The 57671-nt window shown below is 34.5% G+C and carries 49 protein-coding genes (2 of these 49 cut by a window edge); 9 read left to right on the forward strand and 40 right to left on the reverse strand.

The annotated features are described in order from the left end of the window. The 7 genes from DLK05_RS06525 to rsgA form a co-directional block, all read right to left on the reverse strand. A protein-coding gene (locus DLK05_RS06525; protein WP_127343202.1) for a beta-ketoacyl-ACP synthase III crosses the window boundary here: on the reverse strand, positions 1-980 show its 5' portion. 19 nt of this gene lie to the left of the window's left edge; 980 of the gene's 999 nt are visible here — the first part of the coding sequence; the start codon lies at positions 978-980; the stop codon falls past the left edge of the window. Positions 981-1322: 342 nt separating this feature from the next. Beyond that, on the reverse strand, positions 1323-1508 hold the full coding sequence (gene rpmF / locus DLK05_RS06530; RefSeq protein WP_127343203.1) for a 50S ribosomal protein L32: 186 nt from the start codon (positions 1506-1508) through the stop codon (positions 1323-1325). A 16-nt stretch (positions 1509-1524) separates the two neighbouring features. Beyond that, a complete protein-coding gene (locus tag DLK05_RS06535; RefSeq protein WP_127343204.1) occupies positions 1525-2052 on the reverse strand; it encodes a YceD family protein in 528 nt (175 codons plus the stop codon). Between the two features lie 197 nt (positions 2053-2249). Beyond that, a complete protein-coding gene (locus DLK05_RS06540; protein WP_209319761.1) occupies positions 2250-3434 on the reverse strand; it encodes a sensor histidine kinase in 1185 nt (394 codons plus the stop codon). Positions 3435-3515: 81 nt separating this feature from the next. Next, positions 3516-4556, reverse strand: coding sequence for a tRNA 2-selenouridine(34) synthase MnmH (gene mnmH, locus DLK05_RS06545; RefSeq protein WP_127343205.1), 1041 nt, complete (start codon positions 4554-4556; stop codon positions 3516-3518). Positions 4557-4707: 151 nt separating this feature from the next. Next, the gene (locus tag DLK05_RS06550; RefSeq protein WP_127343206.1) at positions 4708-5475 is read right to left on the reverse strand and encodes a TIGR00266 family protein; all 768 of its coding nucleotides are present in this window, start codon (positions 5473-5475) and stop codon (positions 4708-4710) included. A 54-nt stretch (positions 5476-5529) separates the two neighbouring features. Further along, positions 5530-6456: a ribosome small subunit-dependent GTPase A gene (rsgA, locus tag DLK05_RS06555; protein ID WP_127343207.1), complete on the reverse strand. Its 927-nt coding sequence runs from the start codon at positions 6454-6456 to the stop codon at positions 5530-5532. A 623-nt stretch (positions 6457-7079) separates the two neighbouring features. Between rsgA and DLK05_RS06560 the strand changes: the two genes are divergently transcribed. After that, entirely contained in the window at positions 7080-7850 is a 771-nt protein-coding gene (locus tag DLK05_RS06560; RefSeq protein WP_127343208.1) for an exodeoxyribonuclease III, read from the forward strand. Positions 7851-7906: 56 nt separating this feature from the next. On the opposite strand, the gene DLK05_RS06565 is transcribed toward DLK05_RS06560, so the two are convergent. From DLK05_RS06565 to DLK05_RS06590, 6 genes are all read right to left on the reverse strand, one after another. Next, positions 7907-9493: an aspartate:alanine exchanger family transporter gene (locus DLK05_RS06565; RefSeq protein WP_209319762.1), complete on the reverse strand. Its 1587-nt coding sequence runs from the start codon at positions 9491-9493 to the stop codon at positions 7907-7909. 120 nt (positions 9494-9613) lie between these two features. Next, entirely contained in the window at positions 9614-10324 is a 711-nt protein-coding gene (gene pepE, locus DLK05_RS06570; protein ID WP_127343210.1) for a dipeptidase PepE, read from the reverse strand. Between the two features lie 46 nt (positions 10325-10370). Further along, on the reverse strand, positions 10371-12377 hold the full coding sequence (locus tag DLK05_RS06575) for a tetratricopeptide repeat-containing sensor histidine kinase (RefSeq protein WP_127343211.1): 2007 nt from the start codon (positions 12375-12377) through the stop codon (positions 10371-10373). A gap of 122 nt (positions 12378-12499) precedes the next feature. Beyond that, complete coding sequence (locus DLK05_RS06580; protein ID WP_127343212.1) at positions 12500-13582, reverse strand: outer membrane beta-barrel protein; 1083 nt, start codon at positions 13580-13582, stop codon at positions 12500-12502. A 161-nt stretch (positions 13583-13743) separates the two neighbouring features. Continuing rightward, entirely contained in the window at positions 13744-14781 is a 1038-nt protein-coding gene (locus DLK05_RS06585; RefSeq protein WP_127343213.1) for a hypothetical protein, read from the reverse strand. Positions 14782-14792: 11 nt separating this feature from the next. Continuing rightward, positions 14793-15278 (reverse strand): RNA polymerase sigma factor, encoded by a 486-nt coding sequence (locus DLK05_RS06590; RefSeq protein WP_127343214.1) that lies wholly within the window; start codon positions 15276-15278, stop codon positions 14793-14795. A gap of 151 nt (positions 15279-15429) precedes the next feature. Here DLK05_RS06590 and DLK05_RS06595 point away from each other — a divergent pair, with 151 nt between their 5' ends. From DLK05_RS06595 to DLK05_RS06620, 6 genes are all read left to right on the forward strand, one after another. After that, positions 15430-16239 carry a 5'-nucleotidase, lipoprotein e(P4) family gene (locus DLK05_RS06595; RefSeq protein WP_127343215.1) on the forward strand — a complete coding sequence of 270 codons (810 nt, stop codon included), beginning with the start codon at positions 15430-15432 and terminating at the stop codon, positions 16237-16239. Positions 16240-16351: 112 nt separating this feature from the next. Further along, positions 16352-17257 (forward strand): DUF4271 domain-containing protein, encoded by a 906-nt coding sequence (locus tag DLK05_RS06600; RefSeq protein WP_127343216.1) that lies wholly within the window; start codon positions 16352-16354, stop codon positions 17255-17257. Positions 17258-17294: 37 nt separating this feature from the next. After that, positions 17295-18053, forward strand: coding sequence for a uroporphyrinogen-III synthase (locus DLK05_RS06605; RefSeq protein WP_127343217.1), 759 nt, complete (start codon positions 17295-17297; stop codon positions 18051-18053). A gap of 62 nt (positions 18054-18115) precedes the next feature. Further along, the gene (locus tag DLK05_RS06610) at positions 18116-18562 is read left to right on the forward strand and encodes a ribonuclease P protein component (RefSeq protein ID WP_127343218.1); all 447 of its coding nucleotides are present in this window, start codon (positions 18116-18118) and stop codon (positions 18560-18562) included. Further along, positions 18546-18743, forward strand: coding sequence for a membrane protein insertion efficiency factor YidD (gene yidD / locus DLK05_RS06615; RefSeq protein ID WP_235831966.1), 198 nt, complete (start codon positions 18546-18548; stop codon positions 18741-18743). The genes DLK05_RS06610 and yidD overlap by 17 nt, the downstream gene beginning before the upstream one ends. Before the next feature lie 292 nt (positions 18744-19035). Then, positions 19036-20724 carry a S41 family peptidase gene (locus tag DLK05_RS06620; protein WP_127343220.1) on the forward strand — a complete coding sequence of 563 codons (1689 nt, stop codon included), beginning with the start codon at positions 19036-19038 and terminating at the stop codon, positions 20722-20724. 78 nt (positions 20725-20802) lie between these two features. Here DLK05_RS06620 and polA read toward each other — a convergent pair whose 3' ends face one another. From polA to DLK05_RS06635, 3 genes are all read right to left on the reverse strand, one after another. Then, positions 20803-23577 carry a DNA polymerase I gene (gene polA / locus DLK05_RS06625; protein WP_127343221.1) on the reverse strand — a complete coding sequence of 925 codons (2775 nt, stop codon included), beginning with the start codon at positions 23575-23577 and terminating at the stop codon, positions 20803-20805. Between the two features lie 234 nt (positions 23578-23811). Then, positions 23812-24261, reverse strand: coding sequence for a 6-pyruvoyl trahydropterin synthase family protein (locus tag DLK05_RS06630; RefSeq protein WP_127343222.1), 450 nt, complete (start codon positions 24259-24261; stop codon positions 23812-23814). Between the two features lie 43 nt (positions 24262-24304). After that, positions 24305-24604 (reverse strand): ArsR/SmtB family transcription factor, encoded by a 300-nt coding sequence (locus DLK05_RS06635; RefSeq protein WP_127343223.1) that lies wholly within the window; start codon positions 24602-24604, stop codon positions 24305-24307. A 198-nt stretch (positions 24605-24802) separates the two neighbouring features. Here DLK05_RS06635 and DLK05_RS06640 point away from each other — a divergent pair, with 198 nt between their 5' ends. Beyond that, complete coding sequence (locus tag DLK05_RS06640) at positions 24803-25789, forward strand: polyprenyl synthetase family protein (RefSeq protein WP_127343224.1); 987 nt, start codon at positions 24803-24805, stop codon at positions 25787-25789. 13 nt (positions 25790-25802) lie between these two features. On the opposite strand, the gene DLK05_RS06645 is transcribed toward DLK05_RS06640, so the two are convergent. The 4 genes from DLK05_RS06645 to dtd all read right to left on the reverse strand — a co-directional run bounded on the left by DLK05_RS06645 (position 25803) and on the right by dtd (position 29717). Beyond that, positions 25803-27716: a PAS domain-containing sensor histidine kinase gene (locus tag DLK05_RS06645; RefSeq protein ID WP_127343225.1), complete on the reverse strand. Its 1914-nt coding sequence runs from the start codon at positions 27714-27716 to the stop codon at positions 25803-25805. A gap of 112 nt (positions 27717-27828) precedes the next feature. Continuing rightward, entirely contained in the window at positions 27829-28728 is a 900-nt protein-coding gene (gene deoC / locus DLK05_RS06650; RefSeq protein ID WP_127343226.1) for a deoxyribose-phosphate aldolase, read from the reverse strand. 197 nt (positions 28729-28925) lie between these two features. Beyond that, a complete protein-coding gene (locus tag DLK05_RS06655) occupies positions 28926-29261 on the reverse strand; it encodes a nucleotide pyrophosphohydrolase (protein WP_127343227.1) in 336 nt (111 codons plus the stop codon). Between the two features lie 3 nt (positions 29262-29264). Next, a complete protein-coding gene (gene dtd, locus DLK05_RS06660; RefSeq protein WP_127343228.1) occupies positions 29265-29717 on the reverse strand; it encodes a D-aminoacyl-tRNA deacylase in 453 nt (150 codons plus the stop codon). Positions 29718-29899: 182 nt separating this feature from the next. Between dtd and lplA the strand changes: the two genes are divergently transcribed. Then, positions 29900-30883: a lipoate--protein ligase gene (gene lplA, locus DLK05_RS06665; RefSeq protein WP_127343229.1), complete on the forward strand. Its 984-nt coding sequence runs from the start codon at positions 29900-29902 to the stop codon at positions 30881-30883. Between the two features lie 71 nt (positions 30884-30954). Here lplA and uvrC read toward each other — a convergent pair whose 3' ends face one another. The 20 genes from uvrC to DLK05_RS06765 all read right to left on the reverse strand — a co-directional run. Then, a complete protein-coding gene (uvrC, locus tag DLK05_RS06670) occupies positions 30955-32757 on the reverse strand; it encodes an excinuclease ABC subunit UvrC (protein ID WP_235831967.1) in 1803 nt (600 codons plus the stop codon). Between the two features lie 26 nt (positions 32758-32783). After that, entirely contained in the window at positions 32784-34427 is a 1644-nt protein-coding gene (ade, locus tag DLK05_RS06675; RefSeq protein WP_127343231.1) for an adenine deaminase, read from the reverse strand. A gap of 167 nt (positions 34428-34594) precedes the next feature. Continuing rightward, positions 34595-36472, reverse strand: a complete 1878-nt coding sequence (mnmG, locus tag DLK05_RS06680; protein WP_127343232.1) for a tRNA uridine-5-carboxymethylaminomethyl(34) synthesis enzyme MnmG — start codon at positions 36470-36472, stop codon at positions 34595-34597. Between the two features lie 149 nt (positions 36473-36621). Further along, positions 36622-37044 (reverse strand): rRNA maturation RNase YbeY, encoded by a 423-nt coding sequence (gene ybeY / locus DLK05_RS06685; RefSeq protein ID WP_127343233.1) that lies wholly within the window; start codon positions 37042-37044, stop codon positions 36622-36624. A 3-nt stretch (positions 37045-37047) separates the two neighbouring features. Then, a complete protein-coding gene (locus DLK05_RS06690) occupies positions 37048-37455 on the reverse strand; it encodes an ATP-binding protein (RefSeq protein ID WP_127343234.1) in 408 nt (135 codons plus the stop codon). Further along, positions 37448-40741, reverse strand: a complete 3294-nt coding sequence (locus DLK05_RS06695) for a hypothetical protein (protein ID WP_127343235.1) — start codon at positions 40739-40741, stop codon at positions 37448-37450. The genes DLK05_RS06690 and DLK05_RS06695 overlap by 8 nt, the downstream gene beginning before the upstream one ends. A 113-nt stretch (positions 40742-40854) precedes the next feature. Then, positions 40855-42081 (reverse strand): murein hydrolase activator EnvC family protein, encoded by a 1227-nt coding sequence (locus tag DLK05_RS06700; protein WP_127343236.1) that lies wholly within the window; start codon positions 42079-42081, stop codon positions 40855-40857. Between the two features lie 8 nt (positions 42082-42089). After that, positions 42090-42956, reverse strand: coding sequence for a lipoprotein insertase outer membrane protein LolB1 (gene lolB1 / locus DLK05_RS06705; protein WP_127343237.1), 867 nt, complete (start codon positions 42954-42956; stop codon positions 42090-42092). Next, positions 42946-44724: a tetratricopeptide repeat protein gene (locus DLK05_RS06710; RefSeq protein WP_127343238.1), complete on the reverse strand. Its 1779-nt coding sequence runs from the start codon at positions 44722-44724 to the stop codon at positions 42946-42948. Before DLK05_RS06710 ends, lolB1 begins: the two co-directional genes overlap by 11 nt. Before the next feature lie 6 nt (positions 44725-44730). Next, positions 44731-45735: a sugar phosphate nucleotidyltransferase gene (locus DLK05_RS06715; RefSeq protein ID WP_127343239.1), complete on the reverse strand. Its 1005-nt coding sequence runs from the start codon at positions 45733-45735 to the stop codon at positions 44731-44733. A 102-nt stretch (positions 45736-45837) separates the two neighbouring features. Next, on the reverse strand, positions 45838-46269 hold the full coding sequence (dut, locus tag DLK05_RS06720; RefSeq protein WP_127343240.1) for a dUTP diphosphatase: 432 nt from the start codon (positions 46267-46269) through the stop codon (positions 45838-45840). A 102-nt stretch (positions 46270-46371) separates the two neighbouring features. Further along, on the reverse strand, positions 46372-47856 hold the full coding sequence (locus DLK05_RS06725) for a lipopolysaccharide biosynthesis protein (RefSeq protein WP_127343241.1): 1485 nt from the start codon (positions 47854-47856) through the stop codon (positions 46372-46374). A 379-nt stretch (positions 47857-48235) separates the two neighbouring features. Further along, positions 48236-48604, reverse strand: coding sequence for a YccF domain-containing protein (locus tag DLK05_RS06730; RefSeq protein ID WP_127343242.1), 369 nt, complete (start codon positions 48602-48604; stop codon positions 48236-48238). An 18-nt stretch (positions 48605-48622) separates the two neighbouring features. After that, positions 48623-49612: a DUF3187 family protein gene (locus tag DLK05_RS06735; protein ID WP_127343243.1), complete on the reverse strand. Its 990-nt coding sequence runs from the start codon at positions 49610-49612 to the stop codon at positions 48623-48625. Positions 49613-49655: 43 nt separating this feature from the next. Further along, complete coding sequence (locus tag DLK05_RS06740) at positions 49656-50609, reverse strand: ROK family protein (protein WP_127343244.1); 954 nt, start codon at positions 50607-50609, stop codon at positions 49656-49658. A 30-nt stretch (positions 50610-50639) separates the two neighbouring features. Beyond that, positions 50640-51938 carry an HlyD family secretion protein gene (locus tag DLK05_RS06745; protein WP_127343245.1) on the reverse strand — a complete coding sequence of 433 codons (1299 nt, stop codon included), beginning with the start codon at positions 51936-51938 and terminating at the stop codon, positions 50640-50642. 127 nt (positions 51939-52065) lie between these two features. Beyond that, the gene (locus DLK05_RS06750; RefSeq protein ID WP_127343246.1) at positions 52066-54273 is read right to left on the reverse strand and encodes a peptidase domain-containing ABC transporter; all 2208 of its coding nucleotides are present in this window, start codon (positions 54271-54273) and stop codon (positions 52066-52068) included. A gap of 109 nt (positions 54274-54382) precedes the next feature. Beyond that, positions 54383-55489: a grasp-with-spasm system SPASM domain peptide maturase gene (gwsS, locus tag DLK05_RS06755; protein WP_127343247.1), complete on the reverse strand. Its 1107-nt coding sequence runs from the start codon at positions 55487-55489 to the stop codon at positions 54383-54385. A gap of 144 nt (positions 55490-55633) precedes the next feature. Beyond that, positions 55634-56641: a grasp-with-spasm system ATP-grasp peptide maturase gene (gwsG, locus tag DLK05_RS06760; protein ID WP_127343248.1), complete on the reverse strand. Its 1008-nt coding sequence runs from the start codon at positions 56639-56641 to the stop codon at positions 55634-55636. Next, positions 56616-57671, reverse strand: partial view of a tetratricopeptide repeat protein gene (locus DLK05_RS06765; protein ID WP_127343249.1) — the 3' portion only. The gene runs 135 nt beyond the window's last position; the window shows 1056 of its 1191 coding nt (coding positions 136-1191); the start codon falls outside the window, past its right edge; the stop codon is at positions 56616-56618. Before DLK05_RS06765 ends, gwsG begins: the two co-directional genes overlap by 26 nt.

Below are 57671 nucleotides of genomic sequence, written 5' to 3' on the forward strand. Positions count from 1 at the left end.
CATTTTACAAGGATAGCTCCCCAGGTAAAACCAGCACCAAAGGCTGAAAGAATTAGGTTGTCACCTTTTCTTAATCTGTCTTCCCATTCCCATAAACACAATGGAAGAGTTGCAGAGGTAGTGTTACCGTATTTCTCTATATTAATCATTACTTTATCCTTAACCAAGCCCATTCTTTGGGCAGTAGCCTCAATAATTCTGTTGTTAGCCTGATGTGGAACCAACCAAGCTAAATCATCAGCAGTAAGATTGTGTTTCTTCATCATTTCAACAGAAACATCAGCCATGTTAGAAACGGCATGTTTAAATACATGTTTTCCTTCCTGATAGATAAAGTGCTCTCGGGCATCTACTGTTCCATGTGATGCTGGCTTGCAAGATCCTCCTGCCTTTTGATGCAAGTGCTTACGTCCAAATCCCTGGGTATGAAGAATAGCATCTATCACTCCGACTTCTTCGGTAGTTGGTTCCAACATTATAGCTGCTGAACCATCACCAAAAATTGGGCAAGTTTGACGATCTGTATAATCCACTATTGATGACATCTTTTCGGCACCAACAACAATTACCTTTTTATACATACCAGACTCTACATACTTGGCAGCAGTTGCTAATGAAAACATAAAACCGGAGCAACCTGCATTTATATCAAAACTAAACGCATCATTAATTCCAACTTTATCACTAATAATGTTAGCGGTTGCAGGAAATGGCATATCTGGAGTCACTGTTGCGCAAATCAATAAATCAACCTCTTCAGGTGATGTATTCGTCTTTTTTAAAAGATCTGCAACGGCCTTTGCCCCTAAATCAGATGATCCTTTTCCCTCTCCTTTTAGAATTCTTCTTTCTTTAATACCAATGCGAGACATGATCCATTCATCAGATGTATCAACCATCGTACTCAATTCGTCATTGGTAAGAATATAGTCGGGTAAATATGCCCCAACTCCCGTTATAACTGCATTAATTTTTGACATTGTTTTAGCTTACTTCGTTTTCATCAAATAGATTCAATCGGCAATTATACTACAAATCATTTCTATTTCAAATGACAACTTACATGCTTTGAGACATTTCCAGAAACATCGCACCAATTCTTACTTACTCATAAATTAGGAGCAAACAAGTAGTTTTAATATCCCTAATTACGGAAAGTATTAATTAAAGAAACCTTAAGTATTATTTCAATTAAAACAAATACCTAACAATATCTTCAGTTGCCTTCAAAAAAAATATTCGCCATGAAGCAAATTTGCTCCAAAGAATAATCTAAGGAGCAAATTCACATATTGCGTCGAATCTAAATAGTTATACTTAGATTATGCTGTAACTTCTTTTTCAATCGCTAATTTGCCTCTGTAATAACCGCACTCAGGGCAAACAGTGTGATATTTAACAGTTGCTCCACAATTTGAGCAAGATGCTAAAGTGGCAGGAGTTGTTTTAAGATGAGTTCTTCTCTTATTTCTTCTCTGCTTCGACGTTCTGTGTTTTGGATGTGCCATTTTTCAACCTATTTAACTAGTTATTATCAATCAATTTTCTTAAATCATTCCATCTCGGATCAATCTTTTCATCTTCATTCACCGAGAAGTCATTTAGTTTCTGAATCATTTCCTTGTTACAAGTACTCTCTCCATTCTCATCATCAGGATGGATGAAGCTTAGAGGTAAGTTTAAAGTAAACAATTCGTATATGTATTGTGATATTGGTATCTCATTTTCTGAATCTGAAATAACTATCACATCTTCAGCTAATTCTTCGTGCTCTTCTCCAAACTTAACGAACAAGGAATTTTCACCTTTCACGTTAATTTCCATAGGATCGAGACAGCGATCACAAGCTACATTTAATTTTCCTTCCAACTCAAAACTCAGCGTAGTCACCAGGCTTTTCTTATTGAAGCTAACTTTAATTTTTGCTTCCCCCTGGTAAACCTCCTCGGTTTGAAATTGCTTAAAGAATTCTTCATCAATGGAAAAATCAAATTCATGCATCCCATCTTTCAATCCTTTAAAAGGAATCGTATATTTTGCTAAATATTCCAAAATATCCAAATAAAACTTTGCAAAAGTATAAAAATTAATAAAACATTTTCACAATTGATCGTATCTTTTTTGGCAACTTCAGTTAATTATCCATCTGAATTCCAGTTTCAATACAATAAACTCCCAAAACGGGCTGCAAAAATAGTCAGTTCTTTTATGCTTTCAAAAAAAAATGAAGTATTTGAAAGCTAATTAGTTCATTTTGTTGGTAAAATGATTCGAAACAGAGTTCCCTTCCCAATTTCAGAACTTACAACAAAAATTTTACCTCTATGATAGTTCTCTATAATTCGCTTTGACAGTGATAAACCCAAGCCCCAACCTCTTTTCTTAGAGGTGAATCCTGGTTTGAATATAGTTTTGTGATGTTTCTTTGTTATTCCTTTCCCCGTATCCCGAATATCCAAAACCAATTGTTCTCCTTTTTCGAATAATGAAAAGCGCAAAACTCCTTTGCCATCCATTGCATCCACTGCATTTTTAGTCAGATTTTCGATTACCCAGGAAAATAATTCAGCGTTAACAGGAATATTTTCTTTACTCGACCTTTTATCCTCCAAAATAAAATCCACCTTACCGGAGGTTCTTTTTTTGAGATATTCGATGCTGTTATTTAATTGCAGCATTAGATTACCTGGCTTTAAAACCGGTTTAGAACCAATTTTTGAGAAACGCTCTGTAATAACCTCCAGTCGGCTGACATCTTTGGCCATTTCTTTGGCAAGATGATCATCCAAATTCCCCAATTTGATCAATTCCATCCAGGCCATTAAGGAACTAATTGGCGTTCCCAGTTGGTGAGCCGTTTCTTTCGACATGCCCACCCAAACTTGATTTTGTTCCGCTGATTTAGAATAGGAAAATGCAATAAAGGCAATTAAAATAAACGTAATGATGGCTCCCAGTTGAATGAACGGATACCAGGCTAAATGATTCAAGAGGCTGGAATCATCGAAATAAATATAATTTTTGCCATTCACCAGATCCACTTCGATGGAATGATTTTCCTCCTTCATTGCCCGAAGTTTCTTTCGGAGGATTTTATCTTTTTTCTGCTCGGATACTTTAATATTTCTATAATCGATTATATTCCCACTATCGTCAACCAAAATAACCGGTATGGTTTCATTTTGCTCCAGAATACGGTTGATTAAGGAAACATCCTGATCGGGATTTAATTGCAGACTTCGGATTCCTTCTGCCCACAATTCTACTTTTTTTACTTCCTCTCTCCCCAATTTTTTCACCAAATTATTCGTGTAAAAAATTGATCCGGTAATGATGAAGATAGCAATCAGTAGAAAATAGTATTTCCAGTTTCTATTTTTAAGGTAGATGTCCAAAACAGTTGGTTGAATGGTTTCCTTTAAAGGTAACGACAAATCGGATGAATTCTTATTTCGAATTCAAAAAATCCAGATAAGAACTGAATATTAACAAGGATTCATTCGCTTATTAATCGATCAAAAAACTCCATTTGATTTCTGCTTATAAAACTCCAAAATAGCCTTGGCATTATCGAAGGGATTATCCTTAGGTAAATCAATAGGTAGCACGGTTTCTTTCTCCCTCTTCTCCAATCCGTGCATATAAGCCTTATCGTAGTATATCAGGCTTAAATCAGCTACAGCATGATAATCTTTATTTTCTAAATATTCAAAAGCCATTTTTACATTTTGCCCTCCCAGACGCTTTTCTATCTTTAGAATAATCTCACGCAAAGCATCTGTCTCAAAGTTAGCATACTCTTTTACCAGGCGATTAATTCGTTCCTCTTTGGGCATTCTCATTTGCACAACTGTTGTATTGCGCATTTTTTCGTAAAGAATATCATTGATCCAAACAGAACCAATAGATTTACTTTCATCTTCGAGCCAAATTGGTTGATTCAAATCAAAACCCATCCACACTTTGGCCATTTCATTGTCGAAATTTTCATTTGTAGGTTGGTCGTCTTGTCCCAGAGCCCCAAAAACAGATCCTTTATGATTTGCTAATCCTTCCAAATCCAGAACTTGCTGCCCCATCTTTTTTAATTCTTGCAAGACTTCTGTTTTGCCACTACCTGTCATTCCTCCTAAGACAATCAATTCCGAATTTTTAGCAAACTGCTCCCGTATATAAGCTCGATAGGCTTTATATCCTCCTTTTAACAAGTACACTTTAAATCCTGCTGTTTCGAACAACCAGGCCATACTTCCGCTGCGCATTCCGCCTCTCCAGCAATGAATGAGAATTTCTTTTTGAGGTGATATTTTCTTTGCCATTCGCACAAATCTGGCAAGTTTAGGGCCTACTAGTTCCAATCCCAGAAGAACTGCAGAATCCTTTCCGGCACGTTTGTATTTTGTTCCCACTAAGGCTCTTTCATCATTTGTGAAAATAGGCAAGCTTTTGGCTCCGGGAATATGACCTTGCTCAAACTCAGCAATTGTTCTAACATCGATCATCGGGATAGAATTCCCTAACTCAATAAATTCTTTTGGTTCAAGTAATACTGCCATATTTTAATTTTTATTCTGCCTCTTCACAGATAAGACCATGAAGGTAAAATCGCAAATTCCCTATCCGATTCCTCCCCCTTTTGTATCGTGCAAATTTTAAAAAAAAGCACGTACAAATGACGTGCTTCTCCTATTTTTTTATATCTGTTTTCTAATCTTCAAGAAATTCACCCAAAATAGAGCTGGCTCCTTTCCTTCGGTTTTGGCCACTTGGAGCAATCGCCTTCACCAGTTTGCGAATTGGCATGGATTGCAACCAGACTTTTCCTGTTCCTCTTAGGGTTGCCAGGAATATACCCTCGCCACCAAAAAACATTGATTTTAAACCCCCGGCCTTTTCTACCGAGAAATCAATTCCTTCTTCAAAAGCTACCACACAACCTGTATCCACGCGAAGTGTTTGATTATTTAACTGTTTTTCGATTACAGTTCCTCCCGCATGAACAAATGCTCTTCCATCTCCCTCCAAGCGCTGCAAAATGAATCCTTCGCCTCCAAATAAGGCAGATCCAATTTTCTGATTAAAAGTAATGCTCACCTTAGTTCCTAAGGCTGCACACAAAAAACCATCCTTCTGAACAATGAGAGAACCACCAGTTTGACTCAAATCTATTGGCATTATTGTTCCAGGATAGGGAGCTGCAAAAGCCACTCTGGATTTTCCGCTTCCACGATGTGTAAAATGAGTTAAAAAGAGAGATTCTCCGGTTATCAATCGGGAACCTGCAGATAGTAATTTTCCAAACAAACCCTGCTCCGGCTCCGAACCATCTCCCATTTTTGTTTCGAAAACTATTCCTTCCTCCATATAAGACATCGCACCAGCTTCCGCAATTACTGTTTCATTAGGATCTAATTCAATTTCTACCAACTGAATATCGTTTCCAAATATCTTGTAATCAATTTCGTGTGATTTCATTTGCCCTGATGTTAGATGTGAAATATTATATTGAAATTACTATCTATGAATAAGCTAAATTCTGTATTTGTTATCCTCATCCTCTAAAATCATTCCCAGGTAGCTTTCGTATCTGCTTAAGCTGATTTCCCCTTCCTCCACGGCTGCTTTTACCGCGCAACCTGGTTCGTGGATGTGACTGCAATTATGAAATTGGCAGTTTTTTGAAATTTTAAATATTTCCGGAAAAAAATGAGACATTTCTTCCTTTTCCATATCAATAGTTCCGAATCCTCTAATGCCCGGAGTATCGATAATATAACCGCTAAAATCTAACTCGAACATCTCTGAGAAGGTAGTAGTATGCTTTCCCTGCGCATGAGATTCGGATATTTCTCCTGTTTTTAGATCCAGTCCGGGCTGGATTGCGTTTATCAAAGTAGATTTGCCTACACCTGAATGTCCGGATAACAAATTAATCTTTCCCTTCAGGGTCTCTTTAATCACATCTAAATGAATTTCTTTTTTGGCAGATATTTCGAAGCATTTATATCCTATTTTTTCATAGGTGTTTTTTAGCTCGCTCAAGCGAACCATATCATTCGGTCTATAGCGATCGATCTTATTAAAAATCAATCGAACCGGAATACGATAAGCTTCGGCTGCTGTTAAAAAACGATCAATAAAAGTAGTGGTGGTTAGAGGATAATTTACCGTAACAATCAAAAAAGCCTGGTCTACATTCGATGCAATAATCTGACTTCGCTTGGAGAGATTGGAAGATTTTCTGATGATATAATTTTTACGATCGTGAATTCCTACAATCACTTCCGCATCCTTATTCGATTCAAAATCCACCATGTCCCCAACTGCTATTGGGTTAGTCGTACGAATTCCTTCCATCCTAAACTTGCCCTTAATCCTACAATTGTGAATTTCTCCTTCTGCGGTCTTTACCGTATACCAACTTCCCGTTGATTTTATTACTAATCCTTCTTTCAATGTCTCTCTTTTTTTTACAAAAATAGTTGATTCCGAGCAATTTTAAGCCCTAATTAAACAACTAGATGCCCGATTCTGAAAAGTAGCTGAATACTGGAACAAAAGTATTTCTGATTCCAGCTATTTAAACGATCATTTTCAAGCTACATTCTACTAGTAATTATGTCTGGGAAAAGCATCTGCCTGCAATAAGCAATTTTTCATTTCCCCAAAGCCCCTTTGTTTGATGATTTACTTTTTCTGACTTTCTGGCACTTTTTTACAATTCCCCCAGCTTTTTAGCTTTTCCCCTCACTTTCACCTGACTTTCTGGCACTCCGGAGCAATTTTCCCGCACTTTTTGATAATTCCCCTCACTTTTTAGGATTTCCCCCTACTCCGGAGATATTTTCCCGTATTTTTTCCCCTCCCCTTTGGCTTTTCGTGGTTTTTCTTTGCTAATAGAATGTCTATTCTACTGATGAATTATAAATTTCACCAATGGCTGGTAATCTGCCCCATTTAGAATAAAATGCAAAAGAATTTAGCTTTTTCAATTAAATCCGGATGGTTTAAATATTAATCTGTTTGCATTCTTTTTAAGTTTTGAACATCTTTAGAATCTTAACCTACAAGCAGAAAATATGCAAAGAAAAATCATCAGTTATAATGTAAATGGTATTCGTGCGGCAATCGGTAAAGATTTAGTTGGGTGGTTGAAACAGGAAAATCCTGATATCCTCCTGATACAGGAAACCAAAGCTCAGCCCGAACAGATTGAAACGCATTTGTTCGAAGAATTGGGTTACCATTGTTATTGGTTTTCGGCAGAAAAGAAAGGATATAGTGGTGTTGGCATTCTGAGCAAAGAAAAACCGGATTTAATTATTAGAGGCGTAAATAATCCAAAATATGACGTGGAAGGAAGAGCTATCAGAGCTGATTTTGGAGACATCTCTGTTTTTAGCACTTACCATCCATCCGGTACAACCGGAGGTCCGCGTCAGGATTATAAAATGGAGTGGCTGGCTTATTTTCAGGATTACATCACGAACCTGAAAAAGGAAAGACCCAATTTAATTATCGGTGGAGATTATAACATCTGTCACAAAGCTATTGATATCAGCCGACCCGAAAAGAAAAAGAATGTTTCGGGCTTTTTACCGGAGGAAAGAGAATGGGTGAGTCAATTTATTGCCAGTGGGTTTATCGATAGTTTTCGGGAATTTGATCCAAGTCCGGATCAATATAGCTGGTGGAGTTACAGAGCTGGTTCCAGAGGGAAAAATTTAGGCTGGAGAATCGATTACCATATGGTGAGCGAACCGCTTAAACACAAGCTGAAAGGAGCTTCCATCTTAAGTGATGTTGTTCACTCTGATCATTGTCCTGTGGTGGTTGAAGTAGAATTTTAAGAATTTCTGATATTAAATAGAGAGGCTGCATCTATATCGGATACAGCCTCTCCTCTTTATAATAAACTCATAATCTGAACACAGATAATTAAAAACACCATGGCAATGGGATAAACCGTTGCATAGGCTATTGATTGTGCATTGGAATCTGCCATACCATCTACTGCTGCCAAGCCTGGCGTACTGGTCATACTTCCGGTTAAAGCACCTAATAAATTCAAGACATTCATTTTTAGTAAAAAATGCCCGATAAGTGTGGTAATTATCATCGGTAACAAGGTAATGCCGATGCCTATTCCAAACAGTAATAAGCCTGATTCCCGAAAGGTTTCGACTAAATGAGCTCCGGCACTGGTTCCCACCACTGCAAGAAACATCAGCAAACCCAATTGCCGAAGCAGTTGGTTGGATGATCCGGACATGGTCCACAAAATAGGTCCTGTTTTACCTATTCTACTTAGGATGAGTGCCACCATTAAAACACCACCTGTTAATCCCAAACTAAAGGTGAAATTATCAGAAAAGGAGATTTTTAATTGCCCTACCAATACTCCCAACACAATTCCGGTTGCTATAGGAAAGAAGTCGGTGTCGGATAATTTCTTACTATCGTTACCGAACAGATGCCGCACATTTTTAATATTACCTGTTCCACAGGCAACTACAAGTTTATCTCCAAAATGAACTGCTGATTTGGAACTGGGAACAATATCGATTCCTGCACGTCGGATTCTGGTTACGCGTGCATTATAATTAGATAGAACATTTAATTGTCCGATAGTTTTATTTACAACTTGTTTATTGGTTACAAGCACCGATTCCACTGTATATTCTTTGCTTAAAGGGATTTTTTTGTCGGTTTCTCCTCCTATCAGCATTCGTGCGTTTTCGATAGCCTCCTTGCTTCCAATTAGTTTAACGATATCGCCAAGTTCAAGAACTGTATCCGGAACAGGAACAATGGTTTGCCCTTTATGCATGATACGCGAAATATTAGCCTGAGTCATGGCTCGAATTTTCAATTCCCTGATACTCTTCCCTTCAATACTTTCATTCTCAACAATCAGATTTTTATTAAATAACTGAGGATAATTCTTCTGTGCTTCAGATTCAATTTTCTCCGCTTCTTTTTCAATATTGATTTTCATCAATTTGGGATATAATCTCACAAAAAGAATTACTCCAATTACTCCAAATGGGTAAGCAATACCATAACCAATAGAGGCCATGGAAGATTTTGTAGTCTCAATAGCTGCTGCCAATCCAGGGGTGCTGGTTAAGGATCCGGTCAATAATCCAATTGCAATATCCATATCAATATTAAAAATCCATACGAATGCAATAGTTACCAAGGAAGCGCTTCCCACCAAAACAAAAGCCAGAACAATTAATTCTCTGCCATTCTTTTTAAAGGATTCAAAAAATCCGGGACCAGCTTGTATTCCAATAGTAAAAATGAATAGAGTTAGTCCGATTTTCTGAATGTCGTTTGGGATACTTACTCCAAAATGGCCAAATACCAATGCAACAAAGATTACCGCGGAAATATCCAGAGAAATTCCTTTAATTTTTATTTTCCCGACAATAAAACCGATGGCTATGATTAAAAAAAGAACAAAATAAGTTGAGGTTAATAAACTCATTATCAAATTAAATTTGGTTATTAGTTAGATTTTATAAAATATGGTTCAAAGGTAGAAATTCAAAAATAAAAAAGCGATTGAAACTAATTCCAATCGCTTCTTTATTTATAGTATAATATATTATTTCATCAGAAAATTAAAATCATCTTTTGCACTTAATTCATAAGCTTCGATTCCATGTTTGAAGATACGGCAATTTCGATCTCCAATCATGCTAATTTTACCATCCTCAACCAAGAACATAGTTCCTTCGCGCAATCCGGCAATATACATATCGGTATTCAACACCATAAATTCATTAATTCTATCCTCTCTGGTTTCCCCACCGTGACCATCAGGATTTTTATCTAAATAGTGCGGATTGATCTGGAAAGGAATCAAGTTTAAAGCTTCAAATCCCAGTGGATCAATTATCGGCATATCGTTGGTAGTTTTTATCGTAGGACAACTCAAATTTGATCCTGCACTCCATCCAATATATGGTGCTTTTTCGTCCATCACCTTTTTACGGATAGCATCCGTCAATTTATTCTTATGAATTAGGTGAGTTAAATTCCAGGTACTGCCACCTCCAACAACAATTGCCTCTGCCTCCAATACTGCTTTCACCGGATCATCAAAATGATGAATAGACACAATATCGTGTCCAATTTCATTGAACTTATCTTTTACTTTCTCCTCATATTCATCAAAGGAAAAGCTTACTCCGGCATATGGTATAAACAATGCTTTTACCGGCTTATCGCCTAAAAAATCCTTAATGTTATTTTTAGGATAATCCAGATATTCCTCACCCGACATGGTGGAGTTGCTAATCAATAATAATCTCATTTTTTGGTTGTTTTGTTTAAGTGTTTGAATAATTTTCGCCTTAAAATTAACTATTTACTAATGAAATTGAGCTCTCTTTATGCAGTAATTCCTCAAATTTTGCCTGACTCATAGGGCGGCGCGGAATAATAAAAGAAAAAGTACTTCCCTTATCTACCGTACTCTCCACATAGAGTTTTCCTTTGTTTTTAATCAAGAAATCACGGCATAAAGTCAAACCAAGACCGGTTCCTTTTTCGTTAGCCGTACCATCCGTTGTTTTTCCATCAAAAATATTTTCAATCTGTTCCGGCATCATTCCAATGCCATCATCCTTCACCGAAATTTTCACGAAATACTCCCCTATCTGAGAATTAATCTCGATACTTCCATCTTTATTGGTGAATTTTATGGCATTTGAAATAAGATTCCTTAAAACCGTATTGATCATATTCCAATCGACAAATACTTCTACACTAGGATTCGATGAAGTAAATAATTTTATGGATTTTATTTTAGCCAAATCGCCTAACAAACCAATGTTTGAATTTATGATTGAACTCGCATCAACCATTTGTTTATTTGCAGTAATACTTTTAGTTTGGTTTTTTGCCCAGAACAACAGGTTTTCCAATAGTTCATATGCATTATCGGAGGAATGAAATAAAGCCTGCAAAAACTCCTTTTTGTCTTCTTCACTAAGATTTAAATCCTCATCACCAAGATACATTCTTAATCCATTACTGATATTTCCAATTGCTCCACGTAAATCGTGAGCAATTAGCGAGAACATTTTATCCTTGGTTTCATTTGCTTTTCGCAATTTATCTTCACTATTTTTTAATCGTTTCATTGCACTAATCAGCTCTTCCTGGTGCTGACTAACCAAGCGATTCCTTAAATACAACAACTCATTATCTTTAAGATTGTTTCGATACCTGAAGGTGAGTAAAAATATGGCAACAAGTAATACTAATAGAATGAGGAGTCCGACAATATATTGACGAGTAATTTCCAACTGCTGAGTTTGGTTTTCTGCCCGTAATTCCTGATTTTCCTGATTTTTCACTTCAATAGCATGCCTGGAATCTAAATCCTCAATTTTATTTGCCAATTGATCGGCAGCTAATGAATCCTGATAAGCTTGCTGGGTTTGATATGCTATCACAGAATTGTGATCCTCCTCATTTTTAGTGTAAAAAAGGGCCATATATTTGTAATAATCCCTTAATAATCGTTTTGACTTCAATGCTTTTGCTGTACGCAATCCTTGTGATAAATACATTTTAGCCCGGGCTAATTCTCCATGTAGAATATACAAATGACCTAAATTTAATTCGAATTCCCCACTTTTATAATTGGGAACACTGCTCTTTTGATATTTAACTGCTTCTTTATAGGTTCGTATGGCCTTCAAAGTGTCTCCCATCACCGTATAAAGACTTCCCAAGTCATTCAATATCGATCCAATAATCGATTTTTTTGACAATTCTTTTCCTAATTTTAATCCATTTTGAAAATAATCAATAGCTCGATCATATTCATGAATTCCCATATAGTATATACCCAATAGGTTTTGGCAATTTGCTACACCACAACTATCTCCTTGACTTTCATAAATATCAAGCGCTGTAATAGTGTAATCATAGGATTTTTTTAGTTTTCCGGACTGGTAATAAACCGTAGCCAATTGGATACTAATATCTGCCAAATATTTTTTATAGTCATGATTGCTAGCAAACCGATGAGCCTGCAATAAATAATCCAGAGCATTATCATATTGGTTGTTGTAATAATAGGCCGTTCCCAGATAATACAAAGCCTTTACAACTTGCTTACTATAATCCAGATTTTGCGCTAAAGCTAAAGCTTGAGAGCCCAATTCAACTCCTTTGTTGGGTTCGATATTCCAATATTCCCGACTTATCTCTAATAATGTTTCTAGTTTCTCGCGGCCATATACTTTTCCGTAGCGGTTATTGAGGCTATCTAATCTGTTCTGAAATTCACCAAAAGCAGACTGACAAAAGCATAGAGAAACTATCAAAAACAGGATAGGGAGATTTTTTTTCATTCCCCTAATATACAATTTTATGCTACATATTTCAATATTGGTCAAATTTTGGAAAGCCTACACAATAAAAAAAAAACCGGATTGCAAAGCATCCGGTTTAGAACAAACAAATAGGTGATTTTTTAAAAAGTCACTAATGTTATTCCAACGGTATAAGGAACCATTTCCGGTCCTTTGTTTTTTTCAAATAGATTCGTTAATCCATAGGTGCCAAATAAGTTTAAAGATCTATATCCCAATCGAACCTGTGCTCCATATCTAAGGGTTTTCAAATTAAAATCATCATGATCCTTATCCTTGTGTGTGTTCCCTTTAAATTTATATTTTATTTTAGAATGTGTTCCTAGTCTGAGTCCCCCAACTACACCAGCTGCGAGATGTACCCTTCTTGTATTGTATTTCACAGGTATTTGAAATTCGAGTAATAAGGGAACGGTTAAGTAAATTGAAGTAAGTTTAGATTTCTTTATATTCCATTCTGGATTGAATCCTACCGGTTGTATTTTTCCTGAAATATCTTTTTCTAAAGTCATATCACTATCAAAGCGGTAATTATTCCATTCCAAACCCAAACCAGTTACAAGTCCAATGGTATTTCTTTCCTTTTGCAAGCTAATATCATACTGCAAAAAATTGAGATTAACCGCAATCGATTTTGCCAAATTCAAATCAATAAAACCATTTAAATCTGAAATATATCCACTATAATTCTCTTCTGCCAATCCGTTTATTCCCATTTCGAAACCAGCCCAGTGTCCGCGAAAATCTTTTTCTTCCTCCACAAAGAACTTATCCTGATTTGGATCCCAGGGTTGTACTTTTTCTATTCGAACACGCGTTCCATGCCACCCATCAATGATATTGATTTGCTTTCCGCCAATTCGTATTTTGGTGGTATCTCTATCTTCCTGATAGGATAACTTTCCTATTTTTCCAATCTTAATTTTAGCTCCATTATCCTCCTCCACGACTTTCACGATGTTCTTTTTCATGAATTTCAGTTTAGTGGTATCCGAATTGTTAGTAGATATATGAAATGAGTCTTTTTTAACTATTTCGTGCTTCTGAGGCTTGGTCGACCAGCTATCCTCAATTAAAATATTTTTCTTTTTAAGACTATCTGATTGAAGCGTGTCCTGAACATTCTGTGCTTGCAAAATGGAACACAGCGAAAAGGAAAGACAAATCATTAGAAATTTTTTCATCGTATTTAATTTAAATAAATATTCTTTTTGATATTTTAAACGAGACTAGAGAATCAAACTTCTGCAGGTAGTTAATTCCATAGTAGCTGTAACATTTGTGAGACGATACAGATGCTATTTTGTTACAGTATGACAATTTTGTATGAAATGGGATCGCAGATCTATTTTACTGTTGTACTAAATCCAATACCAGTAGAGTTAAAACTTAAGCGGCTTTTCTCAGTCTCTGAATCGTATTTTTTTTGAATCTGAATTCTTTTGCCTGCAATCTCTCCTAATTTATCTACCCCATATTTGGCAACAGCATATAAAAAGGTCTTCTTCCCATTCTTTTCAGGAAGACTTGATTTCCATTCCATTCCTAACTGATTCAAACCGGTTTTTTGAGCAATCATTTCGTTTGGTGAAATTTTGGAATATTCCAGATTCACCTTTTGTTTTTTATTATCAAGAGGTTTCTCTATTGGTGCTAGATTAATTTTTGGAACACTTACTTTAACAATTTCATTTTCAATCTCATTTTTAAGAGGAATTCGAGAAGAATGAACTACTACAGATTTCCCAACTTTAATTTTTTTAGTATTAGATTTATTCTTGGCTAAGGAAGCATATGCAAAAGGAGTTATGTTGTCCTCCTTTTTTACTTCCACCTTATTAAGAACAGGAGGGGGAAGTATTTTAACAGGAACATTTGATTTTACAATTTCAGGATTGGATTTCAAATTAGGATTATTCCAAATGGAAAAAAACAGGAGAACAGAGGCTGCGATTCCTGTGCCAAAGAACCAGAATGGTATCAATTTACTTTTCTTTTGAAGCTCACTTTTATCCGGATACCCTATAGATAAATCCGGAATAGCAATGCTCTTTTCATAGGAATTCCAATCTTGCCTATAAGCTTTATTGGCGGATATAAATTCATTGAAAGCTATCGCTTCGTCAGCATCCAAATCTCCCTCAAGTTTTGCGACACAATAATCATCAAATTCACTTCGAAAAGGTATAGATTGTAGCTTTTCCTTATTGAAATTTATCTGCTCGCCAGGAAGAATGAACAAATCCATTTCTTCCAGTTCCAGGCGTAAATGAGGATAGCGACAAAGAAATTCATCTAACAAAAGATGCTCCTTCTTACTTAGATTCCCTTCCAAATAATCCAAAAAGAAGGTCTCATAATTATATAATGTAATTTTCCTCATTTACTTCTTTGCTATACTATTGTCTCGATTTTTCCAATGAATTTTTTTAAATGTTTTCTGGCTCGATAGATATATACTTTTACCTGCGATTCGCTCAAATCTGTAATTTTTGCAATTTCCTGATAGGTATAACCCTCATAATCTCTCAATAAAATAACGGAGCGTTGAATTTCTGAGAGTCTGTCTAATGCTATGTTGAGAATTTCCTTAATATCACAGTATTGATCCACATGTGAATAATCGCATTCCTCCACTCTATCAAAATCTTCAATTCTTTTCTCTTTTCGAATCATATCAATCATGGTATGATAAGCTGTGGTGAATAAATACGACTTTACCTTATCCGGATTTATCTGATCTTTATTTCTCCATAATTTTTCAAAACTATCTTGCACCACATCTTTCGCCTTATCCTCATTTTTCAAATTTTTGAGGATAAACCGAAATACCGCATCAGCATACAGGGATACGACTCTATTGTATTGAGCAAGATTCATATTGGCAAGTAGTCTGTTTTAAGACGATTTATTCTTATTAAAAGTTACAGGCTTTTTATTATCTTCGACAAAGAAACCATTTTACGATTCCCTCCAAAGAACTATCTAATCATTTTCATGATAAAGTATTAAAATTAAAACAACCAATTACATGAAGAAAATATTTTTTTCATTATCGATTTTTGCAATTGTATTTTCATCTTGCAGCAATTGCACAACGACTAAAACCACACGAACAAATCCAAATGAACACCTTGTAATGTCCACTCTCTGGTATCAACGAGCGTCGGAATGTCGTGCTCTTTATTATCAAGCATTTAATATCGCCAAAGTTTCGCTGGATAATTATATGGAGACGAAACAAGGAAATAAACCCCTTGCTGTGGTTGTGGATATTGATGAAACAGTTTTGGATAATAGTCCTTTCGAAACCAATTCTATCCGTAGTGAGAAAAATTTCTCCTCTCAAGCATGGAAAGAATGGACGGATAAAGCAAAGGCTGGGGCAACTCCCGGTTCATTGGAATTTTTAAAATATGCTGCGAATAATGGTGTGGAAACTTTTTATATTTCAAACAGAGATACTTCTGCCACAAAAAGCACACTTTCCAACCTTAAAAAATTAGGATTTCCCTATGCCGATTTTCAACATTTGCTTTTAAAAACAAATACCAGCCTTAAAACAACTCGAAGAAATAAAGTGATGAAAACGCATAATATTGTTCTTTTAGCTGGAGATAATATGGGAGATTTTGATGGATTATTTGAGGATCGATCCAATAACTTTGGTTTTGTTCAAGTTGATTCATTAAAAGATTTATTTGGCAAACGCTTTATTATCTTACCAAATCCAATGTATGGCTCCTGGGAAAGACAGGTATTAAAAAGTAATCAAAAACTAAATAATTCAGAAAAAGAAGAACTCCGAAAGAAACAATTAATAGGATACGAAGAGTTATAATCAAAGAATAGCCCGAAGTAAATCTCGGGCTTTCTTTTCACATTCCCTGTATAAGCTGCTAAAAAATAAATTATCTTTGTGCTTGTTCACTTGAATAAGTTTCCCGACCGCCATGGCTACATCAAACCCTACATTTACACCTACTCCTACTTCGGTATTAGACATAGAGCTTGTGCAAGTCAACCTTAAAATTAATGAAGATAATGGTGAAAATAACATTCCTCAATCTACTATTCAGGATACATCACAAATAAAATTGTTTCAAAATAATTTTCTAGTATGGGATTCTATTGACCAGTCTAATGATTCTACATTTACCTTTCAACAGACTGTACAGCTACCCGTTGGGGAAAAAGGAAAGCCAATTTATAGTCGTAATCACGATTGGATGGTCGCTATTCTTTTATTTGCACTTGTATTATTGGCAGTTGTCAGATTCTCTTTTGCCAAATTTATGAGTCGTGTAATAGCTTCCATCTTTAATTATCAGGTTACTAATAATCTATTTTTAGAGAAAAACCTCAGAAACCTGCGAGGAAGTATTTTCATGAATTCCTTATTTTTTGTGAATGCTGCATTGTTTCTGGTACAATATTACGAGGAGATAGGAAACAGGGCTCCTCAAAAAATAAATCCCCTGCTTTTTCTGTTATTTCTCATCGGTTTACTTATAATATATGCAGCGAAATACGTGTTTATAATGAGTGTAGGATACATTTTTAAATCCTTAAAGGAAAGCCGCGAGTACTTACATACCGTGTTTATTTATAATAAAAATCTGGGGGTTTTTCTATTACCAATAACTCTGAGTGTTCCTTTTATTAACGAATATGCCATATCTCTTCTTCTCTACACCGGATTAATATTAACAATTGGATTCTACATTCTTAGACTTAATAGAGGTCTTAAAATATTAATTCGAAAACATGTTTCAATATTTTATATGATTTTGTACCTTTGTGCACTGGAAATTTTACCCTTAGTGATGATTTATAAACTAATGAAATCATTTGTTTAAGGAAGTGTAACGAATTGTCGAACTAATCCGTAGTATTTTGAGAATCAAGACTATACTGGTTTCACAACCTAAGCCACAAACCGAAAAGTCACCCTATTTTGATTTAGCAGAGAAATACAATTTAAAAATTGATTTCCGCCCATTTATTCAAGTGGAGGGTATTTCTGCTAAAGATTTTAGACAAGAAAGAATCAATATATTAGAGCACACTGCTGTTATTTTTACGAGCAGGACTGCAATTGATCATTTCTTTAGAATCTGTCAGGATTTAAGAATAGTGGTTCCTGACGAAATGAAGTATTTTTGTATCTCTGAATCTACTGCTTTCTATTTGCAAAAGTATATCGTATACAGAAAACGAAAAATATTCTTTGGTGAAAAACGCTTTGAAGATTTAATGGAAATCATTGTAAAGCACAAAGGAGAAAAGTATTTAATTCCATTATCTGACATACACAAACAATCTATTCCGGCACAGCTTGACAAGAATAAAATAAAATATTCGAAAGCAATATTGTATAGAACGGTGAGTAGTGATTTATCTGATTTAGCAGATGTAAATTATGATATTTTAGCATTCTACAGTCCGTCGGGAATTACTTCTCTTCTTCAGAATTTCCCTGAGTTTAAACAAAACAGTACAATTATTGCAGCCTTTGGACCAACAACATCTAAAGCTGTAAGCGATGCTAAATTACGTCTTGATATTCAAGCTCCTATGCCACAGGCTCCATCAATGACCATGGCTTTGGATCAGTTTATTAAGAAATTCAATAAGGAAAATAAAGACAAGTAGTCAAAACCACATCATAATGAAAAAGGGGATATCTTCCCCTTTTTTTGTAGAATGTTTGTACTATGCCATTAAAAAATCGTTTTACTTTTGAGAAAGCTGAACGCCTAACTCATAAAATCCTAATTGGAAAACTTTTTTCTGAAGGAAACGGTTTTATTTGTTACCCATTTCGTATCGTATGGAAGGAAGCAGATCTACATTCCACTTATCCGGCACAAGTAGCCATAACGGTTGCTAAACGAAACTTTAAGAGAGCAGTAACGCGTAATTTACTTAAACGAAGAATAAGAGAAATCTACAGACTTCATAAAACTTCCTTTTACGATGAATTAAGGAGACGCGATATTCAGATTGCCTTTATGGTGGTTTATCTACCTAAAACCATTCTGAAATCAAATGAAATGGAATCTAAATTGATTAAAGCAATTCAACGAATACCTTTAGAACATGACAAGCTTTCTAAAAAACTTAAAAAAGATGATGCTCTTCATCATGATTCTTCCGATTAGGTTCTATCAATACTTTATTTCTCCTCTTACCCCCTCCGCTTGCCGATATACTCCCACCTGCTCTACTTACGCCATTCAAGCATTAAGAAAACATGGCCCGTTAAAAGGATCTTATTTGGCTATTAAACGAATTCTTTCCTGCAATCCCTGGGGTGGACATGGTCATGATCCTGTTCCTTAAATTGGATTGGGAAACTACAATGGTATTTTCTCTACTTAAATGCATTTTTAATTGATATAAAATCACTAAACTGTTGTAACTAAAGTTTGAAAAAACATCCTTTGTTTCAGTTCCTCACATCAAGAATCGCAGGGTTAAGAAATGTTAATGGGCACAAAAATACATTGGGATTAGCTATCTTTGCTTTTATCAATTTACTTTTTGTATAAATTTTAATTGGTAAATTGATGTGAATAATGAGCCTGACGATACTTCGGGGAGGAAAATTAAATATCAATTTAAAAGAAAACATATGAAGCTTCAAAGAAAAACAGGAGCCATTTGGGCAATTGTAATTTTACTGTTTTGTAGTGCAGCATTCTGGGGATTTAGCAGAGACGAGAGAAATTTTGAAATCAGTAAAAACCTGAATATTTATTATACTTTATTTCGCGAACTGAATTTATTTTATGTAGATGAGATAGATCCAGGTGATTTGGTTAAAAAAAGTATGGATGCCATGTTAAGCTCCTTGGATCCTTACACAACTTACATACCGGAAGCTGAAATCGAAGATTTTAAGTTGATGACTACCGGACAGTATGCTGGTATTGGAGCATTAATCAGCAAGCATGATAAGGATGTTATCATTGCAGAACCTTACGAAGGTTTTCCAGCTTTTAAAGCCGGATTAAAAGCTGGTGATGTTTTGTTGGAAATAAATGGGACAAAAGTAACCAATAAAACTACCGAAGACGTCAGCAATTTATTAAAAGGACAAGCCAATGTCCCTTTAAATATTAAAATTAAACGCCCAGGCTACAATAAACCTTTAGATAAAAAGCTGATTCGAGAAAACATTCAACTAAAATCGGTTCCCTATTACGGGATGCTTACAGATTCTATAGGTTATATTCATTTAAATCAATTTACGGATAAAGCTGCAGGAGAAATAAAAGCTGCCTTAATTGATTTAAAATCACAACATGCCAAATCTCTTGTATTAGATTTGAGAGGAAATCCTGGTGGTTTACTTGATCAAGCCATTGATGTTGTAAATATATTCGTAAACAAAGGAGAAGAGATAGTTAGTACAAAGGGTAAAGTATCTAAATGGGATAAAGATTATAAAGCCAGCAAAACTCCTCTTGATCCTGATATTCCAATTGCTGTATTAGTGAATAGAGGATCTGCTTCTGCATCTGAAATTGTTTCTGGCGCTCTTCAGGATCTGGATCGGGGTGTAATTGTTGGTAATCGAACTTTTGGTAAAGGATTGGTTCAAACAACGCGTAATCTTACTTACAATGCTAAATTAAAAGTTACCACTGCCAAATACTATATTCCTAGTGGCAGATGTATTCAGGCTTTAGATTACAGTAACCGAAATGCTGATGGTAGTGTTGGAAAAATTCCTGATTCTTTAATTACTGAATATTTTACAAAAGATGGTAGACCTGTTTATGACGGCGGAGGTATCCTTCCTGATGTTAAAGTAAAAACGGAAATGTATAGTAGTTTAGCAATTAATCTGATCCGTAATTTTATGATTTTTGATTTTGCAACTTTGTATGCTAATTCTCATGAAAGCATTCCTGCAATTAAAGATTTTAAATTATCCGATAAAGATTTTGAGGATTTTACGAAGTTCATTAAGGAGAAGAAGTTTGATTATAAATCGGAAAGTACAGAGCTTCTTGATGCTTTAAAGAAATCAGCCAAAGAGGAAAAGTATTATGAGATATCATCAACCGAATTTGATGCTTTAGCTGCTAAACTTAGCCCAAACCTAGATCGGGATTTAACTCGATTCAAAGATGAAATAAGTGACTTAACTGCTCATGAAATTGTGAAGAGATATTACTATCAAAAAGGTGGTGTTGAATACAGTTTACATGAAGACAAAACCTTAAATAAAGCAATAGAAGTACTTGAAAATAAAACGGAATATACTGGATTATTGAATGGTAGTATAGGTTTACACGCTCGAAAATTAAAATAACTTTAGAATATAACCAACATGAAAAAGCTCATTCCAAATTATTTTTGGAATGAGCTTTTTTCTTTTATTTATCTCTAATTAATGAGCTTCCAGCCAATTCTTACCAACCCCCATATCCACGGTAAGTGGAACCGATAATGCCACCGCATTTTCCATTTCTTCTCGTAAGATGATTTTCATTTGATCTAGCTCTGATTTTAAACAATCAAAGTTCAATTCATCATGTACCTGAATTATCATTTTTGATTTTAATCCTTCTTTCTTCATTCTTTGATCAATATGAATCATAGCCACTTTTATAAGATCAGCAGCTGAACCTTGAATTGGAGCATTGATTGCATTTCGCTCTGCAACTCCCCGAACTATCGCATTACTCGAATTGATATCCTTTAGATAGCGTCGGCGCCCCATAATAGTTTCTACATATTCATCCTTACGAGCTTTCTCGATACTTTCCTCCATAAACTGTTTCACCCTTGGATAGGATTCAAAATAGCCTGTAATAAGCTCTTTTCCTTCATTTCTGGAGATTCCCAATCGCTCTGCCAGACCCCATGCTGAAATCCCATAAATTATTCCAAAGTTTGCCGTTTTAGCTCGACTCCTTTCTTCCTTACTCACCTCCTCCACTGAGATATTATAGATTTTCGCAGCTGTGGCCGTATGAAAATCTACCTGATGATTGAATGCATCAATCATATTTTGATCTTCACTCATATGTGCCATTAATCGCAACTCTACCTGAGAATAGTCGGCCGAGAGAAAAATATGTTCTTCGCTCGACGGGATAAATGCTTTACGGATATATCTCCCCTGCTCTGTTCTGATAGGAATATTCTGAAGATTGGGATTTGTTGAACTCAATCGACCAGTGGCGGCCTCAGCTTGATTAAATGTGGTATGAATTTTACCAGATGATGGATTAACATAGGTTGGTAAAGCCTCTACATAAGTGGATATCAATTTTTTAAGAGATCTAAAATCCAGAATCTTTTGAATAATTTCATTTTTACCTTTAAGCTTGGTTAATACGGTTTCAGAAGTAGAATACTGTCCTGATTTCGTTTTTTTTGCCTTACTGTCCAATTCCATTTTGTCGAAGAGAACTTCACCTAATTGTTTTGGAGATGCTACATTAAAATCAACACCAGCCATCTCTTTTATTTCTTTTTCAATCCTGTCAACCTCTTTATTCAAATCTATTGCATATTCCTTTAAGGTATCAATATCAATTCGTACTCCTCTAAATTCCATATCTGCTAAAATCAGCATCAAAGGCATTTCAACTTTATAGAATAAATCAATCAAACTATTTTGACTCATCAAGCTTTCCAATTCAGTATTAAGCTTAAGATTTATTGCAACTTCCTCGCAGTATAATTCATACTTGATTGGTTCTTCCTCCAGCATTAAGCTCAATTGCTTCTGCTTTGGCTTTGACTTGCCATCAGTTTCCAACATCTGATAATTCAAAATAGATTGCGAAATGAAAGCTAATTCATGTTTTAATTCCGGCTGAATCAGATAATGAGAAATCATTGTATCAAAAAATGCTCCCTTCACATGAACTCCCAGCCAACGCAATGCCAAAATATCACGTTTGCAATCATGACCAATCTTTAAAATTTTTTCATCTTCGAAAATATAGCGAAACTCCTGGGTAACTTTTTTTGCTTCTTCAGAATTTTCTGGAATGGGAACAAAAAAAGACTTGTTGGTCTTAAATGAAAATGCCATTCCAAGTAATTTTGAAGAATTTGGATCAGAATCGGATAAAATTGTTCTAAATGCAAATTCTTTTTGAACGCATAATTCCGCCCTTAAATCAGCTCTAGATTTCTTATTATCAATAATATAAAACTTACAATCCAAAGTATTTATATCGTTAAGAATCTCTTCTTTAACCTCTTTCGACTCCTTATCCATGGATTTTTGATTCTCAGAACTAAAAAGAACCCCTTGATTTTTAAAAACACGATCGGCTAATGTGAAAAATTCTAATTCCTTAAAAACTTCTCTCAATTTACCTTCATCAAAATCTATCAATTTAAATTTTTCATCAATAAAATCTATCGGAACATCCAATGCAATTTTTGCCAAAACTTTTGAAAAACGAACTTGTTCTTCTGATTCAACAATTCTTTCCTTCTGTTTTCCTTTAAGCTGATCGGTATTTTCGTATAAACCATCGATGGATTTATATAGTCCAATTAATTTTTGTGCAGTCTTGGGACCAATCCCCGGACAGCCAGGAATATTATCAGCAGTATCTCCCATCAAACCCAAAATATCAACTACCTGATCGGGGGATTCTATTCCAAAATTCTCCTGCACTTCAGGAACACCCCACACTTCCACTTCTTTTCCTGATCTTTTGGGCTTGAACATGAATATATTCTCACTCACCAATTGGGCGTAATCTTTATCTGGCGTCATCATATAAACAGTAAAGCCCTCTTTTTCGGCTTTCTTCGCAAGAGTCCCAATTACATCATCAGCTTCGTAACCTTCCACATCCATTTCCGGAATATTAAAACCCTGAATAATCGCCTTTATAAAAGGAATAGATTTTCTTAAATCCTCTGGCATCGGAGGTCTTTGGGCTTTGTATTCCTTATACATTTTATGGCGGAAAGTTGGTCCCACCGGATCAAAGATCACAGCAATGTGGGAAGGTTTTTCCTTTTCTAAAACCTCTAATAAAGTATTAGTAAATCCAAGCATCGCTGAGGAATTGATTCCCGTTGAAGTATAGCGTGGATTCTTAATAAAAGCATAGTAGGATCGATATATCAGTGCGAAAGCATCTAAAAGGAATAATTTTTTGGATGGATTGGTAATTGATGAGTGCATATATTCAAAAATTAATTTGTTATGAAACAAAAGTACAAGATAATCGCTCCTGAGCAATTTTCCATTCCCAATTTTATAGTCTGTACTTTTTCTTCGACAATTTTTTGAACCTAAAGAGTAGTATCGTTCATTTAGACTAAAATGAAATAAAACTGAAGAAATAAATATTTACCAATTTTCAGCAAATAAAAAACCCGGAATTTCTTCCAGGTTTTAATCTACATATTTCCTTATCTATAAATTATCTGAAGCATACCATTCTGCAAATGAAGTTGCAGTTTCATGTAATTTTAGGGAATGAAGGTTTACCTCATTAGGTAATTTACTTATAATTCGTTCGGCAAAGTCAGCAATCATATTCTCACAGGTTGGTTGGTAGGGTGTGATAAAAAATCGCTCGAACATTTGAGGGATATTTAATCGCTCCAGATTTGGAGTTGCCTCAGATAATACCAATGCATGATCAAGTTGATCCACTATCTCCTGATTTACAATCCTTTTCAAATCCCCAAAATCCATCACCATTCCAAATTTTGGATTTTTAATATCCTTATTGGGTTCACCAATTACTGTTACAAAAAGAATATAGGAATGTCCATGAATATTTTTACACAAGCCATCGTAATTCCAAAGAGCATGTGCCATCTCAAAATGGAATTCCTTTGTTAATCTTACTTTCGTCATGTTTACATCATAAAAAAAACCAGTTATTACTGGTTTTAAAATTTTATCCAAGAGTGCAATTGCTAATACAATCAACAATGTTACTCAAACTACAATGTTTTAAAAAATAATAAGTGTTCTTACCTTCCCTTTGAGAAGAAAGTACGCCTTTATCTTTAAGAATTCCCAAATGATGAGAAGTTGTAGATTGTTCAATTTCCAATAATTCATGAATTTCTGTTACTGTAAGTCTTTTTCCATCTTCCAGAAACCCCAAAATCGCAATTCTCATTGGATGCGCAATTGCTTTTAACATATTTGCTGCTTGTTCCAATTTTGCAGGTTCTAATTCATTAATTTTCATACCCTAATATTATTCACGTAAATTATTAAATGCAAATATATAAATATATTCTTTTAATCAAGTTCAAAATCATATCGAAATAGTTAAATTTTTCGTCTTGTATATAATTTATTTAAAGTCTTAATAAACTCAATCGTAGAATTCAATTCGACTTATTTACGATTTTATACTTTGTAGAATTTATTAACTTTGATTGCTATGAATTTAAAAATAAGCCCCACAGCTAATATAAAAGCTCCCATCCATAAGGATATGCAGGATTTTGACTTGTATTTTCGCAATGCTCTGAAAAGTAAAATCCGATTATTGGATATTATAAACCGTTATATCATCAAACGGAAGGGAAAAGAAATTCGTCCTATTTTGGTGTTTTTAAGCGCCAAGTTATTAGGCAAAGTAAATCCATCTACTTTTACTGCCGCTGCACTTACTCAATTATTACATACAGCAACTTTAATTCATGACGATGTTGTTGATGAAGCTTATGAAAGAAGAGGGTTTTTCTCTATTAATGGACTTTGGAAATCGAAAGCTGCGGTTTTGGTTGGCGATTATTTGCTCTCCAAAGGCTTACTTATTGCATTAGAAAATAAGGAGTACAATCAATTACAAGTTGTTTCGAATGCTGTTAGAGAGATGAGTGAGGGAGAATTGCTTCAGATGGAAAAATCGAGGAAATTAGACATTACGGAAGCTGTTTATTTTGATATTATTTATAAAAAAACGGCTAGTCTTATTGCTTCATGTACCGAATTGGGTGCTGTATCTGTTGGTGCTTGTGAAAATGACCAGCAAAAGTTACGTTTGTTTGGTCAATATTTAGGCATTGCTTTTCAGATGAAGGATGACCTTTTCGACTATGAAAAGCAGGGAAATATTGGAAAACCAACAGGGAACGATATTAAAGAAAAGAAACTTACGCTTCCTCTTATATACGTACTCAAAAAAATATCAGAAAAGGAGAAGCGTTGGGCAATTAGAATCATCAGAAAACACAATAAAAATCCTGAAAAAGTGGCTCAACTTATTCATTTTGTGAAAGAGAATGGCGGTATTGAATACACCAGAAATAAGATGCTTGAATATAAAAATAAAGCGATAGAAATGCTGGATGAATTTACTGAATCTGATGTGAAATTAGCTTTGCTAAATCTTGTAGATTATACTATATCAAGGAATAAGTGACTTCTTATTTATATCAAGGATTTTTGGGTAAGGAAACAGAAAAAATACTTCCTTTTTCCAATTCGCTTTCTACCGAAATGTCTCCTTTATTTTGTCCCACAAATTCCTTACAAAGAATTAAACCTAAACCTGTTCCAATTTCGTCAGAAGTACCAATCCGGGTATAATTGGTGTCAATTCGGAATAGTTTATTCTGATTCTCAACACTAATACCAATTCCATTATCTTTTACGGATAAAACTAGTCTATCTTCTAAATTATTTAAACTAATTTCAATTTCTCCACCTATTTTTGTGAATTTTATTGCGTTAGAGAGTAGATTTCGAATCACCGTATCTACCATGTATTCATCCACATATGCATTAGTATCTCCCTTCTTTTGAAGAGAAATATTTATTTGCTTTTTATCAGCATTTATCTCGTGTAAAAGCATGTTAGAATTTACAAGACGAGATAAATCCGTAGGTTTTGGGTTAAATAAAATATTTCCCATTTGAGAACGGGACCATTCCAACAAATTATTAAGCAAATTAAATTCTTGCTTTACTGCAGAATTAATCAATGTAGCTGCTTCCTCTATTTGTTCTACACCTATGCGCCTTGCATCCTCCATTAAACTTTGTGAAATTGGCAACAGCACATTGAAAGGATTCTTTAAATCATGAGCAAGAATTGAAAAAAACTTATCTTTTGTAATCAATGCCTCATTTAATGCCATTTCGCTTAATTTCCTTGAAGTAATATCCCTGGCAATTGCCATTAGAGTATCATTTTGTCCTTGAGAATTAAATTCAGGAATTAGCTGCCATTCAAAATAATGTGTTTTATCTTTTATTTTGAGAGAAAATTCGACCGTTCTCGTTTTAGCTGAATCAAAAACGATTTGCATTTCCTGCTCCCAAAATTTACATAGATCATCAGGAAAACCCAATTCCTGATGCGTTTTACCAATAAAATTATCTGGTTCCATATTTAGCACCTTTTGTATTGCAGAATTAACAAACAGATGCTTGTAATTTCTATCAAAGCGCATAATTAAATCCGTGGCATTTTCTACTAAGGTTCTAAACCGCTCTTCGCTCTCCTTTAATTTATTTTCAGCAATTTTGCGATTCGACACATTTCTGATTGCAACAAAATAAACTCTCTGTCCTAGAGTATCAATCAAATTAACAACTACTTCTACAGGAATTATTGCTTGTGATTTACTAATTAATGTAGTTTCGAAAATCGCAGATCCTTTTTTATCAATTTGCTTTTTTCGATCCCCATAATCCATAGAATTGTTAGGATCATCAATATCTGGAATTGACAATTTATTTAATTCCTCCTCAGAATATTGTAGCAATATTGGTAGCTGAGAGCCAAATTCAATTATTTTACCTGCTTCGTCGTGTATTAAAAAAGCATCACCCGCCGATTCAAATATTGTCTTATAAAATTCTTCTCTCTGACCAACCTTATCAATAAGATGATAGTAGTTTGTAATATCCTCACTTTGAATTACAAGCTTATCGACAGTACCATTGCTGTCGAAAATCGGGGAAACAGATTTCTCCTCGAATTTTACGTTTCCATTTTCAGAATAAGATTTCAGAAACTTATTAGCAATTTTATTTTGAATTACCTGCTCAACGGTACACTCTTTACAAGGTTGATCTAAATCATAAAGAATAGCGTAACATTTTTTCCCCAGAACACAATTATTATCCAAATTAGAATCCCGTAAACACTTATAATTCATCTCGATTATAGTGAAATCAGTATCAATTACAGATATAGCTGTTTCTTTCCCGTTTATTTGATTAATTACATCAAGACTCTCAAATTCATGGTTGTTCTGAGCTAGCTCATTACGCAATTCTAATAACTCTCCTTCGAGTTCTTCAATTCTATCTTTTAGTTGGTATGTTGATTCTTTTAGCATTAAATTCTTAAGAATATTTTCTTATCAATAATTTATCGAAATTAAAAAAATAATTGTAATTAAAAAGAAAAAGCCGGAAATAATTCCGGCTTTTTGTTAAATCTACTTATATTTAAAAATACCTAATTTCTTTTACTTCTCCTGTCTCCAATTTGTGAATTTCGGTAAGTAAGTTATTTGCTAAACTTGAGGCTCCAATTCGCAAATATTCATTATTTAGCCAATCTTCATCTAAATTATTTTTAGATATCGAATAAAACTCAATGGCATCCTTTCCTGTAGAAATACCACCAGCAGGCTTAAATCCAACCATTCTGCCTGTTCTCTCATGATACTCTTTAATAGCTTGAGTCATGACAAAAGCTGCCTCCAAAGTAGCATTTACAGGAACCTTTCCTGTTGATGTTTTAATAAAATTAGCACCTGCTTCCATGGCAATAATTGAGGCTGTTCGGATGTTAGTTGCTGTTTTCAACTCTCCTGTTTCCAAAATGACCTTTAAATGTCCTTTTCCACAAGCTTCTTTTTGTGCTACAATCTCATCGAAAACGGTTTGATAATTTCCTTCGAGAAAAGCCCCTATAGAAATTACAATATCCACTTCATCGGCTCCTTTTTCGACAGCCATTTTACATTCTAATGCCTTAACTTCAACGAAAGATTGAGAAGATGGGAAAACACCGGCAACAGAGGCAATATTTACGCCTTCCGCTTTTAAGTTTTCATTTAATGTTGGCACTTGGTATGGATATACACAAATTGCCGCAACATTCGGCATGTCAAAATCATTCTGGAAGTTATTTACATTCTCTGCAAAACTCTTGGCTCTTGCATGTGTGTCGGTAGAATTTAAAGTCGTTAAATCGATTAACGAGAAATTTTTCTTTAAATTCTCAACGGTGTACAAAGAATAAAAATCGGAAGCTAAAATCTCTTTTACCTGATTGCTCACCTCTTGATCATTCAATTCTAAATTGTACGATTTCAAGATCTCTAAAATGTTTTTCTTCATCCTTACGAAATTTTAATTAGGATGGAGCGCCAAATCCTAAATTTGGAGCTACATAATGTAAATAAATAATAATTAACCAGTTGCGGACGTTTCCGCTGATTTTTCCATATGCACAGTAGAGCTCTCTACTGTACTTCTTTACTAATGCCAAAATTATAATAAAATTGGTGGAATACTCTATTTCATGCACTTAACTTTTAGCGAAGCTTCTCATTGTTTTTATGCCTATCCTTATCCCGCTTTGTTTTCTTTTCGAGATTTTTCTGGAAGGCAGCATTTAAATCGACTCCGGTTTGGTTAGCCAAACACATTAAAACCCAAAGAACATCAGCCATTTCATCGGCTAAATTGCCTTTTTTATCACTTTCTTTGAAGGACTGTTCCCCATATTTTCTGGAGATAATTCGAGCTACCTCTCCAACTTCTTCTGTTAGAATAGCCATATTCGTTAGCTCATTAAAATATCGTACGCCATATTTTTTGATCCACTGATCTACCATTTTCTGCGCCTCACTGATCGCAACCTCTTTCATATTCTACTCCTTATTTTTAGAATCGATTATAATGGTTACCGGTCCATCATTTATTAATGAAACCTTCATTTCTGCACCAAATTTTCCAGTTTGCACTTTTTTCCCAGCTTCCTTCTCTAAACAAGAGACAAAACTGTTGTACAGGGGAATAGCAACATCTGGTTTAGCAGCTGGAATGTATGATGGGCGATTTCCTTTTTTGGTCTTAGCTTGCAAAGTAAACTGGCTAATGGCCAAAATATTTCCATCAATGTCCACCAAAGATTTGTTCATCACCCCTTCTTCATCATCGAAAATTCGAAGATTACAGATTTTTTTACTCAACCATTCAGCATCTTCTAGGGTATCCGCATTTTCAATTCCCACCAAGACCATAAGCCCTTGCTCAATCCGGCCAACAATCACAGAATCAACCTTTACCGAGGCTTGGCTAACACGTTGAATCACAATTCGCATAACTAAATATTTATTAAGACTAAATAATGATAGTTAGTCAAATATAGCGTTTAACTTTCGAGGTAATTCACTTTATAAAAAGCTATTTTCATCTGCTATCCATTATTAAAATTAATTCTAAATTAAAACCATTACTAAATTATAATCATCTTTGTAGATTAATAAAATAAACACGACAAATCATGTTATTTTTCATTAGTTCATCACATAATCCTGCTTTTAATCTTGCTACAGAAGAGTTTTTACTAAAAAACTATGAAGATGATTTCTTCTTTCTGTACATCAACATCCCATCTCTTATTGTAGGAAAACATCAAAACACTCTTGCAGAGATTAATATTGAAAAGGCAGAGCAAGAAAAAATTCCAGTTTTTAGACGATTATCCGGTGGAGGAACGGTTTTCCATGACGAAGGAAATTTGAACTATTGTTTCATCAAGAAAGGAGAAAAGGGGAAGCTAGTTGATTTTCAAAAATATAGTTCCCCAATAATTGATACGTTGCAAAAACTAAAAGTGAATGCAAAATTCGAAGGTAAAAGTGATTTGACCATCGATGGAAAAAAATTCTCTGGAAACGCATCCCACGTATTCAAAAACAAAGTAATGCAGCACGGAACAATGCTTTTTTCGAGCGATTTATCGAGATTAAACCAATTACTCAAGGTAAATCCCTTAAAGTTCAAAGATCGCGGAGTACGATCCATAAGAAGCAGAGTAACCAATATATCAGACTACCTTTCCTTACAAATATCTATGGATAAGTTTGCTGCTTTAATCATTCAAGAGTTTAAGCTTAATTTCCCAGAAGCAATAGAATTTGAATTGTCAGACTTGGACGAAGCCAAAATTAAATTGCTAATGACCAAGAAATACAATAATTGGAAATGGAACTATGGTTACTCCCCTAATTATAAATTTGAAAAACTGTGCAATTTTCCAGAAGGTACTATTTTGGAAATTAGTATGATAGTTGAGAAAGGAATTATTAAAAAAGTGACTTTAGAAGGAAATTGCCTTAATTTTGCAAATCTTTCTGATTTCGAGAGAATACTAAGCGGTACAATTCATTATAAATCAGCTATTTTAAATCTTTTAGAAGATATTAATCTAAACTTATACTTTAAGAATATCAATACAAGTCAACTTATTAAAGCTTTTTTCTAGTAATAGCCTTATTTCCTCAATCAAATATTTCCTCCTATATTAATATAAATAATACATTTAGGTGAAAAATTCTAATTAAAATATTTATAGACAGTTAAGGCTTTAGATTTACCAAGTTCTGATTCTAATTCAGACCTACTTGCTTTCTTTACATTTTCAACTGACTTAAACTTTTGAATTAACTTTTGAACCGATTTTGGACCAATTCCTTCGATCTTATCCAATTCGGAGCCAATAAATGCCTTCGAACGCTTTTGACGATGAAAAGTAATACCAAATCGATGTGCCTCATTACGCAAATACTGAATTGTTTTTAAGGTTTCCGAATTTTTATCCAGATACAATGGGTAGGGATCTCCTGGAAAATAAATCTCCTCCAATTTTTTTGCAATTCCAATTACAGATATTTTACCCCTCAATTTCAATTTATCAAGACTATTTAGAGCAGCTCCTAATTGACCTTTTCCGCCATCTATTACTATTAATTGTGGTAGACTCTTGTTTTCCTCCAATAATCTTCGATATCTACGGTAAATAATTTCTTCCATCGAAGCAAAATCATTAGCACCAATCACAGTCTTGATATTAAAATGCCGATAATCCTTTTTATAAGGCCTGGCATTTCGAAAAACAACACAGGATGCTACAGGGTTTGTTCCCTGAATATTCGAATTATCAAAACACTCGATATGAATTGGTGTATCTTTCAATCTCAAATCGGTGCGCATTTTATCCAAAATACGATCAGAATGGGATTGCTTTAGTGACTTCTCACCTTTCTTTAATTTCTCCAGACGGTAATATTTGACGTTACGTTGAGATAAATCTAGTAATTTCTTCTTGTCACCGCGTTGGGGAACTACAAAACGGACATTCTGAATGGGTAAATCCAGCTCAAAAGGAATTAAAATCTCCTTGGCAGTACTGAATATTTTTTGTCGAATTTCGGCAATAGCTAAAGACAGCAAGTCCTCTTTTCTTTCATCCAATTTTTTCTTCATTTCAATAGTATGTGCCTGAATTATTGCTCCATTTACCACTTTTAAGAAATTAACGTAAGCATAATTCTCATCATCAATTATTGAATATACATCAATGTTATTAATGGAAGGATTTACAATAGTAGACTTGCTTTGGTACTTTGAGAGTAATTCAAGTTTCTCTTTGATAATATGAGCCTCTTCAAATTTGAACTCATTGGCCAACTCCTGCATTTTTTCCCTCAACTGTCCGGTCACTGAACCAATATTTCCCTTTAAAATATTCCTAATATCCTTTATCCTCTGTTCGTAATTCTCTTTTCTTTCCTTTCCTACACAAGGAGCTTTGCAATTCCCGATATGAAACTCCAAACAAACTTTAAACTTATTGTCCCTTATTCCCTCTTCCGACAAACTTAAATTACATGTACGCAATTGGTATAAAGACTGAATCATGTCCATCAGTATTTTAACCATTTTCACACTGGTATAAGGCCCAAAATATTCAGAACCATCCTTAATCAAATGTCTTGTAACCTGTACCCTGGGATAATTCTCTTTTTTTATACATATCCATGGAAAAGACTTATCATCTTTAAGAAGAACATTATAACGTGGCTGATACTTTTTAATGAGATTATTTTCTAAAAACAAAGCATCCTCTTCCGATTCAACAACAATATGTCGAATTTCCACAATCTTACGAACCATAATATTCGTTTTCGCAGAATCATGAACTTTATTAAAATAGGAAGCAACTCTCCTTTTGAGTCGCTTTGCTTTTCCAACGTAAATAATTGTGTTGTTCTTATCAAAAAATTGATATACTCCCGGCTCTTCAGGTAGGATAGAGACTATCGATTTTAAATGATCTATGTTTTTATTTTTAATCACTAAATTCAAATTTCGATTAATAAAACCTATTCCTCCTTAAAAAGATTAACTACCTTAAATTGGCTTACATCAAACAAACCTTTGTCAGATAATTTTAATTTTGGGATGACCAACAAAGACATAAATGCCAGTGTCATAAAAGGTGATTGAAAAGATGAGCCTAATGAAGAAGCAAAATTACGCAACTTATTGTAATCTCGAACCAACTCACCTCCTGTTTTGTTTGACATCAAACCTGCAACTTCTAATCTTACCCTTTCACAATCACCATTGGAAACAGCAACAATACCGCCTTTCATTTCAATTAGCGTATTAATGGCATACAACAATTCTTCATCACTTGTTCCAACAGCAATAATATTGTGACTATCATGAGCAATACTTTCGGCAATTGCCCCTTTTTTATATCCAAAACCTTTTGCGAAACCAATAACGGGCTGACCATTATCGTAACGACTCATCACAACCATTTTTAATAAATCATTCTCGATATCAGAAACAACATTAGAATCTTCAACTTTGGGTTTACACAAGACAGAATCAGTTAATAAATTACCATCCTGCACTACAATTGCTTGTATTGATCCCTTCTGTGGCAGAATACGCAAATCAGATAGTTGAATTGGTTTTCGACTAAAATTATTCAAAAGAATATCATTATTGGTCTCAAAAAGAACCTCATTCTCTCTATAAATACATTTCCCTTTTCGAAATACCTCTTGGACCAAAAAAGATTTCGGATTATCAATTACAATAAAATCTGCAGAATCTCCGATCTGAAGTAAACCCAAATCCAGACCGTAATGGCGAATCGGATTGTAACTTGCAGCACGAAGCAAGGAAAATAGATTAAGTCCCTTTTTAAGCCCTTTCTTAATTAGGTGATTAATGTGTCCATTTCCCATCAAATCATCAGGATGTAAATCATCCGTACACAACATTATTTTTTCAGGATGAGAATCTAATAATGGATACAAAGCCTCAAAATCCTTTGCGGCACTCCCTTCTCTGATTTGAATCATCATACCAAGGTTAATTTTCTCCAAAGCCTCTTCGATGTTCGAGCATTCATGATCTGCAGAAATACCTGAAGCCACATATTTTTTAAGATCACTGCCACTCAAACCCGGAGCATGACCATCAATTTTTTTCCCAAGATTCTTACAGGCTCTTATCTTCCGAAGCACCTCTAAATCCTCTTCAATAACACCAATAAAATCCATCACCTCTGCAAGACAAACGACCTCTTCTCTTTTCAGAAGACTTTCAACAATATTACTGTCCAATATAAATCCGGAAGTTTCATGACGTGTTGCCGGCACACAAGAAGGAACTCCAAAGCGGATTTCAAGTGGCACTTTTTTGGCATCATTTATCATGAAATCAACACCAATCTCCCCTAATACATTTGCAATCTCATGAGGGTCTGTCACCAAACCTAAGGTTCCTTGTTGAACTGCAAGGTTTGCAAACCTACTCGGAATTAAAAGAGAACTTTCAATATGCATATGTGCATCAACAAGCCCCGGTAAAATATAACAATCAGGAACAGATTCTCTCCTTGTAATTGAAACTATTCGTCCCCTCTCTACCACAACTTCTGCCTTAATTATTTCTCTCGAAACAACATCAATAACATTACCTGAAATTGAAAAATTAATATTGCCCATCTTTTGTGTATTACTATTTTAACTGTTGCTAATTAATTGCGAACATTTATTCTCTTAAACTGGAATTCAAAAACGCCCGAAACTAGCTTTCTCTGATATAGAAAGTCAATTTCGGGCGGTTTAAGGAGTAAACTATTTTAAAATACTCCTAAGTTCCACGTGGAACATTATCGTCCCATGAGTACTAAAAGAACGTTAATGTCGCTTGGGGAAACCCCTGAAATACGGGATGCCTGTCCAATAGTCTGCGGCTGAATCTTATGTAGTTTTTGCCTTGCTTCAGTAGATAAAGATTGTAAGCTGGTGTACTCAAATCGATCTTTTATATCAATATTTTCAAGACGAGTTAGCTTTTGAGCCATCAATTTTTCTCTATCGATATAGCCAGAATACTTTATTAAAACTTCTGCCGCTTCAATAATTTCTTCTCTTCTGTTTGAAATCGAATCAACAATTTGACGAAGTGCCGGTAGATATTCCACTAAGACAGAAATAGTCACCTGTGGTCTTAAAATTAAATCGTATAATTTTACACCTTGCTTAAGAGTTGCAGTTCCTAATTTTTCCAATACTGGATTCAAAAACTTAGGTTTACAACTGAATTCTTTACAAAAGGTAATTAATTTATCTCTTAATTCTATCTTCTCTTCAAGTAAATAAATACGTTCCTTGCTCGCCAAACCCAAATCATAAGCTTTAGGTGTTAGTCGAACATCAGCATCATCTTGTCGTAACAAGATTCTGTATTCTGCTCTCGAAGTGAACATTCTATAGGGTTCATCCACTCCCTTAGTTACTAAATCGTCAATCAAAACACCAATATATGCTTCATCTCTATTCAAGGTAAATGATCCTTTTCCTTGTACAGCTAAGCTGGCATTTATACCAGCCATCATTCCTTGAGCACCAGCTTCTTCATATCCAGTGGTTCCATTAATTTGACCAGCAAAATACAGATTAGAAACCCGCTTTGTTTCCAAGGTATGGTAAAGCTGAGTTGGATCAAAATAATCATATTCTATTGCATAACCAGGACGGTACATTTTTACTTTTTCTAATCCCGGCACTTTATGCAAAGCTTTCAGCTGAATATCCCACGGTAAACTTGATGAAAATCCATTGATGTAATATTCGTGAGTAAATTCACCTTCTGGTTCCAAGAACAGTAGGTGTTCCTGTTTCTCGGCAAAGGTTGAAAGTTTAGATTCAATACTAGGACAATATCTTGGTCCGGTACTCTGAATAGTTCCATTGTACATTGGTGAATCTTCAAATCCTTCACGCAAATTATCATGAACATCAGGATTGGTATATGTGATATAGCATGGTCTTTGAACCAGTGTGCGATCGACATGATTTGTAAGATAGGAGAACTGATAAAAGCCTTCCTCCCCATCTTGTCTTCTCATTTGCGAAAAATCGATACTCCGGCCATCCAAACGGGCAGGTGTACCGGTTTTCATTCTGCCCACCTCAAAACCGATTTCTTTTAATTGTTCACTAATGCCTAAAGATGCTGGTTCAGCTGATCGTCCACCTGTCTCTTGCTTTCGTCCAATATGCATTAAACCGTTCAGGAAAGTACCATTTGTTAGAATTACTGTTTTCGCAAAAATATCAATTCCCAACTTAGTCGTAACTCCAATAGCTTTTCCTTCTTTGATGATAACCCGAACGACGGCATCTTGCCACATGTCTAGATTATCTGTATTTTCAATAATTTTTCTCCATTCAGAAGAAAAAATCATCCTGTCACACTGAGCTCTTGGACTCCACATTGCAGGCCCTTTTGAACGATTTAGCATACGAAATTGAATAGATGAACGGTCGGTCACAATGCCAGTGTATCCGCCTAAAGCATCCAGTTCCCGCACAATTTGTCCTTTCGCAATTCCACCAATGGCGGGATTACAGGACATTTGAGCAATTTTATTCATATCCATAGTGATCAAAAGAACAGAAGATCCCAGGTTTGCTGCAGCCGTCGCCGCCTCACATCCGGCATGACCGGCTCCCACTACTATAACATCGTACTTAGGCAACATATAATATAAGATATTTGTATTCCATTTTCTTTATTCATTAACAATGATAAAGAATTAAGCTTAAAATATTGTATTTCAGGACACTAGCTGCCGATAAACTCACCTAGACATCTAATAATCAATACAATAAACTGAAAAATTGCACAAATTTAATGAATCTTTGAAAATAAAGCTAATGATTCATCCTCCTTTTGGGTCATGATTTCCTGATCTTTATCTGTTTTATCATCAAATCCTATAAGATGTAAAACACCATGTATCAATACTCTCCTTAATTCCTGCGAAAATTCACACTTATATTCCTGTGCATTATCTTTCACAGTATCGACACTTATAAACATATCTCCGGAAATTAGATCAGAAACGGTATAATCAAAGGTAATTATATCTGTAAAATAGTCGTGATTAAGATGTTCACGATTCATTTGTAGCAGGTGGTCATCAGAGCAAAAATAGTAATTAAGCTCTCCTATTTCACAGTTGTTATTAATAACAACGCGATTGATCCAGTCGTTTAAACGCTCTTGGTCAATCGCGGGAATTTCTATATCACACGAATTATATGTTATCATTATTTATCCAAATCTAAATTCCATTTCTACTAAAGAACCATTCTCGCCAAATTCAATTTGATCAGCCAAATGATTCATCAAAAATATTCCACGACCATGAGTTTTTTCCAAATTCTCTGGAAGGGTTGGATCTGGAATATTTTTAAAATCAAATCCTTTTCCTTCATCTTCTATCAAAAAGCGAATTGCTTCTTTATCAACATTAAACTCAATTTTCACTTGTTTGGAAACATCAAGTTGATTACCATGCAATATAGCATTGTTAACCGCCTCTATTATAGCAACTGAAATTTTGCCATAAATTTCGGAACTTAAATTGTACGAGGAAGAAATATCATCTATTAATTTTTCTACCCTGGTTATGTTTTCTAATTCGGATGGAAATACTAGCAAGTTATCAGATTTAGTCATTATTAATTTGTATCATATAGTCCAAATACAGCTTATTATAATAATCGAACATTTTAACGTTTGAGTCATAAAATATACTGCCAGAATCTGTTCGTACCCTTTTATACTCAAATATTTCCCTAGGGTTACTTAATTTCAAATTATTTCCTGAATTACTTTCCCGCTTCTTATCAAAACCTTTTTCCCTTTCTGAATTCTCGGCTTGTAACAATCGCGATAGAATTTTATTTTGTCGTAAAATAGTAGTTGAATTTATGGAAAAATTATAAATATCCGATTCTGTTTGGTCAATCATTTTGATCACTTCACGTAGTATTTTCTCACTTTCATTTCCTAAGTCGCCATTTTGAAGCATTTCTTCTAAATTTTCCTGAAACATTTCTTGCCTTTGAAGCATTTTCCCAAACTTTTCTTTCAACCCCGATTTATCCTTTCCATCTTTCATTTCCTGAATTAAATCCTGCATCATTTTTTTTAGTGAGTTTTGCTTGGATTTTAATCCTGGAAATGCATTTTTACCACTTTTTTTATCACCTAGCTGATCACCAGGCATTGCATTTGCCATCTGATTCATTAATTGTTTTATAGCCTCTGATAAAAATAAAGAAAGTTCATTGGTCTCCGTTAAAACCTTTTGTTGCAAAACGACTCCCGATCCAACTTGTCTATTATTCATTTTATCAAGTATCTCTTCCATTAAATTTTGAATCGAAAAAATACGATTACCAATTAGGGAAGCAACTTGTGGGGAATGAGCTGAAAGTACTAACAAAGAATCTTGCACTAACTTATACTCCTCTTTTAGTAAATCCTGCCGATCCATAATCTCGACATATCTGGGATTGCGATAGTTTATCTGTTTGAATTGCCTTAAAACTGCTTCTTGCCGAAAAGAGAATTCAATTAAATTATTTAATAATCTGATTAGATTATCGATATCAACCTGCAATTGAACAGAATTACTCTTAGCCAAACCTTCTGATAACTTTTGGGCCAAACCTCTCTGTCTTCTAGCTATTTCCTTTTGATTCCTAGAGATTTTTTCCCATTTATTATTCTCTATGAAAGATTCCGTCTTGTTTATAAGGTCAGAAATAACATCTTCTTCAGGAGTAAAATCATCAAATGAATAGGGGTTTTCTATATTTGAATTCTTATCTAGTATATCAGATAAATCTTTCCGTATATCCTCCCATTTCTTATTAATATTATCATGAAAATCTATACTTTTCTGATGATCCTTTTTTGAATATTTTAGAATCGTTTCTTGTTTCTCCGCCAATTTTTCGAGGCATGCAATCAACTGTTTTACTTTCACTTCAATCTCATAACGTTCCAATAATTTTAAATTTCGATCCATTTGCTTTTGAAAATCATCTAATGACATCTTTATTTGATTTCCAATTTTATTGAGATTCTCCATTTTAAATTCCTCAGAAAGCTTATTAAACTGGTCGAATAATTTTTGTAATTCCTTATCCATTACCTTATCCAAAAGTTTGTCAATTTGTTTCTGCTTTTCTAATAATAGAGAATCTTGCAAACCTGACGAATTGAGCAATTGATTTTTACGTTGATTATCAATTCGAATCTCCTTCAATAATTCCATCAAATTATTCTTTTTCTGAAGAATATCCTTGAATAATTGATCTTGTTGCCATTTCTCCACATGTCCGTCCAAGGCATTTTTTTGCATTTTTAAAATATCTCTTTGAATAGATTGACTTATCTCCATACTATTGTTCATCTGATGATTGATACTATCATGAACAATCTCGTTTAAATCATAGATTTGTTTAGAATCAGGTATATAATAATCAAATACTCTTGAACGAGTCATTTTGGGCTGATAAATTTGATCATTATCGAAGACCTCGAAATAGTATTTAATTTTACTATCCTCACTTGCATCAACAGTAGAAAAATCAAATGAAAAATAGAAAGCCTGACTTTTTATATCCTTTTTGAAAACTACTGGAATATATATTGGAGCGTGATTATCTGTTTCGTAAACAAAGCGTAAATTGGTAAAGCCATAATCGTCTTTTATAATCCCCTTGAAATAATAACCACTTGGTATCACTGAGTCCTGAATAACCGAAATACTTATTTCAGGATAAAAATCCGGTATTATATCTATTTGATAAATTGCAAAAAGCGATTTTTTAAACTCACGATTACTTAATAATATTTTATAGGAAAGATCTTGAAAAATCTGTTTTGAAAAGTCAAAACTACCCTTTTTAGATTTAGAGATGCGTGGCGATAATTTATCAGAGAAAAGAATATTCAACGAATCCGTTTCCTCTCCTTCTAAATGAAAATGAAGCAAGGATCCCACGGGGATACTAATATCAGCTAAATTAGATACCACTTTTACTGGTATTTTTGTATAGAATGGAGCTGTTATTGTTAGTTGGGAACTTCGTAGCCCTGGTTCGGACAAGGCTTTTAATTTAAAATCCTTTGAGATGACTCGTCCTGACTCCAAATGAAAGATTATATCCGCATTTACATTATGAAAATTGTACGAAAAATGACCTGCTCCTTCATTTTTTAATAGAAACTTATTGTTAGAATAAACTAAATAAGCCTCTGATGGATTGTACTTCCCCTTTGCGGCCGCTTTTAAAACAAAATCAGAACCTTTTACAACCCTAAGCTTAGTATTGTCCAAATAAAATTGAAAATCTGCTGGCGGTGCGTATGTACGATTAAAATGTACCAATCGGCCCGTACTCTTGGAATATAGATCCGGCATCCATAAATACAGACTTATAGCGCAGAATAATACAATTCCCAAATATCTAAGGTATTTCCAATTATGATGGTAAGAAACTGCTTTTCGAAAGGATACCAAGCGAATCGAGTCTATTCGTTGATTAATACTTGCCAGTAGAAGTGATGTTTTTTCTGAATCACTTCTATTCAATAATTCTGTCAGCTCCAAGATATTTACCAAGCGATCTTCCAATTCTGGAAAATGCAGACTGATGATTTCTATCGCCTGCAAATAACTAATACGCTTTCCTATTTTTAACAGGGCAGTACAAGGAAAAACTATTAGTTTAATTAAAATAAAAAGGCATAAAATGATAAAAATCAATGCCAAAAAACTTCTTATTTTTACAGAAAAATAGAGGAAATATTCGGAAAAAGAGACAAATAAGAAATAGCAAAGCAATAGTAATAATCCAATTATAATACCTCTTAACAGTTGATTCTGATAATATTTACGAATAAATCTATCAATTTTCACAATAAATATTTCTTGATTGCTATTCATTCGTAGTTCATTTGAATATTGCATTTCTCCATTGAAACATACCAAGTTCTTCTTCTCTAATACGAAGATAAGTATAAAGTCACTTGGAGACGGTTAAGTAGTAGGATTATTACTTAGTTTCGAACCAACCAAAGAGAAGGATTAAGCTTGGTGCTACCTTTCCACAATTGAAATTTTAAAACTGTCTGACTTTCTTTCTCATCCGTATAAACTATTCCAATAGTCTGTTTTGGGCTCACTAAATCGCCTTTTTTAACCGTTACCTTAGACAAGTTAGAATAGACAGAAAAGAAATCACCATGACGGATAATGACAACATTATTCAAACCCGGCATGGACAAAATATGAGTTACCTCTCCTTTAAAAATGGAACGACATTCAGCATGCGTATCTGTAGTAATACTAATTCCATCGTTACGTACCGTAACATGCTTTAAAATAGGATGTGGATGAATTCCAAATTTATCAGATATAAATCCTGTTTTTGTTGGCCACGGCAGCTTTCCTTTATTTTGTCCGAATGATGTTGAAAGTATTTTATCTGCCGGAGTTAGCGCAAATTTATTACTACCTGCTTTCTTCTTAGATGCTAATTTGACTTGTTGCCGAATAATTCTTTGAATTTCTTTCTGAAGCTTCTGATCATAGCTTTTTTGTTTTTTCAAATCCTTTCGAAGTTGTCTTTCCCGCTTTTTTAATTGCTGTAGCAAAGCAGATTTCTGCTCTTTTTCCTGAGCTATTTTATTGTTTTCATGAGTTTTCTCCGTCAGGAGTAAGACCTTTTCCTTTCTGGTTTGTTTTAATTTTTGCAATTTTTTATTCAAAACTTCCTTTTTCAGGGCTATTGTCTTTCCCTGATGCTTAGTATACTCAGAAAACTGCTGTAAATACTTATATCGCTTATAAGCTTGATTAAAATCTTTGGAAGAGAATAAAAACATTAACTTTTCGTAGGAGTTTTTTTGCTTATAAGCATACAAAATTACCTTTTCATATTGCTTTTTAAGACCAGCCAATTCTTTCTCCAACTTTCCAATTTCATTTGTGTTTTTTACTATTTCACCATTAATAAGAGAAATTTCACCTTCGATGGATTCAATTAGTTCTTTTCTCTTTTTAATACGTTGATTAAGTAAGCTTAACTGGCCGATACTTACTCTTTTATTCTTTAAGGTTTTATTTAAAAGAGTATTGGTATACTCAATATCCTTTTGGTTTTTTAATTTTCTGGCTTTTAGAGTTGACACCTTAACTTGAGACACTGCATCTGCTGAGACTAGCATCATCATTAGGAAGGAAACGAACAGGAAAGTACTTGAAATAAATCTTTTATACCCCATTACACTAATTAAGGATTTATCCTTTTGTATTTATTTGAGATTTTAAACGAAAATCTTAAATCTTCGTTTAAAATCACCTTATTAAACTTTATGTCACAAGATAATAAATGTTTTGCATCTTGAACTTCGAAACTTAATCGTTGTGGAAATTTATTAGATTCAAAATTTATAAAATTACGGTATTGAATTTTGGTATTACGGGCATCTTCAAAATCCCTAACCTCAATATCGGTAATCCTCATTAATGCAGGATCAATATCAAATCTTTGGTAATTGAATCGATGCAACTTTCTATACTTATCCTTTTTTAATTTCCTTCCAATTTTCCTGGCCTTTTCAGAAACAAAAACATACTTGTCATCAAAAATTTTTCCATTAAAGCTTCGGATAAAAGCTTTATCTTTTTCTTCATTTACTGATTTAAATAGAGAATTTGTTAATATGCTCTCTAAAGCCTTAAAATTTAGATCAATATTTGCTTTTTCAAGAAAGAAATCAAAATCATCTACAATATAATTTTTTTTGAGTCTATTAATCATCTTAATTGAATCAGGAGTAACTAACAAACGCACAACTTCTATTCCGCCTACAGGTGCTGTTATTGATATCCAAATAATACTATCCTTTTGAATTTTAATGGATCCTTTAAATTTTTTTTTAATTCCATCCATACTATAACTAGCCGAAAATCGCTTTACGTAAAAACTTTTGTAATGCAAACTACTATCAATAAGCAAATGATAAAGCTTATTATCGGATATTGGTTTTGCACTTACCAACCCCAGCTCGTGGATGGTTTTACACGAAGACTGAAAAAGGGCTAAAGTCAAAACCAAAGCCCTAAATAAATATTTAAATACTATTCTACTCTTCATCTCTCACATTCTCCTCAGGAATAGTACCTGATTTTATTTTCTCTGATAATAACTTGGATCCATCACCGATATCTAATGCTTTCTTCCATTCTATTAAAGCATTATCTTTTTCGCCTAATCTAAAAAGAATATCGCCGTAGTGCTCTACAATTACTGCTGATTCACCACCACCATTCTCTAAAGCTTTTTCCATAAATTGTCTGGCTTCCTGAAACTTGCCAAGTTGATACAAAACCCAGGCATGGGTATCCAAATAAGTTGAATTTTCTGCAGCTAATGCTACACATTGAGAACTCATCTTTTCAGCCTCTTGTAATCTTTCCTTTCTAACCGATAGATAATAGCTATAGTTATTTAATACAATCACATTTTGAGGATCGAATAAAAGAACATCATCATAAGCTTTAAAAGCTTTTTCTGCATTTCCCATTTGATAATAGGCATCCCCTAAATAAGTTTGAAACTGAATGCGCATTTGTACATTCTCTCCAATATAAACAAGACCTTTCTCGAAGGTTGTTATTGCTGTTTTAAAATCTGATTTTTGAGCTGCAGAAACTCCCTTAAATATATATAATGCAGGTTGTGCAGGGAAATATTTTATAGCCTCGGAACTTACGGCATACATATCCTCAAAATCCAACAATTCATTATCAATAAGTAATAATTCTTCCCAAACTATATAGTTCGATTTATCAACTTCCAGTACTTTCCTAAGTTGTTGACGAGCACCTTTACTATCCTTTCTTTTCCGTAAAAAATCAGCATACAAAGCATGTACTCTCACATTTTCGGGATACACCTTCTCCAGAGTTTCCAGTAAACCTCTTAAATAGTTATCCTCCAATTTCGCTTGATCGGGATTCATCAGTAAAGCAAGTAAATATTGAATTTTTTGGTCTGCCGCAACATCTGGCTGAGCAAATGCCTTAGCTAATGCCTCATTGCTTTTCTCCAGCTCTCCTTTTTTCCGATAAAAATCAGCTAAATAAAAATGCACCAAACCATTATCCGGATCGATCTTTAATATTTCCTGATATTGTTTAAAGGCTTTGTCTTCCTGATTATCGGATAGATACAAGTCGGCAAGCATGCCATAAAAGTCGGCTCGAAAGGGGAATTTTTTAATTAATTTTTGCAATTCAGCATAAGCGAGATTCTTCTTTCCCATCTTAAGATATAAGCGTTCTTTTTCAAGAGAAACACCCTCCATAATACCCAATTTCTTCTCCAGACGATTGTAGACTTCAACAGCTTCAGCAAATTTTTCAACAGAAGCATATAAGCTTGCCTGTAGATAGTAAAAATCATTTCTGTCCGGATTTCTTTCAATAAGTTCATTATAAACATCACAGGCTTGATCTATCATTCCTTTTTTCTGATAAATATTAGCCAATTGAATCTGGTACCATATATTTTGAGCTTGTAAAGAAACAGCTCCCCGGGCAAGCTCTAGTGCGCTGTCATAATTCTCCTGACTCATATAAATATTAGCCAATTCATATCGAACAACTGCACTTGATGGATCTACTTTTAGACAGGAGGCATATAGTGAAATTCCCTTGTCCAAGTCTCCCAGCAAAACTGCTTTATTTGCTTCAGTAAAAGCAAAATCAAATTGCAATTTTTGTTGTTCTGTTAAAGAAATTTCCTTTTGCTTCTTATCTTTATTCGATGCAGATAGAAGCGTATTTGCTCTCAAAGAACCTACCGATAAAACCAATGATCCTACAACAAATGCTATCCCAAATTTTATTCCCAACTTCATTAATGTTTATTTTGAAAGTGTAGCAAAGTCACCAACATTCAACTCGGTTACATCCCCATGAATATCAACGTGATTTCCAATCATTGAATTTTCGAGATTAAGGTTCTCGAGATTTGAATGTCTCTGAATAATAGAATTACGTACCAAAGAATTACATACACTTGTATTGGCACCTACTGATACATGAGGTCCAATAATAGAATTTGTAATTTCTACATTTTCACCAATATAACATGGTGGTATGATAATGGAATTCTCCTGATGAGATGAACCACAAACCAAGTCATCATTTTTATGATATTCCAAAATTCGTTGATTGGTATGAACCGTTGCGTCTTTATTTCCACAATCCATCCATTCTATTACCTGTCCGGGCTTAAAAATAAGTCCCTTATTTTTCATGTTCTCTAAAGCATCCGTAAGCTGATATTCACCATTTACACGGATGTCATTATCAATCAGGGATTTTAATTCATCTCTCAGGTTATCACCATTCTTAAAATAATAAATGCCGATAATTGCCAAATCTGAAACGAATTGCTGAGGTTTCTCAACAAAATCTGTGATCTTGTTCATCGCATCCAATTTCACGACTCCAAAAGCAGATGGATCTTCCACTTTTTGAACCCAAATTACACTATCTGCATCTGCTTCAAGTGTGAAATCTGCTTTAAAAAGTGTATCCGCGAAAGCCACAATAACTTTCCCTGTTAAGGAGTTGGCAGCACAATAAATAGCATGTGCCGTACCCAATGCTTCCTTCTGATAATAGATACTTGATTTAGCACCTAAATTGACAGCAATTTCACCCAATTGTTCTTCTACATCTTTACCGAAATCCCCTATTATATACGCAATTTCATCAATCTTCTCATCAGAAACTTTTGCAATTTCTTCAACCAAACGCTGAACAATTGGCTTTCCTGCAATAGGAATTAGAGGTTTAGGTACTGTAAGTGTATGAGGACGCATGCGCTTCCCCATTCCTGCCATTGGTACAATAATTTTCATATGTTATTAATATTGTAGAAGTAATGTAAAATACTTGAAAAACAAACCAAAAGTACTGATTTGAAAACTAAATTGAATCCAATTAATGTTTTTTAACGCTTGTCACTTGCCAGTATGTCCAAATCCGCCAGCTCCTCTTTCCGATGTTTCCAGAACTTCAACAGGCTCCCATGCGATAGTTTCATGAGCAGCAATTATCATCTGACAAATACGATCTCCATCCTTAATTTCTACCGCTTGTTTGGACAAATTCACCAGAATCACACCAATTTCTCCACGGTAGTCCGCATCTATAGTCCCTGGTGAATTTAACACACTAATGCCTTCTTTTAAAGCCAAACCACTGCGTGGACGAATTTGGGCTTCGAAACCTGCAGGCAACTCAATAAACAAACCGGTCGGAATCAATCTTCGTTCCAGCGAATGCAAAAGTTCTGTTTTGTTGAGATTTGCTCTTAAATCCATTCCTGCAGATAGTTCTGTACTATATTTTGGAAGGTCGTGTTTAGATTTATTAATGATTTTTACCTTCATGATTCTATTAAATTCCAGGTGTAACAATTAATTTGTAGAATTGGCTAAGATACATTTTTCCAACCGCTAATAAAAGAAGACTATCGGTATAGACTATTCTTCCTATACCTGCTTTTGAAATATTCTTAAAATATTATGCCACAATTTCTCTTTCTGAAATACCATAAAAAGAAAGCAAAGTAACAATGGTGTTTTATAAAGCATCCTCATCCATTTGCTGTTATCGGTAATTAACAGACTAGATAGATATAAAAGCAGTGCCAGGCCAATGTAAAATAGTATTCTCTTGAGGTCATAAGGAACCGGATAATATTTTTGCCCCCATATGTAGGAAATCACCGTCATTACCACGAAGCAGACAAGTACCGCATAAGCAGCTCCAAAATATCCTATTCTTGGTACCAAAATGACATTCAAAACAATCGTGATTACAGATCCTATAATGGCAATATACGCTCCAAATTTTGTCTTATCGGTGAGTTTATACCATAGGGATAACGAGAAAAATATTCCAAAAAAGAAATTGGCTAAAAGCACATAGGGAACGATTCCCAAACCTTCATGGTATCGGGAATTGATAAAGATCTTAACAAGATCTAAATAAAATAAAACGCTTAAGAAAATAAGTAAACCAAATACAACAAAGTATTTCAGTACATCCGCATAAACCTGTTTTGAATTTTCCATTTTTGCCTGCGCAAAGAAAAACGGCTCAAAGGCATATCGAAAGGCCTGAATAAACATAGTCATGATAACGGCCAGCTTATAATTTGCTCCATAAATTCCTGTCTGATAAAGTGGGTTTAAATGCTCCGGAATTAATTGAGGCATAATCATTTTATCCAGATTGATATTAATCATCCCGCAAATACTAACTACTAGTATCGGACCTGAATATTTTAACAGTTGTAGTAAAATCTCTTTATCAATTTTCAATTTCACCTTTCTGAATTCAGGTAATAAAACAATTAAATTGAAAAGGCTAGATACCATAAATGCCACAAAAATATATCCAATTCCAAAATTCTTATTCCATATCAGATCAATGGGAATATTTGGATAAGTTTTGGAAATCCACGGGCAAATCCATAAAAAGAATAAATTAAGACCCAGATTGATAGCTATATTACCCAATTTTATTCCCGCATATCTTACTGCCCTATTTTCTTGGCGAAGTTTTGCAAAAGGAAGAGCAGTAATCGCATCCAGGCCCAATGTGATTGCCAAAAGTAGGATGAATTCGCTATGATTCTCAATACTTAAAAACCTAGCCAATCCATTCAGGTTCATGAAAATTGCCAGCCAAAAAAGAACGGTTGTGAATAATATGGAGAGTACACTGGTCGAGAAAATACTTGAAGAATCCTCGTGACTACTTGCAAAACGAAAATAACCGGTTTCCATGCCATAGGTTAATACAACAAGTAGAATAGCAACATAGGACATCAGATTAGTGACAATTCCGTATTCTTCCGGTAAAAAAACACCGGTATAAAAGGGAACCAATAACCAATTCAAAAATCTTCCAATAATAGAACTTAGACCGTAAATTGCAGTTTCCCCTGCCAACTTTTTAAGTGGATTCAATTTTATTCGAAATTTGATTTAAAAAAGGCAAATATATGATAATTTATCTGGATGCGTTCCATTCAAAAGCCTGAGAATGATAAGCCAATTGATCTAAAATTGTTCCACGTGGAGCAATTTTTTTTATGAAAAAAGACTCTTTGGTATTTATATCGAAACTAAATAAGCACACCACAAACGATTTCGACGAAGGTATCTGATAATTTAGGACTTATATCTCTCTAAAAGACTTTTTTATCCCAATTATTTTTTCCACTTTTGTCCCTATACGCGTTAAGGAACGTTTATGTTAGTGTTTGTTGTTTAAGTATTTTGTGAAAATCCTGGCCCTCCTTGGCCGGGATATTTCTTTTTATAGACTTTACTACTATAAACCAGTTTACCGAATACTTTTCCCAAATGGAGTGAGTGCAAAACCTGCCAGTTTAATATGCTGAGTTGCAAAAGGAATTCCTATAATAGTAATGGCAAACAACAAAGCTAATAACAGGTGACTCAAAGCAATCCATATTCCTCCAATAAAAATCCAAATTACGTTTAGAAAAATACTTAAACAACCACCTCTGTGCTCGTTGTACTCAACTTTCTGACCAAAGGGAGCCAATCCCAATATGGATAATTGAATAATTTTTACGCCGAAAGGAATACCGACAATGGTACAACACATTAAAATACCTGAAATAATGTATTCGAGAAAAATAAAAAATCCTCCAAAAACAATCCAAATAATATTACCTATAATACTCATACTGTAATTTTTAATTGTTTATAATTGATAAGTTAATCCAAACTGAAGGACAAAATCCGGTGCTGTATTTACGATTATATCCTCAGTAAAGGCAGCATTTACAACAAATTTTTGGGAGAGAAAATAATCCACACCTAAAACCATTTGAATTGATCCTTTTCCAAGTTGTTTCATATTAGATTTCTCATAAAATTTGGAATGAAAATCAAGCTGAGCTTTAGGAATCCATCTCTTATTGATGCTGTAAGCAAGCCCTGTACTTCCAAAAATCACATTCCTGGAAACAATATCAGACAATAAAGCTCCTTCTCCAATCCTTAGATATCCCAATGAATAAAATGCGGCAAACTCTTTGGCCTTAATATCGGGATGAATACTACCTGTCAACTGCAGTCCGAAATCATTTGTTCCACTTCCGATTAATGCTTTTTTATCCCCCAAAGAAAATTTGAAAAAAGTATGGAGAGCCAAATAATGTAGGGATCCATAAAAAATTGGAATGGACGCACTCATACTAATATCACCCACTTGCAATTTATTTGTTTCCATATCGAACACTTCCTGCTCTCCCTCTAAATAAGCGTATTTTAGATGATAATCGCCCATCGTTTCCCTTGCCACTCCTGGTAAACTAAAAGCCTTGTGCCATCCGGTAATGATGGGATCCATAAAACCACCGGAATGCTTTACAAACGACACTTGCAATCCAATTTCCAGTTTGGAAAGCAATCCGTATCTCAGCTTCAATTCATCGCGATACATCTCCCCATCCAAATAGATAGCCTCCCCTTCGATTTGCGAGGCAGTCGCATTGTTAGCGATATTAAAATAGTTTCCAATAGATAGATGATTCTTTTCCTGAAGTATCCCACCCGTAGTCGTAGGTAAGGCAAAAGAGTGTACAAGAGGACTTAAATTGTGAGTTTGGAATGGCTCGACTCTATTTTGGCAATTCGCGATATCCGCAGTGATAAATAATAGTAATAAAAAAGAAAAGATGATTTTCATACAAAAATTGTCAATTAAGAATTCAGCAATCCAAAGCTAACAATTATTCTATTTGTTTCCACAACATTGCAGCGGATCCCAGAATACCTGAATTTCCCTTAACGCTAGTCAAATGTAAACTAGTTTTTCCTCGATAAATAGGCAGCATATTTTCTTCCATATGATACCGACTGGGTTTTAAAATTAAATCCCCCGCCTTTGCTAATCCCCCAGCAAGAAAGATTGCTTCGGGATTATTCACCGCAATAACATTTGCTAATGCAATACCTAAAATTTTACCTGTAAACTCGAAAGCTTCGATTGCGATTTGATCTCCGCCGTAAGCGGCATTTGCAATTTGTTTTGCACTCATTCTATTGAATGGAATATTTCGCAGCTCACTTTCGTAACAATATTTTGCAAACAGTTTACTAATCGTTCTTTTAATTCCCGTTGCTGATACATAGGTTTCCAAACATCCATATCTCCCACACCCACAATGCCGACCTTCGGGCCGTACTATCATGTGTCCCATTTCGCCAGCAAAACCAGAATGTCCATATAATACCTGATTGTTAATAACGATTCCACTTCCCAGGCCTGTTCCTAAAGTGAGAACAATAAAATTCTTCATTCCCTTAGCACCACCATAATACATTTCAGCCAAGGCTGCGGCATTTGCATCATTAGTTACCTTAACGGGCAAACCCAATTCCTTCTCCATCATCTCTCCCAAAGGAAGTACTCCTTCCCATTGTAAGTTACTGGCATTCTGAATGGTGCAATTACTATGGTTCGCATTAGGTGCACCAATTCCAATACCTAGCAAATTGAATTTCTCTTCCCCTTTTAAAGTTAATTTTTTGATTCCTTTAGATAAGGCTTGAATAAAAGATTCAAATTCCTTGAAGTCTTTTGTATACAAGGAGTCCTGAACCAGACATTCTCCCTCCTGATTCACCAATCCAAACACAGTATGCGTCCCACCAATATCAATTCCAACGACCAATTTTTTCATCTTATTCAATCCTAATACTTAAGGGCTAAGCTACAAACGTTCTTTTAATAATGCTTTGATAGGATTAAAAATACGCTCGAGAAGACGCATGTCTTCCGTTATGATTTCCGCATCTCCTTCGATTTGTTGTGCAAACTTTAGTTTGATTCCATAATTCGTAACCAAACCATTGGGGAAATTAACATCAAGACTGTATTTCTGATCCTCCGGGACTTTAGAAATAGATTGGATGGTACCCTCTAACATCCCATATTCAAGATAAGGATAATTATCGAGTTTAATATTTACCCGTTGTCCTACTTTCACCTTGCCTGCACCACGAACACCCAATTCTACACGAGCAACCAACTTGGTTGAATCAAGAGGTAATACCATAAAAACCCTTTCTCCTTGCTTTACATTTTGGTTTGAACTCCAGAACTTATTAAAACTAACCTTACCAGCGATAGGTGTCCTAATCAAATATTTTTGCTCCCAAATATCAATTTGAGCCTTTAAATTATCGTAGGATTGAATCATTGTGTTCTGAAGAACTTTTCTTTCGTTTTCCTTTTTAATTTCCAGATCGATAATTTGCTGTTGAACCTCCGAAATGCTGATTTGTGTACTTGCTAATGAGGATCTGGCTCCATGAAAAGTATAACTCTGATCGAGATATTTCTTACGTGCATTCTGAAATTCGGATTGAGAAATTACTCCCCTAAGAAATAAGGAAGAGTCGCGTAAAAATTGATTTTTAGAAATACTCAATTCACTTTCCAAAATCTTCTTTTGCTGATATTGGCGATCGTAATACATATGATATTTACTGATCTGATCTCTATAAGATGCAATCTTTCTATCGTAATATTTCATCTCAAAAAAGCGATGATAATCTACATAGGATTTCAGAAAGGCATTGTAGTAGGTTTGAATTTCTCCCAAGCGTAAATTCTGCTCCAGTAAATTAGATTCTATCTTTTTACTTCCGGTTAAATGTCCTTTAAACTGAATCAATTTATCTTTTAGTGCGAGTACATCCTCGTTAACTGCAGGATTCTCAATTACGGCCAAAAGAAATCCCTGTGGCACTTCCTGATTATCGCTTACATATAAATTTTGTATTTTCCCGGATGCGCGAGAAACCAACTCAGCAGGCGGGTTTACAGTAGTCAAAACCAAACGTGCGTGAATAATATCCGGATAACGAAAAAACCAACTACCTATTATCAAGGCAAATATTACAATGAAAAAAAGAGCAGTACCACTACGAATGATCCAATTGGGCATTCTTCCCAATATCTCCTTTACCTCATCCGATCTTAATTCTATGTTCGTATCTTTTTCCATTTGTAGACGCAGATATTTATGATTTTATATGATGCTTCAGATTTTTTCTAGAAATGCTAAAAACCATTCTTTTGTTTTGGGCTATACTCCAATAGGGAGCAATACCAAAGCCTATTTTTTTCTGTCTCTAGTTTCCCAGTTCCAACTGATTCTTCACCAATTTATAATAAGCTCCTTGCAGTTTAGTCAATTCCTCGTGGTTGCCTTCCTCTACAATTTTACCGTGATCCAGCACAATGATTTTATCGGCACTGCGAACAGTACTTAAGCGATGAGCAACAACAATAACCGTTCTGCCTTCATTAAATTTTTCAAGATTTTGCATGATTGCCATTTCGTTATTAGCATCCAAAGCATTGGTGGCCTCATCGAAAAATAAAAATTCAGGATTTTTATAAACTGCACGGGCAATTAAAATACGTTGCTTCTGTCCCTGGCTTAAACCATGCCCACTTGCACCAATCTTTGTATTGTAGCGTAATGGCAAATTCTCTATAAAATCAGCAATACAAGCAACCTGAACGGCATATAGTAAGCGCTTTTTATCGATATGCTCCTCCCCTACGGCGACATTCTTAGCAATGGTGTCGGAGAAGATAAATCCATCCTGCATTACCACTCCACAGTTGCGACGCCACATGGCCGAACTGTAATTCTCGAGCGTAGTTCCTCCCAGAGAAATGCGCCCTTTTGTTGTAGGATAAAATCCCAGAATAAGCTTGATTAGTGTGGTTTTTCCACTACCCGAAGCACCAACAATAGCGGTAGTCTTTCCTTCCTCCACTTTCAAATTCACATCATCTAAAACCATGTCGGAATGCGGACCTTCGTACTGGAAAAAAACATTTTCAATATCGATGATTTTTTCCTCTGGAATTTCGGTTAATTTTTCCTCAGCATTCGATTCCTCTTCCTTCATCTCATGAATTTCTCCTAATCGCTCCAGCGATATTTTGGCATCCTGCCAGGAATGAATCACCTGAACTAAATTGTCAAGCGGAGAATTTAGCTGTCCAATAATATATTGTACCGCCAACATCATACCCAAGGTCATACCGCCATCTAATACAGCTTTTGCTGCCAGAAAAGTGATGATGATATTCTTGGTTTCGTTGAAGAAAATTGATCCGGAAACTTGATATTGATTTAGAGCCAAACCCTTGGTTCTAACTTGAAATAATTCGGCTTGTATCTGTTCCCATTCCCAACGCTTCTGCTTTTCGCAATTGTTGAGCTTGATCTCCTGCATACCAGTGATTAACTGAACCAGAGAATTCTGATTGCTGGACAACTGTGCGAATCGTTTGCCATCCAACTCTCTCCTTTTGCGTAAAAAGAGGTTCACCCAAATTAAATATAAAGCCGATCCTATGACGAAAATGAGGAAAATTTGGGTGCTGTAAATAGCCAGCACGATTCCAAAAATCACCAGGTTCACCATGGAGAAAAGTACGTTAAGCGTAGATGATGTAAGGAAATTTTCAATACGTGTATGATCCTGTATGCGCTGCAATAAATCCCCAATCATCTTAATATCGAAATAGCCAATTGGCAGTTTCATCAACTTGATTAGAAAATCGGATATCAGGGAAATATTAATTCTGGTAGAGATATGCAGCAAAATCCACGAACGAATAAACTCAACAGACATTCGGGAAATAAACAATACCAATTGCGCAATCAGTACCAAATAAATAAAACTTAAATTCTGGGTGTTGATACCCACATCTACAATAGACTGGGTTAAAAACGGAAATATCAGCTGTAATAAACTACCGAACAACAATCCCAATACCAGTTGAATGAGAAATTTGCGATAAGGACGCAAGTATTGCAATAAAAAACTAATGCTTTTCTTATGAGATATGTGCTCCTCTTTTTGCGCATAAAAATCTGGAGTGGTTTCCACCAGCAAGCAAAGACCTTTTAACTCCCCCTGACTTTGTGTACTTGCCCATGATTTAAGAAATTCCTCCTTGGTATATTTTAATAATCCGGAAGCCGGATCGGCAACAAAAACCGTTGTTTTCTTCTTTTTCACCTCTACCTTATAAACCACCACAAAGTGATTTTGTCCCCAATGACAAATGGCCGGCAGCGGCGCATCGTTCTGTAATTGCTCAAAACTGATGCGAACTCCCATGCTACGCATCCCTATACTCTCGGCAGCATCGGCAATTCCCAACATAGAAACTCCCTCGCGGGTAATATGCGATTTATCTCGTAAGGACTGTAAGCTAAATGACTTGCCATGATGCTTTGCTATCATTCGCAAGCAGGTAGGACCACAATCCATGGCATCCAACTGGCGGAAATGGGGAAATGTTTTTTTCAATGTAAATAGGTAGTTAGCAATTTGTAATAATCAAGCTTAAAAATAGGGAAAATAAAGCCTGAAACCATAAGATTTCAGGTATCTATAAAAATCTGCTAAAACCAAAAGCCTATGCACCCCACAATTCCAAATTTAAAGAATCAACTTTTAACTTATCTAAAACAAATTTTCCTTCTTCATTATACAAACCATATTCCTCAACCGGAATATATCCGTCATCACCTTTCCATTTTGCAATATATGGGTTGTAAAAACACTTTGCAGGTTGTGAGTAAATATTACCGGGCTGTTTTAAATAAGCTCTACAATCTGTACACATATGCCGGTATTCGCAATCTTTACAAACTTCTATTGTATCCTTCGAAATTGACCAATATTTCTTAAAATCAGGATGACTTAAAGCTTCATCTATGGTCGTATTTCGAATATTACCAAAACTTTCTTTCATGGAAGGGCAATTCCTAATATTCCCATCAACATCTATTGAAACTTTACAATTCAAGCAAGAATTAAATTTTGTTGATTCACAAAAAGTCCTCATTTCGCATACAAATTGCTCCTCCTGTATAATTCCACAATGATTGTGGGTATCTACAACTTGTTCGGTATGATAAACAGTTGCCTGCTCCACATCTCTTCTTCCTCTATTTTGTGAAGATGTTAATACAATAAGTCTAATTTTAGATGTCTCTAGCACTAAATCGTCAATAAATTCTTCGCAAAAAATATTTGGTACAATAAGCTCAATAAACTTAATTTTAGAATTAAAAAAAGCATTAATTACTTGTTTCAATTCTTTTTGTGAAATTTCACTATAAAATCGAAGTTGAACATTAGGAATAGCAAAATCAGATATTTCATCAACTATTTTTGGTAATTCTTTTATCAAATCGGCAGCAAAATCTACAATACAGGTTTCGAACTCAAAAGGTATATGCCATTGCTTATCTAATTCTGGAAACAATTCCAGATCTTCTTGATCACAAGGGAAACAAATTTCATTCTCAAACAAATACTCAAAATATCCTTTAACATCAATACCCTTATGTTTTTCAATTAAATTATTAACAGACTCATCTTTATCTTTTAGTAAAATATCACATAAATCATTTGGGATTAACCAATAGTCTTTGCGTTGTAAATCACAAACAGCTGAACGCAAATAGCCTCTCACCGGAACACAACATGCAAAAAGTTTATAATAATCTTGATTCATAAACTTATAATTTTTGAAATTGGTTTTGGGTAAGTTCGAAAACGGTGTTTTGAGGTTTGAAGGTGGTCAACTTCAACGTAATAAATTTTTTGAGGAATAAACTCCTTTATTATTGTCTTCCGAACACATAGAGGCATGTCTAAATCATTTATAATCTTCTTTAATGAACTGTCCATGTTCTGTATCTTTTAATATTATTTCTGCAATTTTTTTCTCAACATAATAGTTACACGATTCACTCAACATTTCAATATTTCCAGCTGGATTAACCTCAAGAAAAATATATTCTCTTTGATTTGTAACAATAAAATCAAAGGAGCCTGTATCTAATCCACTTTCTCTCATAAACTGAAATAATTTATTTCCGATTTTTTCAGGTAATATAAAAGGCACTCCTCGATTCATCTTTTCATTATCATAGTTTCGATAATCCGATTTTGTTTTCTTGTTATTTTGCGAGAACATTGCCATCGCGTAAATTTGATCATACACTACAAATACACGCAATTCAATCCATTTATCAATATTATTCTGCAATAGAGATGGAAAAATTAATCCATTTGATAACGGCTTTTTTTCAATTCTTACTTCTTTGGTACTTAGGTCAATATATCTATTGAATTCCATTACATTTACCACCTCACTAATTGGCTTTGTAATGCAAGCTTGACATGATAGAAATTTATTTATCATTCGGTAGTTTTCGGAAACAATAGAATTAGGGATTTTTAAGCCAGATTTTTTAGCTCGTTCTAAATTTTCAAGTTTATTTACTTTTGTTTTAAAACAATTACCTAATGAATTCTTATCGTGAAGCCGATTTAAAATAAAATCCCTACAAATACTCCATTCTGCATCCAAAAATAGTTTCAACTGTATCTGTGTTTCATTATCCGAGAAGTTTGCCAGCTTAATTTTTTTATGCAAATGACCTCTTCTGTACCAGAAAAAATTAACCTGAGATAAGCTGATTCTTTTATTTTTAATGAAAAGAGTGAAATCAACCTCATTATAATTATTAATATGAATCTCTTTAATATTAATAAAATCCTTTTCATTAATTCTCAAAACATTATTATAATTATAATACAGGAACCACTCTAAAACCTTATCAGTTGTTAAATCATTACTTTGGCTTAGAACAAGAAGCATTTTTTGGTAGATTAAGTTTGTATTTGTGTATATTCTCCAACCACCTCTCCTTCAAACCTCTGTAATCGTCTAATAAGAAACCATTTAATATATCATCCTTAGCATATTTCAATTCTGTTTCTTTTTCAATTTTTATCATCAATTCAAAATAATCGTCATCTGTTTTACAAGTACCACAATTTAAATAAGCCTGTTTAATTTCTTTAAATGGATAATTTGCATACCAAGTAGTTTTTAGAACGTCGCTATTTAATGGTGTATATGGCATTAATCCAATCGAATCACGATTTTTATTAACCCAACTTGCTTTGTCTTTATTCAGAGGAGTGAATAATTCAACTCTTTCAGTTTGAAAGTCTAGTCGAATTGCAAATTTACCATAAGGATGATTAGGATTGTGATAAGATACAACCTGGGAATAAAACTCTGGAGTAAGATTACCATGATGTAATTCCTTTAATAAAATCTTATCCCATGCTAAGGAACTAAAATTCATTTTAATAGAAGATGCTCTTATTTTATCGGAGTTGGTAACAATGTTTTTCATTCCAAAATAATGTCTGAAAAATGCCCAGTACTGTAAATTTAGAGAATCCTTATTCAGTAAAAACTTTGGTAGGCCATACTCTGAATATAATGTATGTAATCTATTGGCATTTTTAAAATACACCTTATAAAGTGAATCTCTATTGCAAATACCCCAAATATCAGCGGCTTTTTGATCTTTCAAAAATAATTCATGATAAATGTTTCGCTCCTTCTTATCTTGATTTTTTAGATAACTATCGCGCAGTTTTGAATAATCTTTTCCAAACTGTATCCATGAATCTGATGCTCTGAGATCGGTAAAATAATCATTTTGAAAATCAACTTCTTGATACCCATGTAGCACTAATTCTTTAGCGTACTGCAATGCTTTTTCAAACTTCCCTAATTTAATTGCGCAGACACAACCATTATGAACATCCTTGTAAAAATGTTTGGGATATTCTTTAAATAGATCCTCATAAATAGCCAAAGCTGAATCTAA

This window comes from Ancylomarina longa (assembly GCF_003996985.1).
In the GTDB taxonomy this organism is placed as follows: Bacteria; Bacteroidota; Bacteroidia; order Bacteroidales; family Marinifilaceae; genus Ancylomarina_A; species Ancylomarina_A longa.

What these genes read in the sequence shown, in the direction of transcription:
- DLK05_RS06715 (WP_127343239.1), bottom strand. Translation starts at nt 45,735, where the DNA reads ATGAAAATTATTGTACCAATGGCAGGAATGGGGAAGCGCATGCGTCCT.
- rpmF (WP_127343203.1), bottom strand. Translation starts at nt 1,508, where the DNA reads ATGGCACATCCAAAACACAGAACGTCGAAGCAGAGAAGAAATAAGAGA.
- DLK05_RS06635 (WP_127343223.1), bottom strand. Translation starts at nt 24,604, where the DNA reads ATGAAAATTAATGAATTAGAACCTGCAAAATTGGAACAAGCAGCAAAT.
- ade (WP_127343231.1), bottom strand. Translation starts at nt 34,427, where the DNA reads ATGGGCAATATTAATTTTTCAATTTCAGGTAATGTTATTGATGTTGTT.
- DLK05_RS06580 (WP_127343212.1), bottom strand. Translation starts at nt 13,582, where the DNA reads ATGAAAAAATTTCTAATGATTTGTCTTTCCTTTTCGCTGTGTTCCATT.
- DLK05_RS06565 (WP_209319762.1), bottom strand. Translation starts at nt 9,493, where the DNA reads ATGAGTTTATTAACCTCAACTTATTTTGTTCTTTTTTTAATCATAGCC.
- DLK05_RS06740 (WP_127343244.1), bottom strand. Translation starts at nt 50,609, where the DNA reads ATGAAAAAATTGGTCGTTGGAATTGATATTGGTGGGACGCATACTGTG.
- DLK05_RS06595 (WP_127343215.1), top strand. Translation starts at nt 15,430, where the DNA reads ATGAAGAAAATATTTTTTTCATTATCGATTTTTGCAATTGTATTTTCA.
- DLK05_RS06550 (WP_127343206.1), bottom strand. Translation starts at nt 5,475, where the DNA reads ATGAAATCACACGAAATTGATTACAAGATATTTGGAAACGATATTCAG.
- DLK05_RS06730 (WP_127343242.1), bottom strand. Translation starts at nt 48,604, where the DNA reads ATGAGTATTATAGGTAATATTATTTGGATTGTTTTTGGAGGATTTTTT.
- mnmH (WP_127343205.1), bottom strand. Translation starts at nt 4,556, where the DNA reads ATGGCAGTATTACTTGAACCAAAAGAATTTATTGAGTTAGGGAATTCT.
- lolB1 (WP_127343237.1), bottom strand. Translation starts at nt 42,956, where the DNA reads ATGAAGAGTAGAATAGTATTTAAATATTTATTTAGGGCTTTGGTTTTG.
- DLK05_RS06575 (WP_127343211.1), bottom strand. Translation starts at nt 12,377, where the DNA reads ATGAAAAAAAATCTCCCTATCCTGTTTTTGATAGTTTCTCTATGCTTT.
- gwsS (WP_127343247.1), bottom strand. Translation starts at nt 55,489, where the DNA reads ATGAATCAAGATTATTATAAACTTTTTGCATGTTGTGTTCCGGTGAGA.
- dtd (WP_127343228.1), bottom strand. Translation starts at nt 29,717, where the DNA reads ATGCGAATTGTGATTCAACGTGTTAGCCAAGCCTCGGTAAAGGTTGAT.
- mnmG (WP_127343232.1), bottom strand. Translation starts at nt 36,472, where the DNA reads ATGTTGCCTAAGTACGATGTTATAGTAGTGGGAGCCGGTCATGCCGGA.
- DLK05_RS06600 (WP_127343216.1), top strand. Translation starts at nt 16,352, where the DNA reads ATGGCTACATCAAACCCTACATTTACACCTACTCCTACTTCGGTATTA.
- DLK05_RS06590 (WP_127343214.1), bottom strand. Translation starts at nt 15,278, where the DNA reads ATGAATCTTGCTCAATACAATAGAGTCGTATCCCTGTATGCTGATGCG.
- DLK05_RS06655 (WP_127343227.1), bottom strand. Translation starts at nt 29,261, where the DNA reads ATGAAAGAGGTTGCGATCAGTGAGGCGCAGAAAATGGTAGATCAGTGG.
- DLK05_RS06645 (WP_127343225.1), bottom strand. Translation starts at nt 27,716, where the DNA reads ATGCTAAAAGAATCAACATACCAACTAAAAGATAGAATTGAAGAACTC.
- lplA (WP_127343229.1), top strand. Translation starts at nt 29,900, where the DNA reads ATGTTATTTTTCATTAGTTCATCACATAATCCTGCTTTTAATCTTGCT.
- DLK05_RS06640 (WP_127343224.1), top strand. Translation starts at nt 24,803, where the DNA reads ATGAATTTAAAAATAAGCCCCACAGCTAATATAAAAGCTCCCATCCAT.
- deoC (WP_127343226.1), bottom strand. Translation starts at nt 28,728, where the DNA reads ATGAAGAAAAACATTTTAGAGATCTTGAAATCGTACAATTTAGAATTG.
- yidD (WP_235831966.1), top strand. Translation starts at nt 18,546, where the DNA reads ATGATTCTTCCGATTAGGTTCTATCAATACTTTATTTCTCCTCTTACC.
- DLK05_RS06560 (WP_127343208.1), top strand. Translation starts at nt 7,080, where the DNA reads ATGCAAAGAAAAATCATCAGTTATAATGTAAATGGTATTCGTGCGGCA.
- ybeY (WP_127343233.1), bottom strand. Translation starts at nt 37,044, where the DNA reads ATGATAACATATAATTCGTGTGATATAGAAATTCCCGCGATTGACCAA.
- DLK05_RS06620 (WP_127343220.1), top strand. Translation starts at nt 19,036, where the DNA reads ATGAAGCTTCAAAGAAAAACAGGAGCCATTTGGGCAATTGTAATTTTA.
- DLK05_RS06690 (WP_127343234.1), bottom strand. Translation starts at nt 37,455, where the DNA reads ATGACTAAATCTGATAACTTGCTAGTATTTCCATCCGAATTAGAAAAC.
- DLK05_RS06700 (WP_127343236.1), bottom strand. Translation starts at nt 42,081, where the DNA reads ATGGGGTATAAAAGATTTATTTCAAGTACTTTCCTGTTCGTTTCCTTC.
- DLK05_RS06610 (WP_127343218.1), top strand. Translation starts at nt 18,116, where the DNA reads ATGCCATTAAAAAATCGTTTTACTTTTGAGAAAGCTGAACGCCTAACT.
- DLK05_RS06710 (WP_127343238.1), bottom strand. Translation starts at nt 44,724, where the DNA reads ATGAAGTTGGGAATAAAATTTGGGATAGCATTTGTTGTAGGATCATTG.
- pepE (WP_127343210.1), bottom strand. Translation starts at nt 10,324, where the DNA reads ATGAGATTATTATTGATTAGCAACTCCACCATGTCGGGTGAGGAATAT.
- DLK05_RS06630 (WP_127343222.1), bottom strand. Translation starts at nt 24,261, where the DNA reads ATGACGAAAGTAAGATTAACAAAGGAATTCCATTTTGAGATGGCACAT.
- polA (WP_127343221.1), bottom strand. Translation starts at nt 23,577, where the DNA reads ATGCACTCATCAATTACCAATCCATCCAAAAAATTATTCCTTTTAGAT.
- dut (WP_127343240.1), bottom strand. Translation starts at nt 46,269, where the DNA reads ATGAAGGTAAAAATCATTAATAAATCTAAACACGACCTTCCAAAATAT.
- DLK05_RS06585 (WP_127343213.1), bottom strand. Translation starts at nt 14,781, where the DNA reads ATGAGGAAAATTACATTATATAATTATGAGACCTTCTTTTTGGATTAT.
- DLK05_RS06735 (WP_127343243.1), bottom strand. Translation starts at nt 49,612, where the DNA reads ATGAAAATCATCTTTTCTTTTTTATTACTATTATTTATCACTGCGGAT.
- DLK05_RS06745 (WP_127343245.1), bottom strand. Translation starts at nt 51,938, where the DNA reads ATGGAAAAAGATACGAACATAGAATTAAGATCGGATGAGGTAAAGGAG.
- DLK05_RS06695 (WP_127343235.1), bottom strand. Translation starts at nt 40,741, where the DNA reads ATGAATAGCAATCAAGAAATATTTATTGTGAAAATTGATAGATTTATT.
- gwsG (WP_127343248.1), bottom strand. Translation starts at nt 56,641, where the DNA reads ATGCTTCTTGTTCTAAGCCAAAGTAATGATTTAACAACTGATAAGGTT.